This window comes from Hymenobacter siberiensis, from assembly GCF_018967865.2.
Lineage (GTDB): Bacteria > Bacteroidota > Bacteroidia > Cytophagales > Hymenobacteraceae > Hymenobacter > Hymenobacter siberiensis.
This window is the reverse complement of sequence record NZ_JAHLZY020000001.1, coordinates 2,527,394-2,583,934: the sequence shown is the minus strand read 5'-3', so window position 1 is coordinate 2,583,934 and position 56,541 is coordinate 2,527,394. Positions and strand designations below refer to the sequence as shown.

The 56,541-nt window shown below is 61.6% G+C and carries 54 protein-coding genes and 2 pseudogenes (2 of these 56 only partly in view); 26 read left to right on the top strand and 30 right to left on the bottom strand.

Annotation, left to right across the window (positions count from 1 at the left end):
* Positions 1-738 carry the 3' portion of a vWA domain-containing protein gene (locus tag KQ659_RS11485; RefSeq protein WP_216688672.1) on the top strand. The gene continues 366 nt to the left of window position 1, outside the view, so 738 of the gene's 1,104 nt are visible here — the last part of the coding sequence; its start codon lies beyond the left edge, outside the window; its stop codon occupies positions 736-738.
* 130 nt (positions 739-868) lie between these two features.
* Positions 869-2,416: a sigma 54-interacting transcriptional regulator gene (locus tag KQ659_RS11480; protein WP_216688673.1), complete on the top strand. Its 1,548-nt coding sequence runs from the start codon at positions 869-871 to the stop codon at positions 2,414-2,416.
* A gap of 655 nt (positions 2,417-3,071) precedes the next feature.
* Here the strand turns inward: KQ659_RS11480 and KQ659_RS11475 are convergent.
* Positions 3,072-3,796: pseudogene (locus KQ659_RS11475) on the bottom strand (IS5 family transposase); the annotation flags it as partial.
* Between the two features lie 85 nt (positions 3,797-3,881).
* Between KQ659_RS11475 and KQ659_RS11470 the strand changes: the two are divergent.
* The 3 genes from KQ659_RS11470 (at position 3,882) to KQ659_RS11460 (ending at position 6,541) form a co-directional block, all read left to right on the top strand.
* Positions 3,882-4,919 carry a hypothetical protein gene (locus KQ659_RS11470; protein ID WP_216688675.1) on the top strand — a complete coding sequence of 346 codons (1,038 nt, stop codon included), beginning with the start codon at positions 3,882-3,884 and terminating at the stop codon, positions 4,917-4,919.
* Positions 4,920-5,199: 280 nt separating this feature from the next.
* Positions 5,200-5,961, top strand: a complete 762-nt coding sequence (locus KQ659_RS11465) for a COG4705 family protein (RefSeq protein WP_216688676.1) — start codon at positions 5,200-5,202, stop codon at positions 5,959-5,961.
* An 82-nt stretch (positions 5,962-6,043) separates the two neighbouring features.
* A complete protein-coding gene (locus KQ659_RS11460) occupies positions 6,044-6,541 on the top strand; it encodes a DUF4112 domain-containing protein (protein WP_216688677.1) in 498 nt (165 codons plus the stop codon).
* A 258-nt stretch (positions 6,542-6,799) separates the two neighbouring features.
* On the opposite strand, the gene KQ659_RS21830 is transcribed toward KQ659_RS11460, so the two are convergent.
* From KQ659_RS21830 to KQ659_RS11440, 4 genes and pseudogenes are all read right to left on the bottom strand, one after another.
* A complete protein-coding gene (locus KQ659_RS21830; RefSeq protein ID WP_226915548.1) occupies positions 6,800-7,810 on the bottom strand; it encodes an alpha-amylase domain-containing protein in 1,011 nt (336 codons plus the stop codon).
* Positions 7,792-8,115 carry an alpha-amylase family protein gene (locus KQ659_RS21825; protein WP_226915549.1) on the bottom strand — a complete coding sequence of 108 codons (324 nt, stop codon included), beginning with the start codon at positions 8,113-8,115 and terminating at the stop codon, positions 7,792-7,794. Before KQ659_RS21825 ends, KQ659_RS21830 begins: the two co-directional genes overlap by 19 nt.
* Before the next feature lie 101 nt (positions 8,116-8,216).
* Positions 8,217-8,357: pseudogene (locus KQ659_RS21820) on the bottom strand (alpha-amylase); the annotation flags it as partial.
* A gap of 563 nt (positions 8,358-8,920) precedes the next feature.
* A complete protein-coding gene (locus KQ659_RS11440; RefSeq protein ID WP_216688678.1) occupies positions 8,921-10,711 on the bottom strand; it encodes a M14 family metallopeptidase in 1,791 nt (596 codons plus the stop codon).
* A 311-nt stretch (positions 10,712-11,022) separates the two neighbouring features.
* Between KQ659_RS11440 and surE the strand changes: the two genes are divergently transcribed.
* Positions 11,023-11,889: a 5'/3'-nucleotidase SurE gene (gene surE, locus KQ659_RS11435; protein WP_216688679.1), complete on the top strand. Its 867-nt coding sequence runs from the start codon at positions 11,023-11,025 to the stop codon at positions 11,887-11,889.
* Positions 11,890-11,965: 76 nt separating this feature from the next.
* On the opposite strand, the gene KQ659_RS11430 is transcribed toward surE, so the two are convergent.
* The 3 genes from KQ659_RS11430 to KQ659_RS11420 all read right to left on the bottom strand — a co-directional run bounded on the left by KQ659_RS11430 (position 11,966) and on the right by KQ659_RS11420 (position 14,558).
* On the bottom strand, positions 11,966-12,220 hold the full coding sequence (locus KQ659_RS11430; protein ID WP_216688680.1) for a hypothetical protein: 255 nt from the start codon (positions 12,218-12,220) through the stop codon (positions 11,966-11,968).
* Between the two features lie 36 nt (positions 12,221-12,256).
* Positions 12,257-13,636: a sensor histidine kinase gene (locus KQ659_RS11425; protein WP_216688681.1), complete on the bottom strand. Its 1,380-nt coding sequence runs from the start codon at positions 13,634-13,636 to the stop codon at positions 12,257-12,259.
* A 241-nt stretch (positions 13,637-13,877) separates the two neighbouring features.
* On the bottom strand, positions 13,878-14,558 hold the full coding sequence (locus tag KQ659_RS11420; RefSeq protein ID WP_216688682.1) for a response regulator transcription factor: 681 nt from the start codon (positions 14,556-14,558) through the stop codon (positions 13,878-13,880).
* A gap of 175 nt (positions 14,559-14,733) precedes the next feature.
* Between KQ659_RS11420 and KQ659_RS11415 the strand changes: the two genes are divergently transcribed.
* Both KQ659_RS11415 and KQ659_RS11410 read left to right on the top strand, forming a co-directional pair.
* Positions 14,734-15,348 carry a phosphoglycerate mutase family protein gene (locus KQ659_RS11415; RefSeq protein WP_216688683.1) on the top strand — a complete coding sequence of 205 codons (615 nt, stop codon included), beginning with the start codon at positions 14,734-14,736 and terminating at the stop codon, positions 15,346-15,348.
* A gap of 239 nt (positions 15,349-15,587) precedes the next feature.
* The gene (locus tag KQ659_RS11410; RefSeq protein WP_226929950.1) at positions 15,588-17,009 is read left to right on the top strand and encodes a M20/M25/M40 family metallo-hydrolase; all 1,422 of its coding nucleotides are present in this window, start codon (positions 15,588-15,590) and stop codon (positions 17,007-17,009) included.
* A gap of 175 nt (positions 17,010-17,184) precedes the next feature.
* On the opposite strand, the gene KQ659_RS11405 is transcribed toward KQ659_RS11410, so the two are convergent.
* On the bottom strand, positions 17,185-18,006 hold the full coding sequence (locus KQ659_RS11405) for an OmpA family protein (RefSeq protein WP_226915550.1): 822 nt from the start codon (positions 18,004-18,006) through the stop codon (positions 17,185-17,187).
* A gap of 224 nt (positions 18,007-18,230) precedes the next feature.
* Between KQ659_RS11405 and KQ659_RS11400 the strand changes: the two genes are divergently transcribed.
* The 6 genes from KQ659_RS11400 to KQ659_RS11375 all read left to right on the top strand — a co-directional run bounded on the left by KQ659_RS11400 (position 18,231) and on the right by KQ659_RS11375 (position 25,124).
* Positions 18,231-19,967 carry a S8 family serine peptidase gene (locus KQ659_RS11400; RefSeq protein WP_216688685.1) on the top strand — a complete coding sequence of 579 codons (1,737 nt, stop codon included), beginning with the start codon at positions 18,231-18,233 and terminating at the stop codon, positions 19,965-19,967.
* Positions 19,967-20,719, top strand: coding sequence for a hypothetical protein (locus KQ659_RS11395; RefSeq protein ID WP_216688686.1), 753 nt, complete (start codon positions 19,967-19,969; stop codon positions 20,717-20,719). The genes KQ659_RS11400 and KQ659_RS11395 overlap by 1 nt, the downstream gene beginning before the upstream one ends.
* 152 nt (positions 20,720-20,871) lie before the next feature.
* A complete protein-coding gene (locus tag KQ659_RS11390; RefSeq protein ID WP_216688687.1) occupies positions 20,872-21,492 on the top strand; it encodes a hypothetical protein in 621 nt (206 codons plus the stop codon).
* Between the two features lie 91 nt (positions 21,493-21,583).
* Positions 21,584-22,195: a DUF4920 domain-containing protein gene (locus KQ659_RS11385; protein ID WP_216688688.1), complete on the top strand. Its 612-nt coding sequence runs from the start codon at positions 21,584-21,586 to the stop codon at positions 22,193-22,195.
* Positions 22,196-22,354: 159 nt separating this feature from the next.
* Entirely contained in the window at positions 22,355-24,466 is a 2,112-nt protein-coding gene (ligA, locus tag KQ659_RS11380) for an NAD-dependent DNA ligase LigA (RefSeq protein ID WP_216688689.1), read from the top strand.
* A gap of 136 nt (positions 24,467-24,602) precedes the next feature.
* Positions 24,603-25,124, top strand: coding sequence for a hypothetical protein (locus KQ659_RS11375; protein WP_216688690.1), 522 nt, complete (start codon positions 24,603-24,605; stop codon positions 25,122-25,124).
* A gap of 82 nt (positions 25,125-25,206) precedes the next feature.
* On the opposite strand, the gene KQ659_RS11370 is transcribed toward KQ659_RS11375, so the two are convergent.
* A complete protein-coding gene (locus KQ659_RS11370; protein ID WP_226915551.1) occupies positions 25,207-26,124 on the bottom strand; it encodes a polysaccharide deacetylase family protein in 918 nt (305 codons plus the stop codon).
* Positions 26,125-26,258: 134 nt separating this feature from the next.
* Here KQ659_RS11370 and dapA point away from each other — a divergent pair, with 134 nt between their 5' ends.
* Positions 26,259-27,143, top strand: a complete 885-nt coding sequence (gene dapA / locus KQ659_RS11365; RefSeq protein ID WP_216688691.1) for a 4-hydroxy-tetrahydrodipicolinate synthase — start codon at positions 26,259-26,261, stop codon at positions 27,141-27,143.
* Positions 27,144-27,167: 24 nt separating this feature from the next.
* On the opposite strand, the gene KQ659_RS11360 is transcribed toward dapA, so the two are convergent.
* The 3 genes from KQ659_RS11360 to KQ659_RS11350 all read right to left on the bottom strand — a co-directional run bounded on the left by KQ659_RS11360 (position 27,168) and on the right by KQ659_RS11350 (position 30,219).
* Positions 27,168-28,415, bottom strand: coding sequence for an O-antigen ligase family protein (locus tag KQ659_RS11360; protein ID WP_216688692.1), 1,248 nt, complete (start codon positions 28,413-28,415; stop codon positions 27,168-27,170).
* A 196-nt stretch (positions 28,416-28,611) separates the two neighbouring features.
* Positions 28,612-29,355 (bottom strand): (Fe-S)-binding protein, encoded by a 744-nt coding sequence (locus tag KQ659_RS11355; protein ID WP_216688693.1) that lies wholly within the window; start codon positions 29,353-29,355, stop codon positions 28,612-28,614.
* A 12-nt stretch (positions 29,356-29,367) separates the two neighbouring features.
* Positions 29,368-30,219: a hydroxymethylglutaryl-CoA lyase gene (locus KQ659_RS11350; protein ID WP_216690684.1), complete on the bottom strand. Its 852-nt coding sequence runs from the start codon at positions 30,217-30,219 to the stop codon at positions 29,368-29,370.
* 107 nt (positions 30,220-30,326) lie between these two features.
* On the opposite strand from KQ659_RS11350, the gene KQ659_RS11345 reads away from it, so the two are divergent.
* The 6 genes from KQ659_RS11345 (at position 30,327) to KQ659_RS11320 (ending at position 33,487) form a co-directional block, all read left to right on the top strand.
* On the top strand, positions 30,327-30,842 hold the full coding sequence (locus tag KQ659_RS11345) for a hypothetical protein (RefSeq protein ID WP_216688694.1): 516 nt from the start codon (positions 30,327-30,329) through the stop codon (positions 30,840-30,842).
* Positions 30,824-31,417: a M23 family metallopeptidase gene (locus tag KQ659_RS11340; RefSeq protein WP_216688695.1), complete on the top strand. Its 594-nt coding sequence runs from the start codon at positions 30,824-30,826 to the stop codon at positions 31,415-31,417. Before KQ659_RS11345 ends, KQ659_RS11340 begins: the two co-directional genes overlap by 19 nt.
* A gap of 45 nt (positions 31,418-31,462) precedes the next feature.
* Positions 31,463-31,714 (top strand): hypothetical protein, encoded by a 252-nt coding sequence (locus KQ659_RS11335; protein WP_216688696.1) that lies wholly within the window; start codon positions 31,463-31,465, stop codon positions 31,712-31,714.
* A gap of 461 nt (positions 31,715-32,175) precedes the next feature.
* A complete protein-coding gene (locus KQ659_RS11330) occupies positions 32,176-32,418 on the top strand; it encodes a hypothetical protein (RefSeq protein WP_168672771.1) in 243 nt (80 codons plus the stop codon).
* On the top strand, positions 32,411-32,749 hold the full coding sequence (locus tag KQ659_RS11325) for a hypothetical protein (protein ID WP_216688697.1): 339 nt from the start codon (positions 32,411-32,413) through the stop codon (positions 32,747-32,749). Before KQ659_RS11330 ends, KQ659_RS11325 begins: the two co-directional genes overlap by 8 nt.
* An 84-nt stretch (positions 32,750-32,833) precedes the next feature.
* Positions 32,834-33,487: a cytochrome c oxidase subunit 3 gene (locus KQ659_RS11320; RefSeq protein ID WP_216688698.1), complete on the top strand. Its 654-nt coding sequence runs from the start codon at positions 32,834-32,836 to the stop codon at positions 33,485-33,487.
* Between the two features lie 150 nt (positions 33,488-33,637).
* Here KQ659_RS11320 and KQ659_RS11315 read toward each other — a convergent pair whose 3' ends face one another.
* Complete coding sequence (locus KQ659_RS11315) at positions 33,638-35,932, bottom strand: T9SS type B sorting domain-containing protein (protein ID WP_216688699.1); 2,295 nt, start codon at positions 35,930-35,932, stop codon at positions 33,638-33,640.
* 212 nt (positions 35,933-36,144) lie between these two features.
* On the opposite strand from KQ659_RS11315, the gene KQ659_RS11310 reads away from it, so the two are divergent.
* Complete coding sequence (locus KQ659_RS11310) at positions 36,145-38,217, top strand: M1 family metallopeptidase (RefSeq protein ID WP_216688700.1); 2,073 nt, start codon at positions 36,145-36,147, stop codon at positions 38,215-38,217.
* Positions 38,218-38,300: 83 nt separating this feature from the next.
* Here the strand turns inward: KQ659_RS11310 and KQ659_RS11305 are convergent, their stop codons facing one another.
* From KQ659_RS11305 to KQ659_RS11295, 3 genes are all read right to left on the bottom strand, one after another.
* A complete protein-coding gene (locus KQ659_RS11305; RefSeq protein ID WP_216688701.1) occupies positions 38,301-38,936 on the bottom strand; it encodes a hypothetical protein in 636 nt (211 codons plus the stop codon).
* A gap of 194 nt (positions 38,937-39,130) precedes the next feature.
* Positions 39,131-39,571 carry a DUF2147 domain-containing protein gene (locus tag KQ659_RS11300; RefSeq protein WP_216688702.1) on the bottom strand — a complete coding sequence of 147 codons (441 nt, stop codon included), beginning with the start codon at positions 39,569-39,571 and terminating at the stop codon, positions 39,131-39,133.
* A 611-nt stretch (positions 39,572-40,182) separates the two neighbouring features.
* Positions 40,183-41,007 carry a C40 family peptidase gene (locus tag KQ659_RS11295; protein WP_216688703.1) on the bottom strand — a complete coding sequence of 275 codons (825 nt, stop codon included), beginning with the start codon at positions 41,005-41,007 and terminating at the stop codon, positions 40,183-40,185.
* A gap of 186 nt (positions 41,008-41,193) precedes the next feature.
* Between KQ659_RS11295 and KQ659_RS11290 the strand changes: the two genes are divergently transcribed.
* Positions 41,194-42,960, top strand: a complete 1,767-nt coding sequence (locus KQ659_RS11290; RefSeq protein WP_226929949.1) for a M61 family metallopeptidase — start codon at positions 41,194-41,196, stop codon at positions 42,958-42,960.
* 56 nt (positions 42,961-43,016) lie between these two features.
* Here KQ659_RS11290 and KQ659_RS11285 read toward each other — a convergent pair whose 3' ends face one another.
* The 12 genes from KQ659_RS11285 to KQ659_RS11235 all read right to left on the bottom strand — a co-directional run bounded on the left by KQ659_RS11285 (position 43,017) and on the right by KQ659_RS11235 (position 54,447).
* Positions 43,017-43,505, bottom strand: a complete 489-nt coding sequence (locus KQ659_RS11285) for a hypothetical protein (protein WP_216688704.1) — start codon at positions 43,503-43,505, stop codon at positions 43,017-43,019.
* 66 nt (positions 43,506-43,571) lie between these two features.
* Entirely contained in the window at positions 43,572-45,536 is a 1,965-nt protein-coding gene (locus KQ659_RS11280; RefSeq protein ID WP_216688705.1) for a KUP/HAK/KT family potassium transporter, read from the bottom strand.
* A gap of 112 nt (positions 45,537-45,648) precedes the next feature.
* The gene (locus tag KQ659_RS11275) at positions 45,649-46,335 is read right to left on the bottom strand and encodes a hypothetical protein (protein WP_216688706.1); all 687 of its coding nucleotides are present in this window, start codon (positions 46,333-46,335) and stop codon (positions 45,649-45,651) included.
* A 96-nt stretch (positions 46,336-46,431) separates the two neighbouring features.
* Positions 46,432-47,064, bottom strand: coding sequence for an FKBP-type peptidyl-prolyl cis-trans isomerase (locus KQ659_RS11270; protein ID WP_216688707.1), 633 nt, complete (start codon positions 47,062-47,064; stop codon positions 46,432-46,434).
* A gap of 231 nt (positions 47,065-47,295) precedes the next feature.
* Entirely contained in the window at positions 47,296-47,430 is a 135-nt protein-coding gene (locus KQ659_RS21480) for a hypothetical protein (RefSeq protein WP_262898300.1), read from the bottom strand.
* 147 nt (positions 47,431-47,577) lie between these two features.
* A complete protein-coding gene (locus KQ659_RS11265) occupies positions 47,578-48,153 on the bottom strand; it encodes a pseudouridine synthase (protein WP_216688708.1) in 576 nt (191 codons plus the stop codon).
* Between the two features lie 111 nt (positions 48,154-48,264).
* On the bottom strand, positions 48,265-49,347 hold the full coding sequence (locus KQ659_RS11260) for an OmpA family protein (protein ID WP_216688709.1): 1,083 nt from the start codon (positions 49,345-49,347) through the stop codon (positions 48,265-48,267).
* 94 nt (positions 49,348-49,441) lie between these two features.
* A complete protein-coding gene (locus tag KQ659_RS11255) occupies positions 49,442-50,464 on the bottom strand; it encodes an OmpA family protein (protein WP_216688710.1) in 1,023 nt (340 codons plus the stop codon).
* Between the two features lie 42 nt (positions 50,465-50,506).
* Entirely contained in the window at positions 50,507-51,376 is an 870-nt protein-coding gene (locus tag KQ659_RS11250) for an aldo/keto reductase (protein WP_216688711.1), read from the bottom strand.
* 104 nt (positions 51,377-51,480) lie between these two features.
* Positions 51,481-52,764 carry a M20/M25/M40 family metallo-hydrolase gene (locus KQ659_RS11245; protein WP_226929948.1) on the bottom strand — a complete coding sequence of 428 codons (1,284 nt, stop codon included), beginning with the start codon at positions 52,762-52,764 and terminating at the stop codon, positions 51,481-51,483.
* A 200-nt stretch (positions 52,765-52,964) separates the two neighbouring features.
* Positions 52,965-53,753, bottom strand: coding sequence for an SDR family NAD(P)-dependent oxidoreductase (locus KQ659_RS11240; protein ID WP_216688712.1), 789 nt, complete (start codon positions 53,751-53,753; stop codon positions 52,965-52,967).
* A 103-nt stretch (positions 53,754-53,856) separates the two neighbouring features.
* The gene (locus tag KQ659_RS11235; RefSeq protein ID WP_216688713.1) at positions 53,857-54,447 is read right to left on the bottom strand and encodes a histidine phosphatase family protein; all 591 of its coding nucleotides are present in this window, start codon (positions 54,445-54,447) and stop codon (positions 53,857-53,859) included.
* Positions 54,448-54,886: 439 nt separating this feature from the next.
* Here KQ659_RS11235 and KQ659_RS11230 point away from each other — a divergent pair, with 439 nt between their 5' ends.
* The 3 genes from KQ659_RS11230 (at position 54,887) to KQ659_RS11220 (ending at position 56,406) form a co-directional block, all read left to right on the top strand.
* Complete coding sequence (locus KQ659_RS11230) at positions 54,887-55,219, top strand: type II toxin-antitoxin system HigB family toxin (RefSeq protein WP_216688714.1); 333 nt, start codon at positions 54,887-54,889, stop codon at positions 55,217-55,219.
* Between the two features lie 8 nt (positions 55,220-55,227).
* The gene (locus KQ659_RS11225) at positions 55,228-55,671 is read left to right on the top strand and encodes a helix-turn-helix domain-containing protein (RefSeq protein ID WP_216688715.1); all 444 of its coding nucleotides are present in this window, start codon (positions 55,228-55,230) and stop codon (positions 55,669-55,671) included.
* 243 nt (positions 55,672-55,914) lie between these two features.
* Positions 55,915-56,406 (top strand): hypothetical protein, encoded by a 492-nt coding sequence (locus tag KQ659_RS11220; protein ID WP_216688716.1) that lies wholly within the window; start codon positions 55,915-55,917, stop codon positions 56,404-56,406.
* Positions 56,407-56,476: 70 nt separating this feature from the next.
* Here the strand turns inward: KQ659_RS11220 and KQ659_RS11215 are convergent, their stop codons facing one another.
* Positions 56,477-56,541 carry the 3' end of a methylmalonyl-CoA mutase family protein gene (locus KQ659_RS11215; protein ID WP_216688717.1) on the bottom strand. The gene runs 3,355 nt beyond the window's last position, so the window shows 65 of its 3,420 coding nt (coding positions 3,356-3,420); the start codon falls outside the window, past its right edge; it ends in the stop codon at positions 56,477-56,479.

The following is a 56,541-nucleotide window of genomic DNA, read 5'->3' as shown; positions in this document are numbered from 1 at the left end:
GAGCAGAGCACCGACCTGCGCGAGTTCCGCTTCGGCGATTCGATGGAGTCGATTCAGATGACCGAGTCTATCCGCAATGCCCAGCTGAACCACGGCATGGAAAGCGACGAGTTTATGCTGACCGAAGGCGACCTCGAAGTGCGCGAAAACGAGCATAAGTCCCAGACCAGCACCGTGCTGATGATTGATATCTCGCACTCGATGATTCTCTACGGCGAGGACCGCATCACGCCGGCCAAGAAGGTGGCCATGGCCCTGGCCGAGCTCGTGAAGCAGAAGTATCCCAAGGATTTTCTCGATGTAATTGTGTTCGGCAACGATGCCTGGCAGATTGAAATTAAGGACCTGCCGTACCTGCAAGTTGGGCCGTACCACACCAATACCGTGGCTGGCCTGGAGCTGGCCATGGACCTGCTCCGCAAGCGCAAAACGCCCAACAAGCAGATTTTCATGATTACCGACGGCAAGCCCACTTGCCTGAAAGAAGCCGGCGGCTATTATAAAAATAGCTTCGGCCTCGACCGCAAAGTGGTGAACAAGACCCTGAACCTGGCTGCCGCCGCCCGCCGCGTCAAAATCCCCATCACTACGTTCATGATTACCTCCGACCCGTACTTGCAGAAGTTCGTGGAGGAATTCACGGAGGTTAACCAGGGCAAGGCGTATTATTCGGGCCTGAAAGGGTTGGGCCACCTGGTGTTCGAAGACTACAAGAAAAACCGGCGCAAGACGCTGTAAAATCATCTTTTTTGTTGTGCTGACGAAGGAGGCATCTTATCACGGTTGCTTTTGTCAGCTTATACTATTTCAAACGGCGCGGACGTGATAAGGTCTTTCGCGCGGCTCAGGATGACAATTATCCCCCTTCATGTCCCACGACCAGCTTCCAACCAACCACTCCGCCCACATCACCACCCTCGGCCAGCTGAAAAAATCTGGCTACAAGCCCCGCACCGTGAAAGCCGAGCTGCGGGAAAACCTCATCCGCAAGCTCCGCCTGAAGGAGGACGTGTTTCCCGGCATTTTCGGCTACGATGAAACCGTGATTCCAGAGTTGCAGCGCGCCATTCTGGCCGGGCACCATATCAACCTGCTTGGCCTGCGCGGCCAGGCCAAAACCCGCATTGCGCGTCTGCTCATCAATTTGCTTGATGAGTACATGCCCGTGGTGGCCGGCTCTGAGCTGAACGACGACCCGCTGCAGCCGTTGTCGGTGTTCGCCAAAAATCTGATTGCCGAGCACGGCGACGACACGCCCGTGACCTGGATGCACCGCAACGACCGTTACACCGAGAAGCTGGCCACGCCCGACGTATCGGTGGCCGACCTCATCGGCGACGCCGACCCCATCAAAGCCGCCACGCTGAAACTACCTTACAGCGATGAGCGGGTGATTCACTTCGGCCTGATTCCGCGGGCGCACCGGGGCATTTTCGTGATTAACGAATTGCCCGATTTGCAGGCGCGCATTCAGGTGTCGCTGTTCAATATTCTGCAGGAGGGCGATATTCAGATTCGCGGTTTCAAGGTGCGGCTGCCGCTCGATATCCAGTTCGTGTTCACCGCCAACCCGGAGGACTACACCAACCGGGGCAGCATCGTGACGCCGCTCAAGGACCGGATTGATGCCCAGATTATCACCCACTACCCCAAGTCGATTGAAATCGGCAAGCGCATCACCAAGCAGGAAGCCCGCATTAAAGATGAGCAGAAGGGCATGGTGACCAGCAACGAGGTAATCCACGACCTCGTGGAGCAGGTGGCCGTAGAGGCCCGCGGCTCCGAGTTCGTGGACGCCAAGTCGGGCGTGTCGGCCCGCCTCACCATCTCGGCCTACGAGCAGGTGATTGCCGGGGCTGAGCGCCGCGCCTTGGTGAATGGCGAAGCCAACACCTACGTGCGCCTGGGCGACTTCATTTCGGCCGTGCCCGCCGTAACGGGTAAGGTGGAGCTGGTGTACGAAGGCGAGCAGGAGGGTGCGGGCATAGTGGCCGAGAAGCTGATGGGTAAGGCCATCCGCACGCTGTTCCTGAACTACTTCCCCGACCCCGACAAGAGCAAGAAGCTCAAGAACCGCCCCTCGCCCTACAAGGCCATTCAGGAGTGGTTCGGCAACGGTCACACGCTGGATTTGCTGCACGACGCCAGCACCGAGGACTACAAGCACGCGCTCGACCTGGTGCCCGGCCTGCGCGACATCGTGACCGAGCTGCACCCCAACGAAACGCCCGAGCACACTTATTTCCTCATGGAATTCCTGCTCCACGGCCTGAGCGAGCACAGCCTGATTTCGCGCAACCGCCTCACGGCCGGCGCGCAGTTCAAGGATTTACTGTCGTCGATGTTCACCATGCCCACCTTCGGTGAGGATGAGGACGACGAGGACGATGAGGAAAAGCCGCGCAAGCGCCGGTAATCCCCGCCGTAGCGCGGACTTTCAGTTCGCGCCGAAATACGAAAACGCCCCGCGTACCAATTGGTGCGCGGGGCGTTTTTGCGTGTCGAGTCTTCGCGCTGATGCCAAGAAGGGTGCATCTTTACGGTGTTTATGAGGCCTCCCTCCCGGCTTTTTTGCTCCCGTCCGGTGATGATGGGCCTGTTGCTGCTGGCGCTGCTGCCCTTTCTGGGGCTAATGCTATTTGCCCAGCCCGCCATCGATGACTTCGACAACACTGCCACTGTCGCCAAGCTGGGGCGTTGGGGAGCGCAGTGGTACTGGTACTGGTCGGGACGCTTTGTAGCTATTGGCGTATCTACGCTGCTCAATCCGTTGTCATATGGACCGCGCCATGGGGCTGCGCCGGCGGGGCTATGGGCGTTACGCGGGGTGTTGCTGGCGCTAGGGCTAGCCTTAATAGGTGCCTTGCAGAAGCTGTTGCGGGCCGTGGAACTGGCTCTAGCCCCCCGCGCAGATGGGGCCCGCCCGTGGAATGAGCTGGGCGCTAGCTATGGCCGTGGGCGTATTGGCGCTGAATGCGCTACCCGAGCCGTTTACGCTACTTTTCTGGTACAGCGGGGCGGTGAATTATATGCTGCCGCTAGAGCGTGAGGACAATCAAAGATTTATCTATTTACCTAAGCCAATCTAGCGTAGCACCAATATGCCAAAAGGCGAGGAAGGAAACGGCGGTTTTTTCGTAGCGGGTGGCTAGGCGGCGGTATTGCTTGAGGCGGCCAAAAAAGCGCTCGACTTTGTTGCGGTCGCGGTAGGTTTCTTCGTCCATTGCCAAGGGTTCTACCCGGTTAGGATGGCTGGGAATGACGGCTTCGATGCCCTTTTCGGTGCAATAGGCGTGGGTTGCGTCGCTGTCGTAAGCCGTGTCGGCCAGCACTTTGCCCGGCTGCAGGTCCGCCAGCAAGGGCAGCGCCTGCAGGCTGTCGCCCGCCTGGCCTTCGGTCGCAATCAGCCGCACGGCGTTGCCCAGCGACTCCACGCAGGCGTGAATTTTGGTGCCGATGCCCCCGCGGCTGCGTCCGAGGCACTCGGTGGCGGCGGTGCTTTTTTTTGGCCTGCTGAATGCTGGTGCGCCCGCACGACGGTCGAATCGAGCATGACCCAGTCCAGTTCGGGGGCTTGTAGGGCCTGGAAGGCCCGCTCCCAAACCCCTTTGGTCGCCATACGCCGGAAGCGCTTGCACACGGTGTTGAATTTGCCGAAGCGTTCGGGTAGGTCGGCCCACGGGCAGCCGGTGCGCATTATCCACACGACTGCGTTGAAAAACAAGCGGTTGTCTTTGCCCGTTACCCCGCAATCCGTGGCTTTGCCCGACAAAAGGGGGCTCACCGCCAGCCATTGAGCATCGCTAATCTCATGTCTTCGCATAAATAATTTCTTCGTTATAAACGATTGCCAAAGCAAAGGTAATTATCCTCACGCTCTAGTGCTTACGTTGGGTTTTGCCGCCGCCGCGCTCCGGGCGAGGCAGTTGCTCCCGGGGGCACCTTATCGGCGGCGCTGGGCCAGCGTGGCTACGGTGTGTTTGGTAGGGGCCGTGGGCGGTGGCGAAGTGGCCATGCTATGCTGCGGCGTGCTGCTGGCTGGGCTGGGGGCTTGGCCCTGGGCCAGCGGTATGCCTGCGCCAGTCGGTTTTCGGGGGCTGTGGATGGTATGGGGCGGCGCGTTTCTCCTTACGGCGGGGCTGCTTGTCGGCGCTCCCGGCAACCGGCAGCGCCACGGCATGGCCGCCCCCGATGCGGCCGGGCCTTATCACCGCTGGGTACTGCTGGCTCCGCGCACTGCCCTCGCGGCGGCACGCATGACGGCTCGCCCACCGGTGGCCGGGGCTGCGTTGGTGCTGGCTGCTGCCGTGCTGCTCACTTCGGCCGGGCAGGTTCGCCCGCGTCCCCGGCGGCGGGAGTTGGTACTGGTGCTGGCGGGTTACGTCCTGTTGAACTGCGCCGGAGTAGCCTTCCTGAAGGCATTTTTTATGCACGATAAATGGGTGGAAGCCATGCCCGACCGGGTAGTTAATGTGCTGGTGGTGCAGTTACTAGTGTCGACTACGGTGCTGGCACTGTGGGTCCGGCAGTGGGCACCGGCCGGGCCCGGCCGGCTGCGTGGGCAGGCCGCTACGCTCACGCTTACGGGGCTGGCGCTGGTGCTACTGCTCACGGGCCAAGCCCGCCGCGCCTGGCAGGAACTGCTGTTCATGGCCCCCGACTATGCGTTGCAAATGCAGGCTCGCTACGAGCGGCTGGCGGCTGTCAGCCGCCGAGGTGGGGCCGAAGCGGTGCTGCCGCCTTTGCAGTTGCCGCGAGCTATGGGCTTGCTCGCCCCCATTCCATCGGCTCGGCAGCGCGCAGATGTCCACGTAGAGTTGTTTGAGGATGCTGGGCAGAAGAATAATTTGTTTCTGGCGCACTACTACAAAATTGCCCGCGTCCGGCTGTCGGGGCCGCCGCCGCTGCCGACGCAATAATGCAGTTATACTCCTGAAATACCGAAGCTGTTTAGAAAGTCACAAAAGGTACTCAAACGGTCATGCAGCGCGCAGCGAAGCATCTTGCTCGCATCGTTGAACGGGCCTGAGGATGCGAGCAAGATGCTTCGCTGCGCGCTGCATGACCGTTCGGGGACTTTCTAAACAGCTTCACCATTTAGCTCGTCAAGTTGAGTTGAATACAGCAGCATTTTATCTGCGTAATAACAGAAAACAGACAGGAATATCAGTGATTTTTGTGCACCACTCAGGATTTCCCATGAATAAAATCGCCCAAGTCACCCTGCTGTTCTGGATTACCAAAATCTGCGCCACCACCCTTGGCGAAACCGCCGGCGACCTGTTGGCCCAAACCATGAACGTGGGCTACGGCACCAGCTCGCTTATTCTGCTGGGTATATTCCTGGTGGTGCTGGCTGGCCAGCTGGCCATGTCCCGCTACATTCCGGTACTGTACTGGGCCACCATTCTGGCCACGAGCACGGCCGGCACCACCATGTCCGACTACATGGACCGTACCTTGGGCCTGGGCTATGCCACCGGCTCGTTGATTTTGGTGTCGCTGCTGGGGCTGGTGTTGGGCCTGTGGTGGCTGCGCGAAAAGTCGTTGTCCGTGACGGAAATCAGGACGCGCACCGGGGAGGTCTTTTACTGGGCCGCCATTCTGGTGTCGAACACGCTGGGCACGGCTCTGGGCGATTTTCTGGCCGATGATTCCGGGTTGGGCTTTGGGGGCGGTGCCTTGCTCATTGGCGGCCTGCTGGCGGTGCTGGTGCTGGCCTATTACTTCACCGGCATCTCGCGGGTGCTGCTGTTTTGGGCGGCGTTTGTGCTCACGCGGCCGTTTGGGGCCACGTTTGGCGACCTGCTCACCAAGCCCACCGCGAAGCAGGGGCTGGGCTTCGGTACCGAAGGTTCCTCGCTCATCCTGTTTGGGCTGCTGGTGGCGCTGGTGCTGTATGAAACGCTGCGCCGCAAGCCGGCGGGTGTGGCTGAGCCGGGCGGCATCGCGGCCCGTTAGGCCCCGGGCCGTCGGGCCGGTTTCGCGCCGCGTGGGCCATCGTTTGGTCGTCAATGTACGTACTGCCCCGAAAGCCCTGCTTATGCTTCCCCGAACTCAGCCACCACCACCGTTCCCTTCCTTCGATGCCGATGAGCGCCTGCGCTGGGTCGAGCGCGTGGCTCGGCTTATGGACAGCCAGTTTCAGCTGCCGGGTACCCGCTTCCGCTTCGGGCTCGACCCGCTGTTGGGGCTGCTCCCGGTGGTCGGTGATTTGTCGACCACCGTGGTTTCCATTGCCTTGCTGCTCACCATGGCGCGGCACGGGGCCAGTGGGGCGGTAGTGGTGCGCATGGCGCTCAATATTCTCATCGATACGGTGGTGGGCGGCATTCCCATCATCGGCAACGTGTTCGACTTTGCCTACAAAAGCAACGAGCGCAACGTGGCCCTGCTGCGCCGCCACTACGCCGAGGGACGGCACGGCGGCAGCGGCCGGGGCCTGATACTGCTGTTGCTGGTGGTGCTGGTTGCCATTGTGGGGTTGGTGGGCTGGGGTAGTGTGTTGCTGCTGCGCTGGGGCTGGCACCAGCTCAGCTAAGGAGCTGCTGCTGAAACATCCATTCGCATAAGGTCGCCGTCTGACTGATAGAACTTTTCCTAATAACAAGCAAAAAGGAAAGATTTGCCGGCCATAACGTCTTGCACATACAAAGAAGCTGTTTAGAAAGTCCCCGAACGGTCATGCAGCGCGCAGCGGAGCATGACCGTTTGAGCACCTTTTGTGACTTTCTAAACAACTCCAAAAAAAGGCGGACCGAATGGGTCCGCCTTTCTAATGTGTCGCAAAAGCCAGGCCTTACTGCCAGGTGTCGTTGCGCGTCTGGCTGGTGCCGCTGGGGGTGAAGGTGCGGTTGGCGCCGCCCTCGTACAGCACGTTGCCGGCCGCGTCCTTGCGGATGTATTTAAAGCTAACCGCCGTGCCGCTGGTCGGGTTGATGGTGCCTTTCCAGACGGGGTAGGCCGCGCCGCTGAGCTTGATGGCGTTGGCCGTATTCCAGGCCCCGAGCTGGGCGGTGCTGCCCAGCACGTACACATCCTGGCCGCTCACGGTGCCGCTGTAGGTCACGTTGAAAGCCACGGCCGTGGTGCCTCCCGTGGGGGGCGGGGTGGTGGTGCCGCTGGTGGGCACCCATACGGCGTAGGAGCGGGCCCCCACCGGGAACACCGCGTAGCCGTTGGCATCGGTGGTGATGGTGCCGGCGTTGTTGCCGGTGGCATCGGTGAGCGAGGCGCTCTTGAAGGGGGTGGTGATGCCCTTGCTGGCGGCGCTGCCACCGTCATTCAGCAGCTCCATCAGCCCCTTGTGCGAGGTGTCGCCGGCGCGGGAGTAGGCGTACACGTTGGCATCATTCACACTGGTGTATTCGGCGGCCGCGCCGTAGCCGTTGGCTTTGCGAATGGCGATGAGCTTCTTAATCTGCGCGCCCAGGCCGTACTCGTAATAGTCGCGGTAGAACACGCAATGGTAGCCCTTGTCGCGGGTGAGGATGTAGGCGTAGGCCAGCATTTTCAGGTTGGAAACCGGCGAGAACAGCGCGCCGCCGGTCTGGTCGGTATCGTGGTTATCGACGAACGAAACCGACAACGCCCCGTTGGCCTCGGTGAAGCCGGCGAACTGCAGGCCGCGCATGTCCCAGCTGCCATTGCCGTTGCTCATGTCGTTGAACAGGTAATGCAGCGGCACGTCGAACAGGCTGGTGCGGCCGCCGGTGCTGGCGGCGTAGTTGTTCATGTCGCCTAGGTTGCGGAACCAGGCCTCGCTCACCGCGAAGCGGCCCGAAGTGCCCTTCACCGCATCCCCAGCCACTGGTTCACGAAGGGCGTGTACATGTGCTTGGTGGCATCGAGGCGGTAGCCGTCGAGGCTGAGCTTGGTGGTAACCCAGTTGCCCCAGCCGATGGTTTCGTTGACGTTCGAAGGGTTGTTGTACTGAATCTCGGAGCCGAGCAGGTTATCGTAGGCGTCGCCGTTGGCGTAGGGCTGGAAGTCGTATGCTTTCCATTGGTACCAGCCGTTGTTGAGGGCCTGCTGGGTTGCCGTAAAATTGCCCCAGTGCCACTGGTAGTTGCTGTAGGTATTGTTGCGGCCGGGGTAGGTGAAGCTCGTGTACACGTTGTACTGGCCGTTGGCCAGCTCCTGGGCATCGGCCGAGGAAAGTGGTTCATCACCATGTCCTCGTACACCTGCACGTCTTGGCCGTGCAGCGCCCCAATGGCACTTCGCAGCTGCCCGATGGTGCCGTAGCGCGTGGCCACGGTGCCCTTCTGGTTGAACTCGCCCAGGTCGTAACGGTCATATACGCCGTAGCCCATGTCCAGCGCGCCCGAGCCCTTGTATGCCGGCGGTAGCCACACGGCTGTAATACCGGCCTGGCTCAGCTCGGTGGTTTTGCTGCCCAGGTTCTGCCACCAGGTCGGCGGGTGTGCTGGTGGGCACGTCCCAGTAGAAGCCCTGCATCATCACCCCATTTACCACGGTGGCGTTGGAGGTAGCCGGGGGGCACAGCGGTGGGCGCGTCTGCGCCCGGCGTGAGGGTTTCTTTCGCGCAGCCGGTCAGCAACAGGGCAGCAGCGAGCGATACGCAGGCTGCCCTGCGGAGAAATTGTGTCATAAAGTGGTGGGAATTGGAGTGTGAAGCCGAAAGGCACAGCGCCGGCTAAACCCTATTAAAGTATAGGACTTTGGCATTTGCACTCCTGCTAATTTACCCCCACAATCGATGCCGAAAATTGTATTTCACTCCAAAGCGCAACGATTTAGCATGAGAATATCATAAAAATAATATCTAAAAAAATTAAATAATGCAAAATTTTGCCCAAAATATGGGCCTTGTTTAAAATATTTTCAACATATCCGGCTCCGGCGGTGCCGGGCTGCCCGGGTGGTAAGTGCTGCGGCCCGGCGGGCGGTGCTGGCCCTACTCGCCCAGCTTGCCCGGGCCCAGCCAGCGCGCCACCGGGTAGCGGTTGTGGCCGGGCTCGTGGTAGGCCGAGCTTTGGTACACCCATTCGAGCTGAGCAGGGCCGTTGGCGGCAAAAGCGGCGTTGTCCTGCTTGAGTTTCTCCAGCCGCTCGCGCAGCTTCGGGTCGCGGCGGAGCAGGTCGGTGGCCAGGTCCTCAAACACGTAGTCGGAGAAATGCTCCTTCTGCTGAAGCACGCTGTCGAAAAAGCCCCAGGCGAAGAAGGAGTCGGTGGCCTGCGGCTCCAGCGTTTCCATCAGGTAGCGGATGGGGGCGGCATCGTTCAGGTACACCACCAGGTCGCCGGGGAGGAAAGTGGTGGTTTCCGGGCGGGTTTGCAGGCGCACCTGGCTGTGCACGTAGTGGCCCTCGAAGGGCTTGGGCGTGGTCTTGAAATCCTCGAAATAATACGCTTCCACCGGCGCGGTCACCTTGCGGGTCAGCGGCTCCAGCGTGGCCCCGTTGCGGCGCAGGATATCGGCCACCTCCGTCCAGGCTTTGGGAATGATGTAGGCCGTGGGTCGGCCGGCGGTGGCGGTTGGTTTGAAAGTATTGAAATATTGCACGGGCCGGGTGAAGGGCGCGGCACGGTCGTAGTAGAGGCGGGGCTGGCCGCTCACTTCGCTGGGCTTCATCCGGCCCTCGTAGCCCCGGAACTGCACGGTTTCGTGCTGGGTTTCGTCCAGCGCCCAGACGAGGGGGAAGGTGGTTTGGGCGGCCATGTCGGCGGCGGCCTGGGTGCGGGCGGCTGCCAGCGCGGGGGCCTGCTGGCCCACGGTTTCGAGCATGGTGAGCAGGAAGTCATAGGTGGCGTGCACGCGGGGCGCGAAGGCCTTTAGCATGTGCGTCTCGGGCATAAAGCCAATGGTGTTGAACAACGCCGCGTAGCCGGTGGAGTAGCGCGGCGATTCCAGAAAAGCGCGCAGGCCGCTCTCCGGCGTCTGGCCCTCAAAGTCCACGTAGGGTGTCATCGGCCACTTCTTCTGCTCCATGCGCTTGTAAAGCGTCGGCAGCAGCTGGCCCTGCAGGTAGGTGCCCAGCGCCGGGGCCAGCTTGCTGTGCTGGGTGGCAATGAGTGTCATGGTATATTGATAATCGGCCCCGTTGGAGGTGTGCGTTTCCACAAATACATCGGGCTGCCACTTCTGGAACAGCGCCGCGAAGGACCGGGCATTGCGCGACTCCTGCTTAATGTAGTCGCGGTTCAAATCCAGGTGCCGGGCATTGCCCCGGAAGCCGTAGGCCGCCGGCCCATTCTGGTTCACGCGGGTCGTCGAGTTGCGGTTCAGCATCCCGTCGATATTATAAACGGGCACGATGACGACCGTGACCTGCGCCAGCAGCTTTTGCAGCCGGGGCTGCTGCATCAGGTCGCGCGCCAGCATCATGCTCGCGTCGATGCCCTCCGGCTCGCCAGGATGGATACCGTTCTGGATGAAGACCACCGGTTTGCGTGCGGTAAGCTTTAGCTTGCCGTCCGGGCTTTCCTTCGACGGCAAGCTAAAGCTTACCGCACTACTCAGCACCACTTCGTGCAACGGCCGACCGGCATCGGTGGGGCCGGCCTCGGCCAGGTGCAGGTGCGTGGGGTAGGCGGCGGCCAGCTTCTGGTAGTAGGCGATGCACTCGGCGTAGGTAGCCGTGGTGTTGCCGGCTGGGTCGTTTTCGAAGGGCGTGCGCCAGGCCGGGGCCGGGGCGGGCAGGGTGGGAGCAAGGGCCATGAGCGAAGCAAGGAGCAGGATGAACATAGCTGCAAAGGAACGGCAGGGAAGAAGATGCCCGGCGAGAAACTCACCTTCTTACCAACCGAAGGTCAGCGAAGCTAAGGAGGGGACGCCGGCGCGCAGCGCCGGCTGGGGTGGTTGTTGGCGTTGGATGGCGGTAGGTAGCGTTAGGTAGCATTGGCTGGCAGTTGGGATAATCCCGAACGAAACCCGCCCTAAGCTGTTCAACGCCCTAACCACCCCCGTCCGCGCTTCGCGCGAACATCCCCTCCTTAAAAAAGGAGGGGAGTTTCTGCCTCCGCCTACCTTTGCCCAACCCTAAACATCCTTAGCCCATGTCCGCCGCCCTCCCGCGCCCCCTTATTCTCGTTTCCAACGACGACGGCATCACTGCCCCCGGCATCCGCCACCTCGTTGAAGCCATGGTGGCCCTCGGGGCTGAAGTCGTGGTTGTCGCCCCCGATTCGCCGCAGTCCGGAATGGGCCACGCCATCACCATCGGCCACCCGCTGCGCCTCACCAAAAACCCGGTGTTCGGCCCCGAGGTGGCTGCCTACGAATGCTCCGGCACCCCGGCCGATTGCGTGAAAATCGCCAAGCACTACGTGCTCAAAGACCGTACCCCCGACCTCGTGGTGTCCGGCATCAACCACGGCTCCAACGCCTCGGTAAACGTGTTGTACTCAGGCACTATGTCGGCGGCTATTGAAGCAGCCATTGAAGGTCTGCCCGCCGTGGGCTTCTCCCTCTGCGAGTACGGCCCGAACGCCGATTTCTCGCACGCGGCCGAGTGGGTGACCCAGGTGTGCCGCCACGCCCTCGACCACGGCATCCCCGCCGGCACGGCCCTCAACGTGAATATCCCCAAGAAATCCGAAACGCCCATTGCCGGTTTGCGTCTGGCCCGTCAGGCCCGTGCCAAGTGGCAGGAGGAGTTCGACCGCCGCCTCGACCCCTACCAGCGCCCGTATTACTGGCTGGTGGGCCAGTTCGTAAACCTCGACCCCGGCACCGATACCGACGAGTGGGCGCTGGCCCACAACTACGTGTCCATCGTGCCCTGCAAGTTCGACCTCACTGCCATGCAAGGCCTGGCCCACCTCAGCCAGCAGTGGCAGCTGCCCCTGCCCGAAGCGCAGGAAGTGGCCATCCCACCCCAGCCCGTGTCCTCGGAAGATTACGGGGTAGCCAACCAGGAATAATTCTGTTAAGCTTGTCACCCTGCGCATTCTGCGATTAAAACAGAATGCGCAGGATGACAAGCTTAAAAAAACTTGGCTAGTTAGCCGGCGCTTTGTTGTGGGCAGGAAGCGCGGATTCGCGCGTTTTAATTGGCGAAGAGTGGTGCGCCACTACCAGCCGCACCGTTTTGGGCGGCATGGGGGCCGTGGTCGATTTGCGCACCACCATGGGCGGGGCCGTCAGGCCGGGCAGGGGCAGGGCGCTGCGGTGCAGGGCCACTACCTCGGTGCCCAGGGCCACCAGCAGCAACAGCAACAGGCTACCAAGCAGGATTTTCAGCAGAGTACGCACGGAAAGTAGAATGACTTTCCGAAACTACCAGTACCCCTATGAAGCCGGCATGAATCCCACCAATAATTTGGTGGCCGGCTGAAAATCCAGGATAAATGCCGTGCCCCGGCCCACCTCCGACTCGGCCCGCAGCGTGGCCCCGTGAAAGCCCGCAATGGTCTGGGCAATGGGCAGCCCCAGCCCGTAGCCCTCCGGCGAACCGGGCGCGTTGGAGTTGAAGCGCCGAAACCGGTCGAAAAGGTACGGGATGTTTTCCGGGGCGATGCCGGGGCCGGAATCCTCCACGCGCAGCGTGTAGCCGCCGGTGGGCAGGGGGCGGCCCAGTACCCGGATGCTACCGCCCTCGCGGTTGTACTTAATGGCGTTGGAGAGCAGGTTGCGCACCAGCGTGTGCAGCAGGCTGGCGTTGGCGAGGGGGCGGGTGTCGTCGCCGGTAATGTCTACTTCCAGGGTAATGTCGCGCTGCTGGCGGCGGTCGTCCAGCTCCTCGGCCACCTCGGCCACGGCGGTGCTCAGGCGCACCGATTCGTTGCGCAGGTACTGCTCGTTTTCGATGTTGGCGATGAGCAGCAGGGTGCGCACGGTGTTGCGCAGGCGGTAGAGCGTGCGCTGCGATTCCACGATTTGCTGGGCGTGCTGCTCGGGCAGGGTGGGGTCCTGCAGCATGTTTTCGAAGCGCGATTGCAGGATGCTGGCCGGGGTGAGTAGCTCGTGGCTCACGTTGCTCATGAACTCCCGCTCCTTGGCAAAAGCCGACTGCACCTGCCGCATCAGCGAGTTCAACCGGTCGTCGAGGCGACGGAAGTCAGTGGTATCGGTATCAATGGGTTCAAACTGAAAATCCGACGGCTGCCGGATGCCCCGCAGCTTGCGTATAGTCAGCTCGCGCAGGGGCTCTAGCAGGTAGTGCGCAAAGGCTGCATCGGAAAATACGGTGAGCAGCGAGGCCGCCACCAGCACCCACAGGGCCAGGTTGCGCAGCGTCCCGGTCAGCAGCTCCACCGTTTCCAGGGAGGAGCCAATCTCGACCCGAAATGCTGGCTGGCCCGCCGCCTGGGCCGGCCGCGCAAAACTCAGAATCCGAAAATCCTCCACCTGCTGGTCTACCTGCCGGGGCTCTTCAAAGATGTGCTCGGGCGGCAGGGCCTTGCCGGCGGCTAGCGGCGTGAGCGTAATGTATTCCTGCTTGAAGATGTTGTAGTCGGCGTAGGTTTCGACCCGCTCGCCGCGCTCGAACGCCTGCAGGCCATCGCGGGCAATGAGGGCCAGCACCTGCTGCTTTTTGGCCCGCAGGTACAGGTCGGTGTGGGCCACGGCCACGCGCTGCACAATGGGCGGAATCACCAGGGCCCCCAGCAGCACCAGCAGCAGCTTGGACAGGGCATTGAAGAGGGCAAGCTTGGCTTCGAGACGCATTTTGGTAAATGAGTAAGTGGAGCTGTTTAGAAAGTCACAAAAGGTACTCAAACGGTCATGCAGCGCGCAGCGAAGCATGACCGTTTGAGTACCTTTTGTGACTTTCTAAACAGCTCCAGTGAGTAAATGAGTAAGGCCGAGAGCGGCAATGCTGCTGGTAAGAAGGAAGCACCAGCAAATTTACTCGGTACTACCAGCGTGCAACTCCCATTCACTCACTTACTCACTTGCCATTTTGCTGCTACTCCGCCGCCCGGTAGCCGATGCCGCGCACCGTCTCCAGAAAGTCGGAGGAGGCGAACTGGGCCAGCTTCTTGCGCACGTTTTTGATGTGCACGTCGATGTAGTTCGAGTCGGAATCGTCTTCGAGCACGTTGCCCCACAGGTGCTCGCCCAGCTGCAGGCGCGTGAGGACGCGGCCCCGGTGCAGCAGCAGGTAGTGCAGCAGGTCGAACTCCTTTTTGGTGAGGGGCACTTCCTGGCCGCCGTGCCGCACGATGCGGGCGTTGGGGTCCATGCTAAAGCCTTGGCCGAAGGTAATTTCTGGTCGCTTAAGGTTGAACTTGCGGCGCGTGATGGCCTGCATGCGGCTGGTGAGCTCCAGCAGCGAGAACGGCTTGGGCAGGTAGTCGTCGGCCCCGAGGTCGAGGCCGCGAATGCGGTCATCGAGCGCGCCGCGCGCGGTGAGGATGATGAACGAGGCCTCCTGGTTTTCATTCAGGCGGGCTTCCCGGAGCAGGTCGAGGCCATCGCCGCCGGGCAGGCCCAGGTCGAGCAGCACGAAGTCGTAGCTGCTCACGTAGAGCTTTTCTGAGGCCTCGGCGTAGGTGTAGGCCGAATCGACCAGGTACTGGGCTTGCAGCAGAAACTGCCGCATTTCTTGGTGCAGGCTTTTTTCGTCTTCGATGAGCAGAACGTGCATGGGGCAAAAAAGAGGGTGACGGGTGAGGCTTTCGGGTACAACATACGACATGTGCATCTGAACGGGACATGAAGGACGGTTTTCATTCCGGGCCGGGCCAACGATTCAGCCCCCTCAAACTTTGTGGCGTATCTTTCCCCACAACATCTTGCCACGTTTTCTTCCTGCTTTTCTGATGAAACACTGCTTCCTATTCTGGCCGCTGCTGTTGGCGGCCCTGGTCACGCTGGCCAACAGCGCCGCCGCCCAGGCCCCGGTCAAATCCAAATCTAAAGCCAAGCCCATTGTCACGACGGTGTACATTGTGCGCCACGCCGAAAAAGATTCGACCACCGACCGCACCGACCCTACGCTCTCGGCCCTGGGCCAGACCCGCGCCCTGGCTCTGCGCAAAACCCTGATGGGCTACCACCCGGCGGCCCTTTTCACCACCGAAACCAAGCGCACCCGCGCCACCCTGGCCCCCCTGGCCGAGGCCCTGAAGCTGGAGCCGCAGGTGTACGACCCGAAACGGGGCCGTGACCTGACCGACCGCATTCTGAAAGAATACGCCGGAAAATCGGTGGTTATCGTGGGTCATTCCAACAACGTGCTCTCGCTCATCGACGATTTTGGGGCTACCCCGCCGGTGGAAGAAATCGGCGAAAACGACTACGAATACCTCTTCACCGTGCGCTTGGTGGAAGGAGCCATGCCCACCGTCGACATGCGCGGCTATGGCCCCGAGCGCCGGCAGAGTCCCAAACCAGGCAAGGCTGCACCCATGGTTCAGACTGCGCCCATGAAGTAGCCGCTGCGGCTTGCCAAAGCCGGTAAAGATGCCCAAGGCTGCCGCTTCTCACTGCTCTGCGTGAGGGGCGGCGGCCTTATCTTTTGAGGCCCTGCACCAGTAGCTGCTCCGGCAACTTCCGGGCCTGCTGCTGGCCGGGGCCGCACCCCGCAATGGCCCGCCGCCGTACTTTCGCCCACGCCCGGCCACTACGGTCGCGGATTTCAGCTTGTCGCTCTATGCCTTGTTACGTAAAAAAAATGCTGGTTTTGGCCGGCACCCTATTGGTCATCAACGCTCCGGCTGAGGCCCAGTCGCGCAAAAAAGCCAAGGGCACTCCCGCGCCCGTCGCTGCGGCCCAAGCCGACCAGACCGACTCGCTGGCCCTGCGCAAAATTTTCGATGAAGCCCTGCTGCGCGGCGAGAGCTACGACAACCTGCGCTACCTCACCGGCACCATCGGGCCCCGCCTGTCGGGCTCGCCGCAGGCCCAGCAGGCCGTGGAGTGGGGCAAGGCCACCATGGAAAAAGCCGGGTTCGACCGCGTGTACCTGCAGGAGGTGATGGTGCCACACTGGGTGCGCGGCAGCAAGGAGCGCGGCGAAATCATTGGGAATAAGGACAAAGGCGTGCGGGTGCCGGTGTGCGCCCTGGGCGGCTCGGTGAGCACCGGCGGCAAGCTGAAGGCCGGCGTGGTGGAAGTGCACAGCCTGGAAGAAGTGAAAAATCTGCCCGAAGCGGCCGTGAAAGGCAAGTTCATATTCTATAACCGGCCCTTCAACGATGTCCTCATTGAGCCGGGCGCGGCCTACGGCGGGGCCGTGGACCAGCGCGCCAACGGGGCCATCGAAGCCGCCAAACGCGGGGCCGTGGGGGCCCTGGTGCGCTCCATGACCAGCGCCCGCGACGATAACCCGCACACCGGCACCATGCGCTACGTCGAGGGCGTGGCCAAGGTGCCCGGCGCCGCCCTTAGCACCAATGCCGCCGACCGGCTCAGCCAACTCCTCAAGGCCAACCCCGACCTGCAGTTTGAGCTGGAAATGGAGTGCATTACCCTGCCCGACGAAAAAAGCTACAACGTGGTAGGCGAAATCAAGGGTAGCAAATTCCCGCAGGAAATCATCACCGTGGGTGGCCACCTCGATTCCTGGGACCTGGCCCAGGGCGCCCACGACGACGGCACCGGCTGCGTGCAAAGCATGGAGGCCCTACGCCTGCTGCGCGCCGCCGGCTTCAAGCCCGAGCGCACGGTACGCGCCGTGCTCTTCATGAATGAAGAAAACGGCACCCGGGGCGGCAACGAATACGCCCGCCTGGCCGCCCAGAATCAGGAAACGCACCTCGCCGCCATCGAGTCGGACGGGGGCGGGTTCACGCCGCGCGGCTTCACCGTGGAGGGCGACCCCGCCACGGTGGCCAAGCTGGCCCGCTTTGCCCCGCTGCTGCGGCCCTACCACGCCGCCGACGTAACGGCCGGCCACTCCGGCACCGATATCGAGCCCCTGCAAGCCGCTGTGCACCCCAAAGCCCTCATCGGCTACAAGTGCGACTCGCAACGCTATTTCGACATTCACCACACCGCCGCCGACACCTTCGACAAAGTGAACCGCCGCGAGCTGGAGCTGGGCGGGGCCAGCATGGCGTCGCTGATTTACCTGCTGAGCAAGTATGGCTTGTAAATCACTGATTTTCGCGGATTAACCGTGATTTCGCTGATTTCTTTTCCGTAGAAACGGCCCCACCTGCTTGCGCGGGTGGGGCCGTTCTGTTTCATAGCGGGCTCGTGTTCGGAATCGCCGGAAGACTCCGTTAGCGAATCAGCGAAATCACGGTTAATCCGCAAAAATCAGTGATTTAGTTCTGGCCCAGAATCGAGAACAGCTCGTCGAGCTTGGGCGTGAGGATGATGTCGGTGCGGCGGTTCAGGGCCTTGTTGGCGGGGGAGTCGTTGGCCACCACGGGCATGTACATCGAGCGGCCCGAGGGCGTAACCTGGGCGGGGTCCATGCCGGCCGTGGTGAGCAGGCGGGTGATTTCCGTGGCCCGCATCACGCTCAGGTCCCAGTTGTCCTTAGCCCCGCTGGCCGTGGTGCCTTTGATGGGCACGTTGTCGGTGTGGCCTTCTACCAGCACGTTCACGTCCTTGTTGTCTTTGAGGGCGGTGGCCAGCTTGCGCAGGGCATCCTGGCCTTTGGGGTCTACTTTGGTCGAGCCCGATTTGAAGAGCAGCTGCTCGGAAAGCGACACGTATACCTTGCCGTTTTTCACGCTCACCTGCAAATCCTGGGCGTTAAAGCCCAGCAGGGCATCCGAAACGCGCTGGCGGAGGGCTTTGGTAGCGGCATCTTTCTGGGCCAGGGCATTTTGCAGGTCGGCGATGCGGGCGTTTTTATTTTGCAGGTCGGCATTCTTGTTCTTGATGTCTGTTTCGGCATCGCCCAGATTCTGATTCAGCTGGCTAACCTGCTGGTTTTTATTGAGAATCGAGTTGCGTAGCTCATCCTCGTTGCGGGCTTTGGCCGAGGCCAGGGCATTTTTTTCCAGCGCCAGCTGGTCGCGCGATTTGGTGAGGTCGGAGTTCTGCTGTTGCAGGGCCGCGATTTCTTTCTGGTTGCAGCCGGGCAGTGCCAGCAGCGTGGCACCTAGCAGCATGGTGGGGAGGAGGCGGAAATTCATAAGTGTGAAAGAGAAGTAAAGAAGTCGATTAGACCTCGAAATGGTCCAGCCTTAAAACGGAGCCCACCCGCAGGGGTTACCTTTGGCGAAGTTCTATGCACGTTTCTCCTCTACTTAGCACCGTTTGGAAGCGCATGGGGCCGGCGTGCCGGGCCACCGGACTAGCCGTGGCTCTGCTGTGCGCAGCCGGCCCAAGTGCTGCTCAGGGGCATTCTGGGAGTGCATTGCCCGCAAATCAGCAAGCTCCTGCGCGCTACTGGGTATCGCTGGCCGATAAGGCGGGCGCACATTTTAGTCCGAAGCACTATTTTTCGCCCGCCGCGCAGGCCCGTCGCGTTCGCCAGCACCTCCCGGCGTTTGATGCCACCGACCTGCCCGTGCGGTCCGATTACGTGGCCGCCATCGCGGCGCGGGTCGACACCATAACGCTGGTCAGCCGCTGGTTCAATGCCGTGGCCTGCCGGGCCACTCCGGCCCAGGCCGCCGCGCTCCGGGCGCTGCCCGGCGTGGCCCAGGTCGAAGCGTGGCCGCAGCGCACCGCTGAAGCAGCCGCTCATCAGGCAACCAAACCAGTACGCTACGAACCTGCCAGCGCACCCAAGCCTATTTCCGCCAACGACTACCTGCTGGCCCGCCGCCAAACAGCCTACCTCGACGGGGCCGCGCTGCGGGCGGCCGGACTTGCCGGGCAGGGCATGCGCATTGCCGTGTTCGATGTGGGCTTTAGGGGGCTGCCCGAGCACCCGGCGTTTCGGGAGTTGGTGGCGGGCCGGCGCATCGTGGCCACCCACGACTTTCTGCGCAACCGCGACGACGTATTCATCGGCGGCAGCCACGGCACCGAGGTGATGGGCTGCCTGGCCGGCCGCTTGCCCGGTGGTCCCGGCGGCACGTCGGGCCCGGCCCTGGGCCTCGCGCCCGATGCCGAGTACCTGCTGGCCCGCACCGAGCAGCTGCACCGCGAACGCTACGCCGAGGAGGAAGCCTGGCTGGCCGCCGTGGAATGGGCCGACCGCCTCGGGGCCGACATCATCAATTCCTCGCTGGCTTATACCGAGCAGCGCTATTTCCCCGAGCAGATGGACGGGCACCGCAGCCTCATTGCCCGCGCCGCCAACCTGGCCGCCCGCAAGGGCGTGCTGGTGGTGAGCGCCGCCGGCAACGACGGCGACGACGACTGGGTTCGTATCGGCACGCCCGCCGATGCCGACTCGGCGCTGGCCATTGGCGGGCTCGACCCCGAAACCGGCCTTCACGTCGCTTTCAGCTCCTACGGCCCCACCGCCGACCGCCGGCCCAAGCCCAACCTGGTGGCGTTCGGCATTGTACTCACCACCACGCCGGGCGGCGGCTACGAGCGGCTGGAGGGCACTTCCTTTGCCTCGCCGCTGGTGGCGGGCTTCGCGGCCTGCCTGTGGCAGCAGCACCGGGAGCTCACGGCCATGCAGGTGTTTCGGGGGCTCGAAAAATCGGCGGAGCTGTACCCGTACTTCGACTATGCCCACGGCTACGGGCGGCCCCGCTTCGCGCACTTTGCGCTTTCGGTGCCGGCGGTTGCGGCCGGGCCCACGTTCGATTTTGTGCCCCACGACAGCCTGATTGCCGTCGTCATCCGCCCCGAAGCTGCCCTGCGGCCCGCCGAAACGCTGCCGCTCATGGCCGACCAGAGCGAGCCCGCCCTGCCCGCCGCCCTGCCCGCCCCGGAAGCGAAAAGCCCCGCCGACAACGTCCCGCACGTAGGCCGCGAGCAGCCCGTGGGCCCCAGCCCCGCGCCGCTGCCCGAGCCCAGCTACCCGGCCTATCTCTACTGGAACCTGGCGGACCGGCGCGGCGTGCTGCGTCGCTACGAAACCCGCGCCGTGACGCAGCGGCTGGTAGTGCAGGTGCCGCGCCGCTTCCTGGGCGGGGGTAACGTGCTGCGCGTTTATTTCAAAGGCTACACGGCCACATTTTCAGAGTAATGAAACCTGCGGAACTGAACAGGCAAGGGGGGCTGGCCGGGGCTATGCGCCGGGGGCTGGTGCTGCTGGGCCTGCTGGCCGGAGCCCTGCCCGCTGCTCGTGCCCAGCAGGTGCTGGTGCAGGCCAACGTGGCCGATGACACCGTAAAAACGACTTTCGGCCCCAATCGGCGCTATTTCGGGCACGCTTATTTTGGCTATGGGCTGCTGGCCGGCCCGGCGGGCAGCGGCGCGGCCGTGCGCTATGGGCTGGGCTCGGCGGAGTTGCGCGGCGGCGGGCGGCTCAAGGTCCGGTTCAGCCAGGCGCTGGCGCTCAATGCTGACTTGGGCTATGCCTACCAGCGCTATAATCTGGCCCAAAACGGCCAAAAACTCGTGCCGGCTTCTACCCTGCATCGCAGCGAAAGCTTGGCCCTGCACCAGCTGTATTCCGAGCTCAGCCTGCGGCTGAACTACGGCCGTCGGGGCAACGCCGTGGGCCGCTACGTCGACCTGCTGGCTGGTAGCGGCTGGGTGGCCGCCACCTCCCACATCACCGAAGACGACCCCGCGCCGGGCATCACCTCCGTCGAAACCACCGAGCGGGGCTTGCCTTATTTGCGCCGCTGGTCAGGGTTGGTTGGGGCGCGCGTGGGCGTCGACCGCTATGCCCTTACGGCGCGCTACCGGCTGTCGCCGGTATTTGCGTCCGGCTACGGGGCCTGGCCCGAGCTGCCCCGCTGGATGCTGGGGGTCGAAGTGGGCTTGTTCTGAGTGGGCCAGCGGGCCGGGCTCAAACCCATTGTTGGGCTTTTGCCGTAAAATCCCCGGGCCGGCTTCTCCAAGCTAGTAGGTTTTTATATAGTATCGGCCTCATTCCTCGCCTTACCTTCGTGCATTGAGCCTTCCTTTGGCCTTGCTTTTTTATGAAAACTAAACACCTACGACTTTCTGCCCAAATCCTGCTGGCTGCCGGGCTCACGCTGCAACTGGCCTCCTGCGTGAGCACCGAGCGCGAAGTAAGCAGCTCTTCCACCGACCCTCGCTCTACGTATACGCCGCCGCCCGCCGGCAGCCGTGTGCGCGTGAGCGGCAAAACGGTGCTCAACACCGTGAGTGCTACCCACTCGTTCTCGGACCCGGCCACCCGGGATAATTTCATTTTGCAGCTGCGCGGCCCCCGCGTGCTCACGGCCCAGGCCCACCTCATCGTGACAAGCAGCACCGGCGATACCCTGCGCCACGAAGTGCTGCCCGCCCGCGCCCTGCTCAGCCACACCGATATCGCCGACCCGCAGTCGGCGAGCGTACGCGAACAGGAAATTGCCATTTTGCAGGGCATGAATAACTTCTTTGCCGACACCCATTTCATGCAGCCGGCCATTCCGCCCGGTACCGAGCAGCCCGCCGAGGTAGACGCCAAAACCTGGTCGGCCCTGCGCGAAGACCCCACTACTGTGGGCTTCGATTATCCCGGCGCGGGTGGGTCCGAGCGCCGCATGGCCTATGCCCGCAAGCTGCGCAAGACCGTAGTAATCAGCCAGTAGTCTGAATTTGGTTGATGTTTGACTTTAAGTCGATGACCAAGTTAATTAGCCCGGTCGCCATTCAGTCGCTTCCACTTTCTGTTTTTGAATCATGAAATTCCTGCTCTCTTTCGCTGGCGTATTAGTCGCCATTCTGCTCCTGTTGAAGTTTGTTCCTTCGGCCCCCATCAACCCCGTGCTGCCGTTGCCCCAGGGCCAGCAGGAAGTGAATGGCCACGATTCTGAAGTACCCAAAGGCGCGGGTGCCAATGCCGACGGTGAAGAAGAAGAAGGCGAGACGCTTGGTAACACCAGCATTGCCCCAGCCGCCCCCGGCCAGACCTACGGCGCGGCCATCACGCCCGCCGGGGCCCTGCCCATGAGCGCCCTGGTCACCGCCCTGGGCAGCCGCGATTCGGCCCAGGTGAAGCTGGTGGGCAAAGCCACCGCCGTGTGCCAGGCCAGAGGCTGCTGGATGACCCTGCCCACCGCCGACGGCCAGGACATGCGCGTGAGCTTCCGCGATTATGCCTTTTTTGTGCCCAAAGACCTCAGCGGCCATACCGTGGTAGTGAGCGGCTGGGCGCACCGCCAGACCGTGAGCGTGGCCGAGCAGCAGCACTACCTGCGCGACGCCGGTAAGCCCGAGCCGGAAATTGCCGCCATTACCCAGCCCCGGCAGGAGCTGAATTTTCTGGCCGATGGCGTGCTGGTGCAGAACTAACATCACTCGCCAGCAACCGGAATACATACCACGTCATGCTGAGCGAAGTCGAAGCATCGCTACCGCACAAGTAATCTATTTACTATCGCGGCAGGGATGCTTCGACTTCGCTCAGCATGACGTTTTTTTGTCGCCTCTTACCGACGCTATACTCCCGCCATGCCCGATACTCCCGCCATTCAGCACCGCATTCAGGCCCTCACCGAGCAGTTGCACCACCTCAATCACCAATATTATCAGCTCGATATCTCGGAAATTTCCGACCAGGAATTCGATAAGCTATTGGCCGAGCTGCAGCAGCTCGAATCCGCGCACCCCGACCTGGCCCTGCCCAACTCGCCCACCCGCCGCGTGGGCGGCACCATCACCAAGCAGTTTCCCACGTCGGTGCACCGCTTTCCCATGCTCAGCCTGGGCAACACCTATTCCGAAGACGACCTGCGCGAGTTCGATGAGCGGGTGCAAAAAGGGCTGGAGGGCGCGCCGTATGCTTACGTCTGTGAGTTGAAAATTGACGGCGTGGCCATGAGCCTGCGCTACGAGCACGGCCAGCTCACCCAGGGCGTGACCCGTGGCGACGGCACCCGTGGCGACGTGGTGACGGCCAACGTGCGCACCATCAAAACCCTGCCGCTGGCCCTGCGCCCCGGCCCCGACCAGCCCGAAGATTTTGAGGTGCGCGGCGAGGTATTCCTGCCGCTGCCGGTGTTTGAGGAGCTAAACGCCGAGCGCGAGCAGAATGGCGAAGCCCTGCTGGCCAACCCCCGCAACGCCGCCAGCGGCACCCTCAAGCTTCAGAATTCGGCTCAGGTGGCGGCCCGCAAGCTGCGTTTTTACGCCTATTCGCTGCTCACGCCGGGCCGGCACTTCGCCAGCCACAGCGCCGCTCTCGAAGCCCTGAGCCAGTACGGCCTGCCGGTTTCGGATACCTGGCGGCGGGCTTCCACTATCGATGAAGTACTCGGATTCGTGCATTACTGGGCCAAAAAACGCTTCGACCTGCCCGTGGCCACCGATGGCATTGTCATCAAGGTCGACGACCTGCGCCAGCAGGACCAGCTGGGCTACACCGCCAAAAGCCCGCGCTGGGCCATTGCCTATAAGTACCCCGCCGAAGCCGCCCGCACCCGCCTCAACGACGTGCTCTACAACGTGGGCCGTACCGGGGCCGTCACGCCCGTGGCTGTGCTCACGCCCGTACCGCTGGCCGGCACCGTGGTAAAGCGCGCCACTCTGCACAACGCCAACCAGATAGAGCTGCTCGACCTGCGCCTCGGCGACCTGGTGTACGTAGAAAAGGGCGGCGAAATCATCCCCAAAATTACGGGTGTGGACCTGACCGCCCGGCCCGCTGATGCGGTGCCCATCCAGTACCCCACGGCGTGCCCGGCCTGCGGCACGCCGCTGGTGCGGCCCGAGGGTGAGGCGCATTTCCGCTGCCCCAACGAGCGCGGCTGTCCGCCCCAGCTCAAGGCCCGCCTGGAGCATTACGTGAGCCGTAAAGCGCTAAATATCGACGGTCTCGGGGCCGAAACCGTGGGCCGCCTGTTCGACCTGAAAATGGTTGTCACGCCCGCCGATATCTACGACCTGCCCGCCCGCCGGCCCGAGCTGGTGACGCTGGAGCGCCTCGGCGAAAAGAGTATCGATAACCTCATCACCGGCATTGAGGCCAGCAAACAGGTGCCGTTTCCGCGCGTGCTGTTTGGCATGGGTATTCGGTACGTGGGCGAGACGGTGGCCCAGAAGCTGGCTGCCCATTACCGCGGCATTGACGCGCTGATGGCCGCCACCGCCGAGGAAATGGCCGCCGTGCCCGAAGTGGGTGGCGTGATTGCCGTGGCCGCCGCGCACTGGTTTCAGCAACCCGAAAACCGCACGCTGGTGGAGCGCCTGCGCCAGGCCGGCGTGCAGCTGGAAGTGACCGGCGAAGCGCCCGTGCCTGCTTCCGACCGGTTGGCCGGCCTCACGTTCGTTATTTCGGGGGTGTTTGAGCAGCATAGCCGCGAGGAGCTGCAGCACCTCATCACTTCCAACGGGGGTAAAATCACGGGTTCCATCAGCAAAAAGCTGAGCTACCTGGTGGCCGGCGATAACATGGGCCCCGCCAAGCGCGAAAAAGCTCTGGGCTTCAAAGTCCCCATTATCTCCGAAATCGACCTGATGGGGATGCTGCCCGCCGCCGATGCCGGTGCGCCCGCCGAAGCTGCCGCCGCCGTGCTGCCTGCGCCCGTTATGCCGGGGCCGGGCCGGCAGGGAAACCTATTCTAGGTGTGCCGCTGGAATATTCCGATAATGGAGGAAAAGGCAAGAAACCTTGAAGCTTTATTAAGTTCTGCGCAAATAGTTCGGCTAAGTTTTTGTCTATGGACTGAAATCCCGACCTTTGACCTCCATTTTCCCATCCATGCGCGCATTTCTTCTTTTTGCATTCCTGATTGGCCAAGCTCTGTGGGTCCCTGCGTTGCAGGCGCAGTGTATCGCCCTGGCCGACTTACTGGCCATCGGGGCCGAGCCCACAGCCCTCGCAACCCCTAAAGTGGTGACGGACCACCTCACCTTTGAGTGGACGTATATGGGCCCCACGGCCACCGTGCGCGAGGCAGCCTGGACGTACGTGCCCGCCGGCAGCACCACGCCCACGGCCCGCCTGCAAATGCGCGCCCAACGCCCCGGCCAGGACGTGGTGCTGAAAACCACCCAGGCCAGCTGCGTGCGCGACTTGGGCCGTGAACTTAAAAGCCGCAAGCTCACGGCTCAGCCCGTGACCTGCCCCAGCTGCGAAGCCGTGCGCTACCAGGGCCCCGACTTCGAAGCCACCATTTACAGCCAGATGAAGGGCGAATTTCCCTACGTAGTAGTGGTGCACCAGGTGCCGCCCGGCATGCCGCCCGCCGCCAGCGGTACCGGCGGCGTGAAAGCCCCGTAATATTCCCCCCCCCCCAATTGCTACCAAGCAAAAAGTCCCCGCTGCGATTGCAGCGGGGACTTTTTGCTTGGTAGCAATTGGCTTAGAACGACTGCAAGATGTTGTTGCGCAGCGTCTTGGGGGTCCAGTAGCCGCTGGCGATGATGCGGCGGATGGTGAAGAGCGGGTCCTGCTGGTCGCGCTTTTCGGCCAGCGAGAAGGCAGCCACGAAGCCGCGCTTTTTCAGCTCGGGGAAGGCCTGGGTATTCCAGAGGCCGAAGGGGTAGGCGAAGTAGTTGATTTTCTTGCCCGTGATTTCTTCCAGCGTTTTGGTGGGCTTGTCGATTTGGGTTTCCCAGTCCTTGCCCTGGTACTTCTTCACGTTGTGGTGGTCCCAGGTGTGCGAGCCGATGATGTTGCCTTCGTCAGATAGCTGCTTCACCATGGCTTTGGTCATGTAATGGGGGCGGCCCAGGCTCACGGTCATCACGAAGTACATGGCCTTGTAGCCGTACTGCTCCAGCGTGGGCCGGGCAATGGTGAACTGGTCGAGGTCGGTGTCATCAAAGGTGAGCATGATGGGCTTGCTCGGCAGCTTGGCCCCGGTGGTCATGTAGGCGTAGAGCTGGTCGGGCGAGATGGTGTGGTAGCCCGAGTCGGCCAGCATTTTAATCTGGGCCTTGAATTGTGCGATGGGAATGATATAGTCCTTGGCACCCTTCGAGTCGCGGGCCGTCCAGTCGCGAATCTGGTGGTAGCACAGAATGGGCACCTGCGGGCGGGCCAGAATGGCGGCCGCGTCGCCGGTTTTGCTGGCTGGGATGCTGCCGGGGGCCGGGGCGGGCGTGGCGTTGGCCTCATCGGTGGCGGTGGCCTGGGTGCCAGACGTTTCGGCGGCGGCGGGTGGGGCAGCCTCTACAGTAACGCTGCTGTTGGCCGTTTCACCGGTGGTGGCGGTTTTAGTGTCGCAGGCGGCCATGGCAAGGGCACCCAGCAGGAGGGAAGCAGAGGAAAATTTCATTGAAACACGCGCGAAGCCGGGCTTCGCAACCGGGGGAATGGGTGATGAATAAAGACGGGCGAACAAAAGGCCCGCGCAAAGCGGACCTACCTGCTACTTTTGTAACCCACAAAACTAACTCTCAAACTCCCGGCATGAACAAATCCGCCTCCCGTCTGCCCGCGTTTCATGGTACGGGCGTGGCCCTGGTCACCCCATTCACCCCGGAACAGGCCGTGGATTACGATGGCTGGCGCCGCCTGCTCGATTTCTGCATCGATGGCGGGGTCGATTACCTCGTGGTGAACGGCACCACCGGCGAGTCGCCCACCACCACGGCCGACGAGAAAACCGAGCTGCTGCGCGTGGCCAAGGAGCACGTGGCCGGCCGCGTGCCGCTCGTCTACGGCATTGGCAGCAACGACACGGCCGCCGCCGAAGAAGCCCTGCGCACCACCGACCTCAGCGGCGTGGCCGCCATCCTGTCGGCCAGCCCCGCCTACAACAAGCCCAGCCAGGCCGGCATCATTGCCCACTACACCCGCCTGGCCGATGGCAGCCCGCTGCCCATTATCCTCTACAACGTGCCCGGCCGCACGGCCTCCAACCTCACCGCCGAAACCACGCTGCGCTTGGCCCAGCACCCCAACATCATCGGCATCAAGGAAGCCAGCGGCTTTATGGAGCAGTGCCTGGTCATCGCGGCCAATAAGCCGAAGGATTTCCTGCTGATTTCGGGCGATGACATGCTCACGCCCGCCCTCATTGCCTGCGGCGGCGAAGGCATTATTTCGGTAATGGCCAATGCCTACCCCAAGCGCTTTGCCGAGCTCACCCGCGCCGCGCTGGCCGGCGATTTCGCCACTGCCCGCGAAGGCCTGTTTCACCTGCTGCCCCTCAACCCGATGATGTATGAGGAAAGCAACCCCGTGGGCGTGAAAGCCGTGCTCGAAGTCCTGGGCGTGTGCGGCGCGGCCGTACGCCTGCCGCTGCTCGAAGCTACCGAGGGCCTGAAAGACCGGATTCGGAAGGCGCTGTAGAGCGCTCCGGCAAAGCCGAATGCGCTAGGCTGCCAGCTCCTGGGTGGCCTGGCGCTCGCCGGCCACTATCAGGAAGCCGTAGCCGAACACGAAGAGGTTCAGACCCAGCTGCAGGTCCAGCGGCGCATCGACCAGCATGCTGGCGGCCTGTACCAGCAGGAAAAGTCCGATGGCTGGCTGCCGCCGCGCCCAGGGCCGGGTAAGTGGCCAGAACATTAGCGCCAGCAGCAGGGTCAGGCCCAGCACACCGCCGCCCACCATGGCCTGCAGGAACTGGTTGTGCACCTCAATGCGGTTTTCGGTTCGCAGGCCAAATCCCTGCCAGTCGTACTGGTGCATCATGGCCGCCCGGGCATCGGCCGGGGCTACGCCCACCAGCCAATGCTGGGCAATGACCTGCCGGGCGGTTTCGATGGCGACCAAACGCCGTGACAGGGAAGTTTCGTTGATGTCATGCTCATTCGTGAACTGCCTCACGTCCCATAAGGACGAATCTACCCGTTTGCGCACCGATTCGAGCCCCCGATAGGCCGCCCATGGGCCCACCATCAACAGCACGAGCAGCGCCAGGCCCAGCACCAGATTACGGCGCATGAGCAGGCGCACCACCACCGCCAGCAGGGCCGCGTAAAACACCAGCAGCCCGGTGCGGTATGCCAGTACGTGCAGCGTGAGCGCCGCCACGGCTGCCGCCCCCAGCAGGGCCGCCCGCAGCCACGGGCGCGCCAGCTCGTGCCGCCGCAGCATCATGCCCCAGAAGGCCCCCAGGGCCAGCATCACCCCGAAGGTGATATGAAAAATGTGGGTGGCTACCGGCATGTTCCGACCCAAAAGGATATCCTCGTTGGCCGCCGTGGGGTCTTGCCAGTATTGTGCCAGGGTAATTAGTCCCACGGCGGCCACGCTCAGCACAAACCCGCTGCCCACCGCCAGGCGCTGCCCCCGCGTGAGGGGCACGGCCAGCGTGAAGGCCAGCGGCACCGCCAGCCAGGTCAGGTCGCGGAATAATTCGTGCCGCCACACCAGCAAATCAGTGGTATATAAGCCACTAACCAGCAGAAAAACTACCACGGCTGCCGCCCGCATCGCTGCCCCATTACGGAAATACCCCAGAATGGCGTGCCGCAGCTGCGGGTTGGTCAGGGCTGCCACCACGCCCACGATGGGCGCAATGGCAATGAGCGCCCGCGAAGCCAGCAGGCCCGCAATGCCCGCCAGACAAGCCAGCAGCAGCAGATACTGCGAAAGCCGGCCGGATAAATAATGCTGCACGAAAAAGAAGGGGATGGTATTTTAGGTTTGAAAAAACGATGGCACAGAACGTCATGCTGAGCGCAGCCGAAGCATCTCTACTGCAATAGCAACTAATTACTACTGCGTTAGAGATGCTTCGGCTGCGCTCAGCATGACGTTCTTTTGCTCACTGCTCACTGCTCACTGCTCACTGCTCACTGCTCACTGCTCACTGCTACCAGCCGCTGGCCAGTACGTCGGCCACGTGTAGGCACTTCAACGGCAGCTTCTCCTTTTTAATATAGGATTCGAGGTGCATGAGGCAGCTCACGTCGGTGCTCACGATGAAATCGGCCCCGGTGTCGAGGGCGTACTCTACTTTCTGCTGGGCCATGGCCACGGAAATGGCTTCAAACTTTACCGCAAACGTGCCACCGAAGCCGCAGCAGGTGGTGGTTTCGGCCATTTCAATGCGCTCCAGGCCGGCCACGGCATCCAGCAGCTGGCGCGGCTGCGCCCGGATGTGGCACTCGCGCAGGCCTGAGCAGGAGTCGTGGTAGGTGTACTTGCCATCCAGGCGCGCCCCGGGTATGGCCGTGATTCCCAGCACATCCACCAGGAATTCGGTTAGCTCGTGCACGCGGCCCTGCACGGTCTGGCAGGCGGCGCGCCCGGGTTGGTCCGTATACAAATCGGTATAGCTGTTGCGCACCATGCCCACGCACGAGGCCGACGGGCTCACGATGTAGCGCTGGGTATCGGTAGCCGGCGCGGCAAAATCGGTCAGGAACTTATCGGCCACTGCCCGGCTCTGGTCTACGTAGCCGGCGTTGTAGGCCGGCTGGCCGCAGCAGGTTTGGTTGGGGTTGTAGTTGGCTTTTACGCCCACCCGCTCCAGCACGCGCACCATGTGCATGGCCGTGGCCGGGTAAAGCTGGTCGACGAAGCAGGGGATGAAAATATCGACGGTAGTCGGCATCAGCACAAAGTATTAGTGAAACCCAAAAATCTGGCCCGCCGCCACCCGGGCCTGTCCGAACGCCACCGGGTTCAGTCCCGAATCTACTTCCTTTTCGGCTAGAAAAGCCAATAAATTCTCAGTAGCCATGTTGCCCGTCAGCTCATCGGTGGCCATGGGGCAGCCGCCAATGCCGCCAATGGCCCCGTCGAAGCGGCGGCAGCCGGCCGCGTAGGCGGCGGTCACTTTCTCGTGCCAGGTGGTGGGCGTGGTGTGCAGGTGCGCCCCAAACTCAATGGTCGGGAAAGCCGGAATCAGGGCCGCAAACAGCGGCTCGATGGTGGCCGCTATGGAGGCCCCAATGGTATCGGACAGCGCCACGATGCGGATACCCAGCGCCGCTAGCCGCGCCGTGAAATCGGTTACGATTTCCGGGTTCCAGGCATCGCCGTAGGGGTTGCCGAAGCCCATGGACAGGTAGGTAACCAGGGTTTTGCCGTGCTGCTCGCAGCGCTCGTGCATGGCGGCCACGTCGGCCAGGGCTTCGGTCGGGCTCTGGTTGGTGTTGCGCCGCTGGAAGGTTTCCGATACCGAGAGCGGAAAGCCCAGGTAGCTGATTTCGGGGTGTTGCAGGGCCGCTTCGGCCCCGCGCAGGTTGGCCACGATGGCCAGGAGCTTGGTGCGGGTGGTGCTCAGGTCGAGACCGGCCAGCACTTCGGCCGTATCGCGCAGCTGCGGAATGGATTTAGGTGATACGAAGGAGCCAAAGTCCAGCGTATCAAAACCCACTTGCAGTAGGGTATTGAGGTAGGCGGTTTTGGTGGCCGTGGGAATGAAGTCGGGCAGGCCCTGCATGGCATCGCGGGGGCATTCAATAAGCTTCATGGGCAGGGGTGTGAGGGGGCCGGGGTGAATGTCCCAAAGGTAGCAGCCCGCGCCGCTGTGGGCCGAACTACCCGCCGGACTGTCGTGTTGGGAGGCATGCACAATAAGTGGTTTGCTACCCGGGGCGGCTGGTTGCCCGGCTACTCTTCGGATTCTTATGGCTCCTGCTGTTCGGGGCCGCCCTGCTTTTCAGCGCCGGCTGCAGCAAGCAGCAAACCCTGCAGGCGCTGTTTCGAAAATCGACCCCGCACCAGGCCTACGCCCGCCAGCTGCATCAGGCCGGCCTCGATCAGCGCCCGGCGGGCCGCGCCTGGCTCACGGCCGCCGCCCAGGCCCTGCGCGACTCGCTGGTGGTCGCTTTGCCCTTTGCCGAAACCGGCTATTTCCGCCCCGAGCGCCCCGCCGCTGCCAGCTACCGCTATGCCGTGCAGGCCGGCGGGCAGGTACACGTGAGCCTCGCCCTGGCCCCGGGCACCAATGCCCGCGTGTTTCTGGATGCGTTTGAAATGGTGCCCGGCCGCACCCCGCCCCCCTGGCCAATGCCGATACGCTCACCCTCGACTTCCGCTACCGGGCCGAAACCATTGGCCAGCACCTGCTGCGGGTGCAGCCCGAACTGCTAGCCGCCGGCCGCTACACCCTGCGCCTGCGCCGCGAGCCCAGTCTGAGCATATTCCCGGTGCTGGGCCGCCGCGATGCCGCCGCCGGCAGCTTCTGGGGCGCCGACCGCGATGGCGGAGCCCGCCGCCACGAGGGCATCGATATTTTTGCCCCGCGCGGCACACCCGCCGTGGCCGCCACGGCGGGCTATATCAGCCGCACCGGCGAAACCCCGCTGGGTGGCCGCGTGGTGTGGCTGGCCGATGCCGAGCACGGCGAACACCTCTATTATGCCCACCTCGACAAGCAGCTGGTGGTGCCCGGCCAGCACGTGCGCGCCGGCGACACGCTGGGCCTGGTGGGCAATACCGGTAATGCCCGGACTACCTTGCCGCACCTGCATTTTGGCGTCTATCGCAGTGGTCAGGGCGCGCTCGACCCGCTGCCGTTTGTACGCCGCGCCGCCCGCCCGCCCAGTGCCCCCGCCGGCCCCGACCGCCGGGGCGAGTTCGTGCGGTTGCGGACGGAAGCTGTGCTCCGTCCATCGCCGGAATCCGGCCAAAATATTGCTATTCAACAGCTAATAAAAGCCCCGTAGCACGGCTCCTTACTGATACTCGGTCAGCAAGGAGCCGTGCTACGGGTGCAAACCCCCACCGGCCAGATTGGCTGCGTGACTGCCAGGGCCGTGGAAGCGGCAGTGGCCGCGCCCCTGCGCCGACTGTCGCTACCCGTGGCTACCGACCTGCTGGTGGGGCCGGAACGCGCCGCGCCGGCCTGGGGGGCACTGGCAGCCCGTACTCCCGTGGTGGTGCTGGGGCAGGCGGCCCAATATAGCCTGCTGCGAGGCCCGCAGGGCGAAACCGGCTGGGCCATTCTTTGGCTTCGAGATTGATGGTCTGGTAGTTGGGTGCTGCTGGGCGGGCATCCGGCCCGGCCATTTCCTCCCAATAAAATAGCCCGGCGGGTGGTGGGGAGTAGCCTTTGCGCAGGCCGAAGGGACGGTCGTGGCTGGCAGCAGGTGGCGGTGGGTTGCTGGGCTCAAAGTTGAGGTCGGCGAGGTCGGAAATGCGGGGAAAGCGCCTGGCATCGGCCGAGGGCTGCGCCTGGGCGGGGGGCGAAATAAAGAGCAGGCAGGCTGCCGCGCCGAGGAAGCGTAAAGCAGGGAAGGGCATTGAGCAAGAATCAATAAATGCGATTACAGAGGCTGTACGCAGGATTACGCCCCGGCGGATGAAGCTGCAACTCTGGCCTGCGCATTGCGTTAGCAGGGGCAAAGGTCGTACTTTGCGGCCGGCTGGCTCGTTTTCGCGGGCATTTTGGCCGCTTGGTTTTCACCATCACTTTCCTGTTTTTATGCCTGATTCTTCCTCTTCCAACTGGGCCGACATGGCCGCCTCGCTGCTCGGCAAGCTCTCGGGCGGCGTTGAGCTTAGCTGCGCCTTCGACCAGATTGAGTTGCAAGTGCCCAACCCGCAAAACCCCAGTGCCCCCGCCGCCACTTGGAAGCTGAACGGCTCCCTGCGCATCCGAACGCGGGGCGAGCAGCCGGGCGCGCCCCAATTGCCCACCAGTACCAACCCCACCCCCGGTGCCTAGCACGCTCGAAATCGATGCTCAGCTGGTCATCACCTGGAACGGCCATGCGTTGCAGCTGGCTGCTTCCGGTACCTACCTCATCCTGAACATTCCGAGTCAGCAGGTGCTCGACCAGCTCACGGCGGGCCCGCCCAAGCCGCCGGGAATTCCTAAAGCTCCCAAATCCACCGGCCCCGACCCGCTCCAGCAAATCAACGACCTGGCCCGGCAGTTGGGCTGGGTGCTCGACCTGCGCGTGGGCGGCAAAACCTACGTGACTTTTGGCGTGCAGCGCACTCCAAAAATTACCCTCAACGCCGTGCTGGGTAAAATTGGGTCGTTCTTCAAGTAGCGCAACTTTCGGGCAATTCTGAGGGGCTGTGCAACTAATTACCACCGGGTTAGTTTTCATAGTACACCCCCTTGGTGCTACCCCATGAACTCCGAATACGAACGTAATAATCAGGTAGGAGCCCGGCGCAACTCGTCGTCGTTTGGCCGTATCGAACGAATGCCTCCGCTGCTGATGGCTGGCTACCTGGCCATGGTGGCCATCACCATCATGTTTGTCATGCTGGTGGCGGCCTACGTGTCCACCCGTGTGCGCAGCGGGGTGCCCACCGGGCTTCACTCGCTACCCCGCTACTTCTCACTCAGCACCATTGTGCTGCTGGTGAGCAGCTACACCATGGGCCAGGCCCGGCGCCTCTACGCGCAGGACGACTTGGGCAGTCTGGCCCGCTGCCTCGGGGCCACGCTGCTGCTGGGCTGCATATTTGCCGGCCTGCAACTGCTGGGCTGGCGCGATTTGATGACGCAGGGCGTGCTCTTCCAGGGTAGTACCAGCACCAGCAGCGGCCAGTTCATCTACCTGATATCGGCGCTGCACGTGGCCCACCTGCTGGGCGGAATGCTCTTCTTGCTGGCATTGCTGCTCCGCGTGACCCACGCCGACCGCGATGCCGTGCGCGCGCTCGTCTTTATCCGCAACCCGTATTACCGGCGGCAGTTACAGCTCCTGGGTGCCTACTGGCACTTCATCGATGTGTTGTGGGTGGCACTGTTCGCCGTCTTTCTTTTTATGTATTGAAATCGAATATTAGTTATTGATTTTCAACGCAAAGGGCCGCTCCATCTGGAGCGGTCCTTTGCGTTGAAAATCGTGCAGTGAACCGGCCCCGGTCCGACCGCCCTAGGCGGTCGGACCGGGGCCGGGCGGTAACCAAATACTTAAGCTCGGCTAAGGTTTCACCTCCAGCCAACCTTTGAAAGAGCGGCCATCGGTGTACGTTACGAAGTAGTAGTACATACTGGCGCTGCCTTCGCCGGGCCAGCGGAATCCCCGGTCCTTCGACTCGAAGAGCAACTGCCCCCAGCGCGAGAAAATCCGGACGCTGGCAAACTGCTCATCGCAGAAGTTTAGCGGCAGCCCTGGCAGGCGGAACTCGTCGTTTACCTGGTCGCCGTTTGGGGTGATGATGTTGTAGAGCTTCAGCTCCGGCGAGTCGGGCCGGATGATTTCGAAGCGTACGGTCTGCCGCTGGGCGACGGGCCGGCAGGTGGCGTCTACCAGCTGGAAGGTTACGTCCAACGGGCGACGCAGTGCCACGGCATCGCAGCTCACGTCCCAGCGAAACTGGCCGGCGGCCACGCCCACACCATTCTGGGCTTTGAAGCTCATCCCGGCTTCGGCCAATGAGAAATTTTCGCTGGTAGCCGTCATTGTCAGGCCGTCGCGGTCGGCATCTACGCCAGCCAGCGTGGCGGTGAACGTGGCTCCCAGTGGCAGGCGTACCACGGGCAGCAGCCCCGCGCCCGTGGGCAGCGGGAAAAGCGGGCTGGCCGTGAGCACCGGTGGCGTATTGGTGTAGCGCACCACGATGGGCACCGAAATCATCGTCGCCTGTCGCTTGGCGCAAGGCGAAGTGGCCGCTTCAAACTGAAACACCAGCACCGAATCCGGCCCCACCGCCCGGCAGTCGACGCGCCAGCTGAAGCGGCCCAGCTGCTGGTTGCCGGCCGATGCCTGCGTGAGCGTGGCGTCCAGGCTGGCGGGAGAAAATCCTCGCCCGCTCATTTCCAGTTGAATGGGGTCATTATCGGGGTCGGTGCCCGTCAGGTTGAAGGTGACCAGGTCGCCCACGCGCACGTGCAGGGGCAGGCCCGGACCGGCCGTGGTAGTAAGCGTAGGGAGCGAGTTAGGCGGTGGCACCGACGTGAAGGCCACGCGCACGGTATCGCGCTTGGGCAAGCTGCAGCCGTCGTCGCCCACCACCACATCCAACAGAAATACCTTGCCCTGGGTGTCGATGCAGGCGGGAAAGCAGAGGGTGGCCGTGAGCGTATCGGGCTGGCCGGGGCTGCGCACCGCGCCGCTGGTGGCCGTGGTGAACGCCGGCAGCAGGCCCGAAAAATTAACCGGACTCAGCGACAGCGACAGGCGCGAGTTGGGGTCGGGGTCGGTGAAGCGCAGGCGCACGCAGTGGTTGCCGCCCGGCACCAGGCGCAGGGTATCGCGGCCCGGCCGGTAGGGCACATTGCCGGTGGTGGCAGGCAGCAGTACCATGCTGGGCTTGGTGTTGGTGGGGCAGTTGAGGACCATGAGCTGAAAATCGCGGCGGCATTCCCCGATTTTTTCGCCCTTCCGGTATTCCGAGCAGCTCACTCCGAACACAAACAGGCCCAGGTTGCTGGGCCGCACCGTGAGCCGCCCCGTGAAGCGGTTGATTTGCAGCGTAGGCGTGCCCGGAATCTGGTTGAGCGGGCCCAGGGGCGGCAGCGCCGGCTGGCCGGGCAGTGCCGGGGCGGGCAGCTGCCAGGTGATGGGGGAGTAGGGCCCCGGCGAAGCCGCAGCCGGCTTGGGCGTGCTGGTGCTGGAATGCCCGTTGAGCGGGGTCATCAGCTCGTAGACCAGCGAGTCCTGGTCGGCATCCTTGCCCCCGAAGTCGTAGTAAAACAGCTCGTTGCGGCAGGCATAGTCGGCCAAGGGCGGGAAAATGCGGGGCGTGGAATCGTAAAAAGGCTGGCCGCGCCGTACCACGGCCGGAAATTCGAGGTAGAAGGTTTGGGCCGCCGCGCCGGGGTCCACAATGTTGCTGATGGAGTTGTTGCGGCAGCAGCGCTCCACGGCCGCGTAGTAGCCCTGGGGCCCGTTGTAGGTGCCGGGCGGCAGCGTAATCAGCTTGCTGTACACCAGCCGGCGGGTGCTGAGCGTGGGCTTGGCGCAGGCTGGGTTGGTGTAGCTTACGAAGGTGTTGCTGGTGAGGGGCAGCAGCACGTTCATCATCCGGTCGTTGGTAGCTTTGTCGAAAATGCTGGCCGTCAGGTCGGCATCGAGGGCACTGGGGCTGCCGTTGTAGGCATCAAAGTAGAGGTTGAGCAGCAGCGTGTACGAGTCACCGGAATTGTGCACCAGCTCCATTTCACCCCCCACGATGTGCGTAGCATTCGCTGGCCCCGCTACGCCCAGCCAACCTGTTATAAACAACAGAAAACCAAGCAGGAAGGGGTGAGGCAGGCGGAAGCGGTAGGGCATGCCAAAAGAGAAAAAGCGAATTAAATTGTGATAAAGCCGAAATATACGACCAGCCCCGCCAACATATAAGCCCGCCCGCTGCGGGCATCTGGGGCGCGTGGCTACCACTGCCGGCCCAGCCACTTTTACCTTCGCCACCGTACCTTCGGATGCTGATTTTTCAACCGCCGCGGCCTGGATTCAACCTCCTCACCTTTCCACGATTTCTTTTTATGCATCGTCGTCTCTACGCGCTATTTGTCAGTGCCTTGCTCAGCGCTCCCGGGTTGCTGCTGGCCCAATCTACGCCATCGGCGTCGCAGCAGATTACAGCTGGGCCAGATGCCGGCCTGGTCTGCGCGGCGGGCCGCATTGCCAGCGCCCAGCGCACGGCTACCTCATCGGTGACCCACCGCGCCCGCATGAACCGCTACGATGTCAAATACTACAAGCTCGACCTGGCCCTGGAAAACACCTCGCTGAACGTGGCCGGCTCGGTGCTGATGCGCGTGCGGGTGGGCAGCCAGGCCCTCGATTCGCTCGCGTTCGAGCTCTACCAGGCCCCGGCAGGCTCGCCCGCCGGCACAGCCACGCTGCTCATCGACTCGGTGGTGGTGAACGGGAAACGCTCGCCCGGCATCCGGCGCGTGGGGCAGGACGTGATGGCCCGGCTGGCCCAGGTGGCTCCCGCCAATGCCCTGGTCGATGCCCGCATCTACTACCATGGCACGGCCCCGAGCGGAAATTCGGCCGCCATCGGCAACGGCCTGAGCAACCGCACCCAGGGCCAGATTGGCTACAACATCACCATCCCGTACAACATCACTTACAGCCTGTCGGAGCCATTCTCAGCCCACGAGTGGTTTCCCTGCAAGCAGGTGCTCACGGATAAAGCTGATTCCTGCGACGTGTGGGTGACCACCACGCTGCCCAATAAAGTGGGCTCCAACGGCGTGCTCACGCGCACCGTCACGCTGCCCAATAACAAGGTGCGCTACGAGTGGAAATCGCGTTATCCGATTGATTATTACCTGATTTCGGTAGCGGTGGCTCCGTATGTGGAATACGTGAACTACGCGCACCCGGCGGGCGGGCCCACGGTGCCCATCGTCAACTACCTCTACAACCAGGCGGCCCTGACTTATTATCAGAGCGAGATTGACCGCACGCCGGGCTTCATCGAAAACTACTCCAGTCTGGTGGGCCTCTACCCGTTTGCCAACGAGAAGTACGGCCACAGCATGGCCCCGCTGGGCCTGGGCGGTGGCATGGAACACCAGACCATGACCACGCAGGACGGGTTTTTCTTCAACCTCACCGCCCATGAGCTGTTCCACCAGTGGTTCGGCGACAACGTGACCTGCGCCTCCTGGGAGGATATCTGGCTGAACGAGGGCTTTGCTTCCTACGGCGAATACCTTTCGTATCAGGCCTTTGCCACTCCCGCCAGTGCCCGCACCTGGATGGACAATGCGCACGGCACGGCCCAGCAGAATTCCGGCAGCGTGTACGTGGCCGATACCACCAACGTGAACCGCATTTTCAGCACCGCTCTGACCTATAAGAAGGGCGCGGCCGTTATCCACATGCTGCGCTATCTGCTGAACGATGACGTAAAGTTTTTCCGCGCCCTGCGCACGTACCAGACCACCTACCGCGCCTCCACGGCCCATACCGCCGACTTGCAGCGCATCTTCGAGGCCGAAGCCGGCCGCTCGCTCACCTACTTCTTTCAGCAGTGGTTCCGGGGCAATGGCTACCCTACCTTCAACGGCCGGTGGAACCAGGTGGGCAGCATCGTCGTGCTGCGCGTGACCGAAACGGCCTCGGTGCCCACCGTCACGTCATTCTTCGATACCGAAGTCGACTACCGCCTCACCTTCACCAACGGCACCACGCAAACGGTGCGCCTGCGCCAGACGCAGGCCACCCAAACGTTTCAGTTTGCGGCCACCGGCACAGTTTCCAGCATCACCGTCGACCCCGACCAGTGGATTCTGGACCTGCCCGCCGCCGCGCCCGTGCGCGACAACACCCTCGTGCTCGCCACCCGCGCCACGGCCGGCGTGACCCCACTCACCCTCTTTCCGGTACCCTGCCACAACCAGTTGCAGCTCGCCGCCGTGCCCGCTACCACCGCGCGGGCCGAAGTAGTAGATGCCACCGGCCGCGTAGTGCTGCGCCAGGCTCTGCAAGCAGCACATCCTCAGATTGATACTCACAGCTTGGCATCGGGCCTGTACTACCTGCGCCTGCTGGGCCTCGATGGCAATATGCTGGGCCGGGCGCAGTTTGTGCGGGAATAGCGCCCTGCTTCGTCACCCAAAATAAAGGCCGCTCCCAATCCGGGAGCGGCCTTTATTTTGGTTAATATATTGGTAATGAGCCGTTAGAACTGGTTGTGGTATTCGGCTATCAGGGCTTGGGTGGCCGGCGTGGGCGGCGGGGCATCCAGCAGGTGCCGGAGCAGCTCATCAAACGAGCCGGCGGGTGTGAAACCGGGTTGCAGCACCGCGTTGTTGGTGAGGCGGATAAACATGGGCTGACCGTTTACTGCTACCAAATCGATGGTAACCAGGCCGAAGCGCTGGTTGCAGTGGCCGGTATCGGGGCAGTCGGTAGGGTTGGGCTTGAAGAGTTGCTTGAGCACGGTTTCGCGCAGGTGCTGCTTGCGTTGGGTGCACTGGTCGGCGCAGGCGCGGTGGTAGCCCAGCCCGAGCAGGCGCTCGCCCAGGTGCTCGTAGAAATGTCGGAAATTGCCCGGCCCGATGGTGGGGTCGAAGAAAAATATGGCTCCCTGGCGGCCCTGTTCGTGTAGCTGCTGCACTTGCAGGCCGCGGCTGCCGCCGGCTCCGCCCTTGCGCAGGTGGTAGGCCTTGTAGTAGGGCTCCAGCCAGTTCAAAAACACATGCTGCTCTACCCAGCGGGCGTGTCGCCGAACCTGCGCCGCCGTGAGTGCCACGGCGTGCCAGGCAGCCGGGGCGGCCTCTTCAGGGCGAAATAACTGCTGAATGAAATTGAACAAAACAAGATGCTTTAGTGGAGTCAGAACACCGGCTCGGACAAATAGTTTAAGAGCGGCATGCAACTTTAACCTTCAAATATGCCCATATAAGCCCAATTAGCTGCCGTCTTACCGATACCGTGCCACAAAAAGCGGCCGGCCCTCGGGGTAGAGAGCCGGCCGTAGCACGAGCTAAGCAGGGGCAGGTACCGGGGTTATTTTACCCGCGTCCAGGTCTGCGATTTGCCGATGAGCGAGAAGCCGATGTAGCCTTTCACTTCCATCGTGTTCTGGCTTTCCATCTTCATGTAGCAGGAGTAGGTTTTGCCGGTTTCGGGGTCGTAGATTTTGCCATCGTCCCACTTGTTATTGTCGTCATACTTAAAGCCCTGCATAAATACCAGGCCTAGACGAGGGCGGCTGCGCAGCTTGGCATCGGGGTTCTGCGAGTCGGTTTTGGGTTTGCCGGTGGCGGGGTCGTTGGGAATGGTCAGGCTCACGATTTTGCCGCACAGCTTGTCGCCGCACTTGTAGATTTCGAAGGTGGCTTTCTTCTCCGTATTGGTCCAGACACCAAGCGGCGACATGGTTTGGGCGGAGGCCATGCCAGCGAGGCCCAGCACGAGGGCAACCAGTAAGAGCAAGGTTTTTTTCATTTCTGAAGATTGGATGAGGTGGGTTTGAGGGGAAAAGGTAAGCAAAAATTTCAGAGCTAAGCCAGCACGCTGGCTATTGCCCCTATTGCAAGTTTACAGCCAAGTTTACGCGCCGGGCCAATCAGAAAAAAATACGGCGGCAATAGCAAAATTAATATAGCTGTAAATCAGCCGTAAAGCCGCTTTTTGAGCAGCGCAGCCCCGAAAAAGCCGGGCAGATTTTGAACTTTAGCCCTTGCTATTAACTTTACGGGCCAGTAGTGAGTGCTACGACCCCATTTGAGAATCCCTAAATTATTGGGCCGCGATAATGAGGCAATGTCGAACGTAAAGAAAGGAGGTACAAAATGTCTAGTAGTCCCAAACAAATCCTGCCAAGCCTGTCGAATGTCGTACGCTTCACCGCAGTACACGCCTAACAACAGCTTCGTGGGGTAGCTCCTAAGGCTACCCACATTCGGCCAGGTCTTATCTGAAAGACGCCGGAACTGCACCCCAGTTTCGCCGCTTGGTAAGATTTGAAGGATTAGATGCCCGGTTTGCCCAGCCGCCCTTTAGTGGGACGGCAAAGGCAGGCCGGGCATCGTTGCGTTTAAGCGGTTTTGAAGGGCTTACTTGGCCTTGGTGGCCGGCCGCTTGCGCTTGGGAATAGACGCCGACTTCTTTTTAGCTGCCGATTTCTTCTTAGCGGTAATCGCGGCTGTCGGGTATTTCTTCGTCGCGAGCCGCTTGGGGAGCGCAGGAATAGGCGCGGCCACTGCTGCCACGGCCACCCGACGGGCAGGCAGCGCGGCCACGGGCGGCGTGCTGGCGGGGGCCGCTATCAGCTTCGGCCGCGCCGAGGCGGCAATGCCCGTGTCCGGTCCCAGCACCCGCCGCACCTGCATGAAGCGCCGCTCATAGTCGGAATTCTCCACCTGGTTCACTTTCACAAACGGCTCGCGGCGCGACGATGAGGCGTGCACGAAACGCAGCGGCAGCTCGCCCCGGGGCGATATCACAATGCCGGCGTGGCCCGGCGTGGTGTTGGTGGCAGCAGTGCCGGTAAACACGATGATGTCGCCGGGCTGGGCCTCGGTGCGGGCCACGGGTCGGCCCACGTCGATGAGCAGGGCGGTGGAATGCGGTACCGGCACCCCGAAATGGGCAAACGTGTACATGATGAACCCCGAGCAGTCGAAGCCCGTGAGCGGTGAGGTGCCCGCGTACACGTAGGGCGTGCCGCGCTGGGCCAGCCCGAAGGCCACCACGCTATCGGCGCGGGGCGGGAGGGCAGCGCCGGGGGCCGTGCGCAGGGATGCCGGCCGGGCACGCAGGGCGGCGTCGGACGGGCTGGTTTCCGCCATGGGTGGAGCGGGTTTGTGCTTCCCCAGGCGCGGCAGAATGGCCACCATCGCCATCAGCAGCCCCACAAAAATTATCCAGATATAGCGCATACAAAAGTCCGGCAAAAGGCGCGTGGCTGTCGGGTAAGCGCCGCGCTAGGTCCTAACGGCGGGGCCGCCTGCTAGGTTGGAGGCAACCTGCGGGGCTTACTTTGTGCCCTTGCTTCCAATTTAGTTAATTTTCGAATGCTTAGAAACTCAAACGTATTCCTGCGCACTGCTGCTTTAGCGGGACTTGTGTTAGCAGCTGAGGGTGTGAATGCCCGCCCAACAGCCGCCGTGGTGCCCACGCTGCGCTACACGCTGGCCATGCCGCTGCCCCAGTCCCACTACTTCGAGGTGAAGATGGAGCTGGGCGGCTTTTCGGCCGATTATACCGACGTGAAAATGCCCGTGTGGGCCCCCGGCTCGTACCTGGTGCGCGAGTATGCCAAAAACGTGGAGGGCTTCCAGGCCCAGACCAGCGGCGGACAGGCCCTGGTAGCGGAGAAAATTAACAAGAATACCTGGCGGGTACGCCACCCCAAGCAGGCCAGCTTCCGGGTGAGCTACCGGGTGTACGCGTTCGAGCTGAGCGTACGCACGTCGTTTATCGACGCCGACCACGGCTACCTCAACGGCAGCAGCGTGTTCATGTACCCGGCCGATAACAAGATGCTGAACAGCTCGCTGACCGTGCAGCCCGCCGCCGGCTGGGAGAAGGTGAGCACGGCCCTGCGCCCCGGCCCCGGCAAGTTCACCTACAAAGCCGCGAGCTACGACGAACTGGCTGATTCGCCGATTGAAATCGGCAATCAAAAAATACTGGAATTCACCGCCAACGGCACCCCGCACCAGGTAGCCATGTACGGGCAGTACACCGCCGACGACACCAAGCTGGTGGCCGATATGAAGCGCGTGTGCGAGGAAGCGCACCGCGTGGTGGGCCAGAATCCGCTCGACCACTACCTGTTCATCGTGCACAACCTGGAGCGCGGTGGCGGTGGCCTGGAGCACCTGTATTCGACCACGCTGGAGGTGAGCCGCGCCGCCTACGGCACCGATGCCGGGCTGAAGTCCTTCCTGGGCTTGGTGGCGCACGAGTACTTCCACCTCTGGAACGTGAAGCGCATCCGGCCGGTGGCGCTGGGGCCGTTCAACTACGACCAGGAAAACTACACCCACATGCTGTGGGTGAGCGAGGGCATGACGGAATACTACTCGAAGCAGATTCTGGCGCGCGCCGGCATCCTCAGCCGTGAGGAGTACCTGGGTAAGCTGGGAAATACTATCACGGAGGTGGAGAATACGCCCGGCAACCGCGTTCAGTCGGCGGCCGAGTCCAGCTTTGATGCCTGGATTAAGTCGTACCGGCCGAATGAAAACTCCAGCAATACCCAAATCAGCTACTACCCCAAGGGCGACCTGATTGGCACCTGGCTCGACCTGAACATTGCCCAGGTCACCAACGGTACCAAGCACCTCGACGACGTGATGCGCCTGCTCTACGACACGTATTACAAGAAGGCCGGCCGGGGCTTCACCGACCAGGAATACCAGGATGCCGTGGCTACCGTGGCCGGCCGCCGCTTCGACGAATTCTTTCTGAATAACGTGTACGACACCAAGCCCATCGATTTCGCCACTGCTCTCGGCTACGCCGGACTCACGCTCACCAGCGCACCGCTGAGCACCGACGGCACCCTTGGGGCCAACTTCTCGAACCGTGCCGGCAAGCTGCTCGTGGCCAGCGTAGTGCGCGACGGTGCCGCCTGGAACACCGGCCTCAGCGCCACCGACGAAGTCCTGCTCATCAACAGTGCCGCGCCGAGCGACGAAACCGTGAAAGCCCTCATCAGCAGCCCCGTAGGTGCCGATGTGAAGCTGCAGGTGCGCCGCGACGGCCTTACCCGCGACATCACCCTGCGCGCCCTGCCCAACCCCGACCGCAAGTTCACCATTCAGCCTGTGGCGAGCCCTACCGCCGCCCAGCAGAAAGTGCTGGCCAAGTGGCTGGGGAAGTAATTTCCGGCTTCCCTGCATAACTAAAGAGGCCCCGCTCAAATTTGAGCGGGGCCTCTTTAGTTATGCAGGGAAGTGGTGCCTTTCAATTGTTTCAATTGCGTGAAGACGTTTATTCCCAGCAGGTTCCAGCGCAAAAGCTGCGGGATGTTGTAGGCCAGCTGGCCGTGCTGAAAACGATAGATGCCAGGACCTATCGGCTCCCATTTGTGACCAACTCCCAGGCCGGAAAAATCTTGCGCAACGGTAGCGGCCGTCGTATCAGGGCCCGAACTCTTGATAATAACGAGCGAAAGGCGGTTGATAAACTTGTCGCTTATAACAGGCAAATAGATGCCGGGACGGAGCGCATTGGTATTGCTTACTGCTGTGCGCATTGGCACCGAGGCCTTTGGTTTACCGCCCGTCATGGCAAGTAGCAATAATGCGAATAGTCCGGTTTTGAGGATTCCCCATTCGCGAGCCAGAATCTTTACTGCTTTATAGCTTGCCCAGAGAAGCAAACCCAGTGCGACCAGATTGAGTAACTCCCAGATTATGTACAGCATCGGGCATAAAAAAGCGGGGCTGCTTGGTTGCAGCCCCGCTAAAATAGCAGTTCAAACCGTAACTTATTATTTAATCCGCTTCAGCGCCACTTCGCGCACCGGCGCAATTACCAGCGGCACCTTTTCTACCTTCACCGAGGAGGTGTCGAGGCCAAAATACTGGTCTTCGGAGGCGATAAACTGGCGGATGTAGAAGTAGGCCTGCATCACGAGCTTCTCTACGGTGGGGAAGTCGTTCTCGATGCTGAGGAATTTCTCCAGCACCACGAAGCGGAAATCGCCGGTGACGTGCTGCTTGCTCAGCGACTCGTAGCGCGAGGTGATGTCTACTTCCTTGTTGCGCACCAGGTCCTCAATCACTTTGCGGAAGTAGAGGTTGATGCGCTGCTGCACCCGAAAGCCCAGCCGGAAATTGATGCGGAACACGTCGTCCTTGGCTACTTCGGTCACTTTATACTCCATCGTGTAGGGCTCGTCGGTGGTGTCGACGTGGATGAACCAGTAGATATCCGCCCGCTTGGGCCGCTTCTGGAAGATGGAGTAGATGATTTTCTGCTCAATCTCGGTGCTGCGCTCGGCCGAGGTCAGGAACACGAGGTGGGTTGAGTATTTCGGGATGGATTCGTCGTCGCTGAGTTGCTTGAGGGCGTCCACGTAAGGTTCCAGCCGCACAAATTCCGTGAGGCGGCGCTTGATGTAGAATGCCTTGAGCCACACGTACATCACGGCCATGAGCGTGCCGCCGATGGCCAGCGACACCCAGCCGCCGTGCGGAAACTTAATCATGTTGGCAATCAGGAACGAGCCTTCGATGATGCCGTACACCACTGCAAACAGGACGATGAGCGGCATGGCTACCTTCTTCATCTTCAGCCACATGGTGAGCAGGACGGTCGTCATCAGCATGGTGAGGGTGATGGCCAGCCCGTAGGCGGCTTCCATATTGGTCGACTCGCGGAAGTACAGCACCACGCCGATGCACCCCAGCAGCAACAGCCGGTTCATGCTGGGCACAAAGAGCTGGCCCTTCACGTCGGTGGGGTAGTTGAGCTTCACTTTGGGCCACATATTCAGGCGGATAGCCTCGGCCACCAACGTAAACGAACCCGTGATGAGCGCCTGCGAAGCAATGATGGCCGCAATGGTTGCCACGCTGATGCCGATAAGTAAAAACCATTGTGGCATAAGGGCATAGAACGGGTTTTTACCGTTCAGCATCTCGCCCTGGTGGGCCAGCAGCCAGGCTCCCTGCCCCAGGTAGTTGAGCAGCAGCGAGGTTTTCACGAACGTCCAGCTGATGCGGATGTTGCCCTTGCCGCAGTGGCCCAGGTCCGAATACAGGGCCTCGGCTCCGGTGGTGCACAGAAATACCGAGCCCAGCAGCCAGAAACCGCCGGGGTAATGCACCAGCAGGTCGTAGGCGTAGTACGGGTTGACCGCCTTCAGAATTACCGGGTTTTGGATAATCCAACTTGTACCCAACACACCCAGCATGGTGAACCACAGGAACATAATCGGTCCGAATGCTTTACCAACAATCTGTGTACCAAAGCTTTGTAGTAAGAAAAGCCCCGCAATAATACCGATAACGATATAAACAACAATGTCCTGGGTCAGCGTTGGAAATACGTTTTTAAGGCCTTCGACCGCCGATGATACTGAAATAGGCGGCGTAATCACCCCATCCGCCAGCAGGGCGGAACCGCCAATGATGGCCACGGCCGAGAGCCAGGCTCCCCGCCGCCGCACCAGGGCGTAGAGCGAGAAAATGCCACCCTCGCCGTTGTTATCCGCGTTCAGCGTAAGCAGTACATACTTGATGGTAGTCTGGAGCGTGAGCGTCCAGATAACGCAGGAAATGCCGCCTAATACGAGGTGTGCATCAATCAAATCGGGCACGCGGCCGCTTCTCAGGATGGACGACATCACGTAGAGCGGCGAGGTGCCGATGTCGCCATAAATGATGCCCAAGGCAATCAGCAGCCCCGCCCCGGAAATGGCGGTGTGCGAATGTTTAGTATCGGAACTCATAAAGTAAAGGTGAGGTATCGGGGGCTAAGCGGGGAATGGTTTACGGGGCGCGAAGGTAGCGGATGCGCTCCGGCCAGCAGCCTTACGGCCGCACGCCAGCATGGGACTGAAATCAGCACTGGTCATTTTCGTCGGTGGCCGCCTGGGCCTGGGTCTGGTCGGCCAGGGCCGCCGCTTCGGCCGCGAGCTGGGCCGCCAGGCGCACGGCTTCGTCGTGCGCGGCTAGTGCGGCGGCGGCCACGCGGGCATCGTAATCGTGCACGCGGTAGATGCGGCGGTTCAGCTCGGCGGTGAGGCGCAGCCAGGGCGCGGTGTCGCCGGGCAGGGCAAAGTTGACCATCTCGCGGCCCAAGCGGTGCAGGCGCAGGCGGTTGGTCCCGCGATGCCCGTAGGCCAGCAGCAGCGCCGTGGCCACCATGCCCAGCATGGCCGGGCCGGTGCGGAGCTGGTTTTGCAAAAAGGCTATCATAACGAAGGCTAGCCCCAGGCCCCCGAGCAGGTACCAGAGTATCCACTTCACGGGCGTGATTTCGGCCCGCTCCAGCTCGCGCAGCGAGAACTGCTGGCCCTGCACCGTTACGGTACTACCGGAGAGCACCACGCGGCCGTCGTCGGACCGTACTTCGGGCAGGGGCGGCAGCTCCGGCAGCGGCTCGATGAGCGGGGCGGGCTGGTAGTGGGGCGCGGCGGGGGCAGGAACCGCTGCCGAACCGGGCGTAGGCAGCAAAGAGGCCCCGGAAGGTTGTTCCGGGGCCTCTTTGGGCTGGTCAGCGGGCGGCTGGGCTTCGAAGGGATTCATGGTCTTGGAAACAGCCGGAATGGTGCTGGTAGGGCGGCTCCAGGCAGGGGCCGCCGTGCGGGTAGCGGCGGGAATATTTCCCGCCGCTACGCTCGCTCAGTTGTTCACTTTCAGCAGCTCCACATCGAAGATGAGCGCGGTATCGCCGGGAATGTCGCGGCCCGCGCCGCGCTTGCCATAGGCCAGGTCGGAGGGGATGTAGAGGCGGTACTTCGAGCCTTCGGGCATGAGCTGCAGGGCTTCTGTCCAGCCGGCAATTACGCCGTTGACGGGGAAGGTGGCGGGCTGGCCGCGCTGGTAGCTGCTGTCGAACACGGTGCCGTTAATCAGGGTGCCGTGGTAGTGCGTCGTCACCGACGATTTCAGGCTGGGTTTGGCACCCGTGCCCTGCGTGATTACCTCGTACTGGAGGCCGCTGGGCAGGGTGGTAACGCCGGCTTTGCTGGCATTTTCGGCGAGGAAGGCTTCGCCTTCGGCTTTGTTGTTGTTCATGGATTCGGGGTCTTGGGAATTATCGTCTTGGTCGGCGCCGCCCATCTGCTCCTGCATCTGCTGCATGGCGGCCTGCATCTGCTCCTGGGTGAGGCGGCTGGGGAGGCCCTGCAGGCCTTCCTTCAGCGCGCCGGCCAGGGTATCAACGTCCAGTTCGAGGCCCTGCTGGGCAAAGTTGCGGGCCAGGTCGCGGCCAATGATGTAGCTCACCTGAGCTTGGTGGGAATCGAGGTTCATAAAACCAGGAGGGGAATTGGTGAAGCGGCGGAAGCGGCAACGCATGGCCGCCCGCCGCCGTGAAAAAGAACTGCTACGGGGCACGCCGTTGCGGGGGCAAGGTTCCAAAAGCCGCGCCGAACCGCCCGGGTCCGCCGCATTGGCCGATGTCACAACAAAAAAGCCCGGCTAATAGCCAGGCTTTTTCAGATAATAATGCGGATAGGGTGCTGTGTAGCGATACAATAGGGATTAGCAGTAGTACTGGTGGTCGTCGTCGCCGTGGAAGAAGAACGTCAGGTCGAGGCCGGCCAGTTTGGCAGCCAGGTAGCTCACGCCGCCCAACAGCAGCAGCGAGGAGAACGAGAAAGCAGCGGTTTTTTTCATATCGATAGTGCGCACAGGCCTAGTGGTTAATGCTACGGTAAAGATACGGCACAACCCGATAAATGTTATGCATGCAGCATGAAATAACGATTTAATAATGGTGATATGTGGGGTGCGGGAGCCCACTCTGCCCCCCACACCAACTGCCTACAACCCAAAATCCGGTACTTCCACTACGGCTCCCGGGGCCATGTCGCCCAGCCAGATACCGCCCACCCGCACGCGCACCAGCCGCAGGGTGGGGAAACCCACGGCCGCCGTCATTTTGCGCACCTGGCGGAATTTTCCTTCCCGCACCGTAATCGCCACCCAGGAAGTGGGCCCATGCCGGTCGTCGCGGATTTTGCGGGTGCGCGGAGCAAAGGCGGGGGCGGAGTCCAGGCGGTGGGCGGCGCAGGGGCTGGTGATAACCTTTTCGCTGTGCACTCCGATTTCGACTCCGGCCCGCAGCCGGGCCAGGGCAGGCTCGTCCATGAGCCCATCAACCTGGGCGTAATATTCTTTTTCGACGTGCCGGCTCCGGATGGCTTCGCTCACCTTGCCATCGGTGGTGAGCAGGAGCAGGCCTTCGCTGTCCTCATCGAGCCGGCCAATGGACATGGTGCCCGCCGGAAAGTCATGGAATTTGCCCAGCATGGTCTTTTTCGCCTCGCCCGAAAACTGGCTGGTGAACTGGCTGAGGCAGCCGTAGGGCTTATGAATAAGAAAGTGGCGATGGGACATACGGGGAGGAATGGGCTTATTGCTGGCACGCGGCGGGGAGCGGCGCGGGCGGCAAAGGTCGGGCTTCTCCCTTGCTGGCGGCCTACGCAAAGCTGTGAAAACAGCAGGGGATTATTGCAGCTCCTCCACTTCCACCCGCCGGTTGCGGGCATCGGGCGAGTGGTAGAGCGGGCGGGAGTCGCCGTAGCCGATGGTGCGGAGGCGCTCGGGCGCAATTCCGGCTTTTAACAGGCAGGTTTTCACGGCCTCGGCGCGCTGCTCGGAGAGCGCCTGGTTTTTATCGGGCTCGCCTACTTTATCGGTGTAGCCGGCAATGCGCAGCCGCAAGGCCGGGCGGGCTTTGAGCTCGGCCGCCAGCTGGTCGAGGGCCGGGGCGGCGGTGGGCATCAGCTCGGAGGTGCCCACTTTAAACAATACGGTGGGCAGCACCACCGGGGCCGGCGTGGCGGGCAACAGGGGCGCGGCCGGGGCCTTGGCAACCGAGTCGACTGGCGGAGGGGCAGGAGCAGGCACGGGCCTCGGCGCCGGAGCCGGCGGCGCAGGTCTGGCCCCGCTCACCTGAATGGTGATGGGCACCACCGGGCTTTGGTCGGTAGGATAATAAGCCTGCTTGAGATAGAACGTGGTGGTTTTGCTGAGCCTGGTGCGGTAGGTATTGCCCGAGTTTACGGGTTTCTTCAGCTCGGCATCGGCAAACCAAAGCACATTGCGGCCCGATACGCGCAAGCTGCTTTCGGCCCCGGCCGGCACCGTGGCGGCCGATTTTAACCTGATGCGGTAGAGCATTAACGTGCCCACGCTGCAGCCACCCACGGGGCGGTAGGTGGCGTGGCCGGTGAGCTTTTCGAGGGCAGGGTCGTAGGTGAACGTAATGGAGCCGTCGCACCAGTATTGGGTGAGGGTGCGGCCGGTTTCGTTCAGCTTCTCGCCGTGTTCGAGGCGCAGGCCGGTGGCGGTGCGGGTGCCGCGCATGCCGAACGTGACCGTGATGCTCGGGTTGGTATCGGTTTCTTCGTAGAGAATGCCGAACACATTGCTGCCCTTGCTTTTTTGCAGGCGCAAGACCGTGGGCCAGAAGGCCCCCGGCTGGCCAGTATCCGTTTCAACTCCCTGCCATATACCCGTCAGGGATTGGGCCGGTGCCGGAACCGCGAACAGCAGGGCCCCGATACCAAAGCAAAAGCTGCTTTTCATTTCATAGGGTAATAATTCGTTCGTCAGAAGTTTGACGGCTAACCAGAAGGAGGAAAAAAACTATGGGGCCAAAGCAGCAAAATGTGTAGCCTGATTACGGCAGTACCTCTATTTCTACGCGCCGGTTGCGAGCATCGGGGGTAGGGTAGCGCTGGTGGCTATCGCCGTAGCCAATGGCTGCCAGGCGCGCAGGAGCAATGCCCGATTTCACAAGAAAGGCCATTACCGCTGCCGCCCGTTGCGTGGATAGTACCTGATTTTTGTCGGTTTCGCCTATCCGGTCGGTATGGCCGGCTATGCGAATGCGCATGGCGGGCCGGGCTTTCAGGTCAGCCGTGAGCTGCTCCAGGGCAGGAGTGGCGGTAGGCAGCAGCGTGGCCGTACCCACAAAGAAGAGTACCGTGGGCAATAGTACCGGAACAACAATTGCAGGTGCGGAGGTAGACGGACGCTGCTTAGCAACAGATTTTAAAGCAGGCCTTACCCGTATGGTTACGGCGGTGGCGGTGCTTTTGCGCGAAGGATAGAACCCCTGTGTTAGGTAGAAAGTGGTGGTTTTTTGCAGACGGGTGCTGAACGTATTGCCCTGAGCAACAGGGCGTTTGAGTGCTATGTCCGAAAACCAGCGCACATCGCGCCCCGAGACGCGCAGGGTAGTTGAAGCTGCAGCAGGCACAACCAAACTTGATTTCAGCTTTATCCGAAAAAAGGTGAAGGTGTAGTCCATACTCCGGGTATACCTCCCTGGAGAGTTCTTTCCAACAAGCATCTCCTGCCGTTCATCATAGGAAAGCGTAATGGGTGCGGCATCCCAACTGAAGTTTGGGTTGGAAGGGCGACGTTCTTGTAAAATGCTATCGAATGCAATAACCAGCGTCTTAGCTGATAGCGTGCCCGTTAGCTGGTAGATAACACAATACTTTCCGTATTCAAATTCCTGATAGAAACATTCTGAAAGTGGGGCGGCACTTTGCTTGTAAATCTGCATAGCTATCGGGCTTACGACCCGTCTGGGCAGGTTAGTAGCAGCGCCTTGCCAAATGCCGGATAAGTCCTGAGCGAGGCAGGGGGCTGCAAAAGCAAGAAGTAGAAAAAGTAAAGTGAACCAACGTTTCATTCCCCCAAATTAAGGTCGGGACGAAGGAAACGAAACAAACTACTACCCCAGATAGGCCATTTCCTCGGCGCTCAGCTCAATATCGGCCGCCTTGAGGTTTTCCTCAAGGTGCGCCAGCGACGACGTGCCCGGAATGGGCAGCAGCCAGGGTGAGCGGTGCAGCAGCCAGGCAATGTTGAGCTGGGCGTCTGTCACGCCGCGCCGGCGGGCCAGCTCGGTTAGCTTCTGGCCGGCGTTGGGCAGGCCGTGCACCAGCGAGAAGAAGGGGATGAGCGGAATGCCGTGCTGCTCGCACAGGTCCAGCACTTCTTCACCGCCGGGGTTGGTGCCGTAGGGGAGCACCACGGTGGTGCGCTGGGCATAGCTGTACATGTTTTCGACGGTGGCAATCTCGCCGATTTTCAGCCCGGCTTCCAGGTCCTCGCGGGTCACGTTGCTCAGGCCTACATGCAGGATTTTGCCCTCGCGCTGCATCTCAAACATGGCCCCGAGCTGCTCATCGAGCGGTACTGCGCCGTGGCCCATCAGTCGCAGGTGCACCAGCTGAATCTGCTCCTGCTTCAGGGTGCGCAGGTTGTTGTCGATGCTGGTGCGGAGGTTTTCGGGGGTGTTGAAGGGCACCCAGCTTTTGTCGGGCCGACGGGTAGCACCTACTTTGGTGCAGATAACCAAGTCGGTCGGGTAGGGGTGCAGGGCTTCGGCAATGAGGCGGTTGGTTACGTCCTCGCCGTAGTAGTCGGCTGTGTCGAGAAAGTTGACGCCACTGGACACGGCGGTTTTCAGGATTTCGAGTGCTTGAGGCCGGTCGGCGGGCTCGCCCCAAATATCAGTGCCGGTGAGGCGCATGGTGCCGTAGCCAAAGCGGTTAACGGTGAGCCGATTGGTGGAGTGCCGGGCGATGGTGATTTGCATGCTACCACAGACGTTTGACGGGCTGTTTTGTTTCGATAAAGTGGCGAAAGGTCTGCAGCGAGGCTTTTCAGCCTTGGCACCCGGCTTGCACCTTCACCGGTCGGCTACCGGGTAAGCCGATAAATCATGAGGGCTGCCCGCTCCACCAGCTTCGGAAAGTCCCTCATATTAATGGTTTCGCCCGCGGCATGGGCACCCTTGCCCGATGCGCCCAAACCGTCGAGGCAATCGAGGTACTGGGCCACGTAGGAAATATCGCCGGCCCCCCGGGAGCCGGGGTCGCTGGTCGTAACCGGCCCAAAGCCCAGGTCGCGGCTGGTCTGGTCGGCCAGAGCGGCCAGCTTTTGGTTGCCGAGGGTGGGGGCCATGCCGGGCAGCCCGTCGGTGAAGGTGATTTCGGCCCGGGTACCGGCCAGGCTCTGCGCCACGATAGCGCGCATCTTGTCGCGGGCGGCTTCTTTCTGGGCTTCGGTCAGGAAGCGTAAATCACCGATGACCGTGGTGGTGGGCGCAATAATATTGGCTTTGCCCACTACCTCGCCCCGCGCTCTGGTTTCGTCGTAGCTCACTTCGGAGCCACCCACCATCAGGCCCGGGTTGAACGTCAGGTTCTGCTCCTGGCTCAGGTTTTCGCGGAAGGAATTGAGGATGCGGGCCGCTTCGTAAATGGCCCCGTAGCCCACGGACGGCTTAAAAATGCCCGACGAGTGGGCAGCCTTGCCAAAGGTTTTGAGCTGCCAGGTACTCGCGCCACGGCGGGCAGTGGCCACGATGTTCAGGTTGGTGGCCGTTTCGAAGGCCAGGGCTACCTGCGCTTCCCGGGCTTTGGCAATGAAGTCGGCGCGGCTTTCCGGCCCTTGGCCGCCCCGCTCTTCGTCGCCCGTAAAGTAGGCCGTGATGCTGGTGTTTTTAAGCAGGCCGTTGGCTTGCAGCGCCTGCAGCGCGGCCACTATCACTACGTCGCCGCCTTTCATGTCGTTTACGCCCTGGCCGGTGGCCGTCGAGTCGTTGAGCCGCGTGAACTTGGTGAAGGGCATATCCAACTCAAATACCGTGTCGAGGTGACCAATCAGAAAGAGCTTCTTGCCCTTGGTGCCGCTGTGCCGGGCTACTAGGTGGCCGGCTCGCTGCATACTGGCGGGCATAGCCACCCACTCGGTTTTAAACCCCAGCGCGTCGAACTCTTTCTGGAATACTGCGCCCACCTGGCGCACGCCCGCCACATTGAGCGTGCCGCTGTTGATATTGACGACCTGTTCCAGCAGCTGCTCTGTCTGCGGCATGTGCTGCTGCACCGAGGCTACAATCCTGCGCTCGGTAGTAGTGAGGGTTTGGGCATTTGCAGTGTGCCAGCCCAATAGAGCGGCGGCGAGTAGGCGTTTATTCACAGTCGTTGGGCTAACTAAGGAATAGCAAGGTACTAGGCGCAGAACCAAGTTTAGCGCTAGCTCGCTTCAGTTTAGATTATTGGCCACGCCAGCAGAATGCAGACACCGTATTCATCCCCATTGTAGCACAAAAAAGCCGGATAATATATCCGGCTTTTTTGGGTGGTATTTTGATTCTCGATGGCCAAATAGCCAGCGTGCTACATGGAACGATGCTGGGCCGTGCGTTTGCGCAGGGCTTCGTAGTTGGCGGCGGCCACGGCGTCGATTTTGCGCGGTTCCAGGAAGTTGGTTTTGATTTGCGCCTCGCGCTCGGCCCCGCCCATGATGACGTTGATTTCGCCGGCCAGCAGGCCCTCAATGGATGCTTTGGCCACGTCTTCGGCCGAGTCCATGCCCTTCACCACGGCGGTTTTCATCATGTCGGTATCGGTGGCGGAGGGGTACACGGTCATCACGTGCAGCGGGTGCTGAAAAAGCTCGCGGCGCATGGCATCGGAAAACTGGCGGATGGCGGCCTTGGTGGCGGCATACACGCTGTAGAAAGGCATGGCCAGATAGCCATAGCCGGAAGAAATATTCATCAGTGCGCCATCCGGGCTCTGCAGCAGGAGGGGCAGAGCTTTCTTGGTGAGTAGAATCAGGCCGGTCAGGTTGATGTTGATTTGGCTGATGATATCGTCGTCGGGCTGGTCGGCGAGCAGGCCGGCGCTCACTACCCCGGCGTTGTTCACCAGGATGTCGAGCCCGCCCCACTCGCGGGTGATGGTGGCCATGGCGCGGTCGAGGTCGGCGGGCTGGCCCACATCGCCGGCAATGAGCAGCAGCCGGGCCTCGGGGAATTCCTGCTTCAGGGCATCGAGGGCCGCCTGTTTGCGGCCCATCACGGCGAAGTCGCGCACGCCACGCCGGATGAATTCGGCCAGTAGTGCTTTGCCAATGCCGGCGCTGCCGCCGGTTATAAATACTTTCTTGTTTGCTAGTTCCATCGGGCCAGGCTGCCGGGATGGTGTGCGCGCAGCCAGCTTGGTTGTACCAGTGCGGCCCCCGAAAGGTTGGGGGAGAGGCGTCCGGTCAGGCTACCGAGCCTGATTAAACAGCCGCGGGTTGAATACCTTGCTGGGTCTTGATGAGCACCGGTAGTTTGGCTTTGCCCTTGGCCCGGCCTTTCCTGAACGTGATGGTCCAGATGCTGTCATAATCATTATCGGGCCATTCCAGGGGTTCTATGATACCCAGGGCCTCGGCGATTTTCACAATGTTGTGATGCTCCCATACCAGCAGCACGGTGCCGCGGTGGTGCCGAAGCTCCTTCACGAGGCCCTTGATTTCGTCGGGGGCGTAGTCGCTGTTGATGGTCAGGTTGTGCTGTACGGCGTAGGGCAGCACGGTTTGCATCATCCGCACGCGGGTCGTGTCCTCCTTGTCGGTGCCAATGCACGGCACGTAGGTGAAATGGGGTGGCCGGGGCAGCAGGTTATTGAGCACTTCAGGCAGGGCCAGCGCCCGTTCGAAACCTTCGGGGGAAAGGTTGTCGCCCTCCGTAGGCTTTTCGCCGTGCCGGATAATGACAATCTGCAGCAGGGGGCCTTTGGGGGCGGGTGGGGCTTTGGGATGCACCGGGTTGAGGTGGTACAGCAGGAAAAGCTTGGTTCTATCTATTTCGGTGAAGTGGGTTATCATGAGTCTAAGCAGTGTAAATGCGGCATACTAGCCCGGCAGGCGCAGAGTTACAAATGAGCTTTGTTCAACCCCTTTTTGATTTGTCAATACAATCAAATTGGAACGAGCTGGCCACTGGACTGGCAATGGACTGGCGCGAGTTTAGGCGCAGCCATAACTCGTGACCAACGATGACGTGGAGGCTGTGCCTCCACTGCCGCGCCAGCGGCAAACTGACGGGAGGTCATCTTTCTGCCGAATTGTTCTGATGTGAGGCGCAGCCTCGCCCGGAAGGTGGGCACGAGTTACGCTGCGCTAAACTCGCGCCAGTTGTGAGCCGCCCCCGCGCCCTCCACCGCCGCTGCTGAAGCTGGGAGCGGCTTGGAGTAGCGGGTGAATCAGGGGCGTGGTATTAAGTTCGCAAAACGCGAACTTAATAGCTTATATTTGATGTACCCTTATGAAAGTCCACCTCATCAAACGGCAGACCGTGGAAGGCTTTGTCGCCCGCCACGCACGAAGTCGGGCTGCCTTCGCACTCTGGCTAACGGCCGTGAAATATGCCGACTGGAACACGCCCGCTGATATTCAGCAAACCTTCGGCGCGGCCGACTTACTAGGCAACGGCAGCAACCGCGTTGTGTTTGATATCGGTGGCAACAACTACCGGCTGATTGCCAGCTATGCGTTTGGCGAGCGGCAGGTGCATTTGTTCGTGTGCTGGCTGGGTACGCATGCCGAATACGATAAGCTCTGCGCGAAAAACCAGCAGTACACCGTCAACCTATACTAGCTACTATTATGGAAACGCTGAAATACACCGTCATCAAAACCGAGCCGCAATACCAGACCTATTGCACCAAACTCGAAGCCTTGGTAACCCAACCCAACCCCACCGCCGCCACCCAGGAAGAAATCGACCTGCTCACCCTGCTCATCGAAACCTGGGACCACGCCCACGCCACCCTCCCCGAAGCCGACCCCATCGACCTGCTGCGCTCCCTCATGGCCGGCCGTCACCTGCTGGCCAAAGACCTGGTAACCGCGCTGGGCCTCAGCAAAGGCGCAGTATCCGACATCCTGAACCGCCGCCGGGGCCTATCGAAAGAGGTTATCCGCCGCCTCGCCAGCTACTTCCAGGTCTCTCAGGAAGCATTCAATCGGGCCTATGAATTGACTGTGGCCGCGCCTCTGCCCCGCAATGCGCGGGTGGTCCACCAAGGGCAGGCGAAAGTGGCCGCATAGCATCTGCTGCCCCCAAAGCCGCTGCCGAAGCGGGCTGCGTCGCGCCGCCGCGCCCGGCTGGCCCGCGTGGGCGGGGCCCCTTTACGCACAACACCCTGCCCTCCCGAGATGGGGAAGGCAGGGTGTGCATAATATTATATCTTGTTGCAAGCATGAACTTGGCCTAGCATAGAATTTTGTTGTATTACCTTGCTTATCCTATGCGAAAGGGTAATTGCTCGAATGGTTTTTTTAAAAGTAACTATGGTCTCTATTCACAACATCTTCGACAGATTCAGTCATAAGGAAGGAAAATATCATATTGTATTGTATGGCGAAGAAAAAAAGATTACAGTGCCAATTGCGTGCGGCAATGACATCACCGAATCTTTAGATTCGCAATTGACTTATATCCGTACTGATTACGCAGATGAATTTTGGAGTGAAGAAGAAGTAGCTTCAGTCAAATTGTGTGTGGGTAGAGTTTTAAATGGTATAGGTATCCGTATGTATGTTTCAGCAACCCCATTTTGGAGTTCTGATAAAAGAACACAGAGGCCGGCAAGGAATAGTAAATCTTCTCACCCTTACTATAAAGGGGTTGTAATTAAGCTCGAAGACGACCAAGAATCTCCACTCGATTTCACAATTGCTACACCGGAAACTGAACCTGAGCTATACGTTTTTAGAAGTCAAAATTTAAAATTAATAGGTATTGCTGCTGCAAATAAAATTGGTGAATTGAATATAAGATAAGTCATTCAGATATAAAAAATAGGCCCGGTGTTATTTCAAGTAACACCGGGCCTATTTTTTGAAATGACAATTACATATTCCGCCGGTACTGCCCACCGACCTCAAACAGCGCATTCGTAATCTGCCCCAGCGAGC

Coding starts and splice junctions, on each gene's coding strand:
- ligA (WP_216688689.1), top strand. CDS start 22,355: ATGCCCGATACTCCCGCCATTCAGCACCGCATTCAGGCCCTCACCGAG.
- KQ659_RS11375 (WP_216688690.1), top strand. CDS start 24,603: ATGCGCGCATTTCTTCTTTTTGCATTCCTGATTGGCCAAGCTCTGTGG.
- KQ659_RS11390 (WP_216688687.1), top strand. CDS start 20,872: ATGAAAACTAAACACCTACGACTTTCTGCCCAAATCCTGCTGGCTGCC.
- KQ659_RS11300 (WP_216688702.1), bottom strand. CDS start 39,571: ATGAAAAAAACCTTGCTCTTACTGGTTGCCCTCGTGCTGGGCCTCGCT.
- KQ659_RS11440 (WP_216688678.1), bottom strand. CDS start 10,711: ATGTTCATCCTGCTCCTTGCTTCGCTCATGGCCCTTGCTCCCACCCTG.
- KQ659_RS11355 (WP_216688693.1), bottom strand. CDS start 29,355: ATGCCGACTACCGTCGATATTTTCATCCCCTGCTTCGTCGACCAGCTT.
- KQ659_RS11315 (WP_216688699.1), bottom strand. CDS start 35,932: ATGCCCTACCGCTTCCGCCTGCCTCACCCCTTCCTGCTTGGTTTTCTG.
- KQ659_RS11420 (WP_216688682.1), bottom strand. CDS start 14,558: ATGCACGTTCTGCTCATCGAAGACGAAAAAAGCCTGCACCAAGAAATG.
- KQ659_RS11385 (WP_216688688.1), top strand. CDS start 21,584: ATGAAATTCCTGCTCTCTTTCGCTGGCGTATTAGTCGCCATTCTGCTC.
- KQ659_RS11425 (WP_216688681.1), bottom strand. CDS start 13,636: ATGCGTCTCGAAGCCAAGCTTGCCCTCTTCAATGCCCTGTCCAAGCTG.
- KQ659_RS11240 (WP_216688712.1), bottom strand. CDS start 53,753: ATGGAACTAGCAAACAAGAAAGTATTTATAACCGGCGGCAGCGCCGGC.
- KQ659_RS11320 (WP_216688698.1), top strand. CDS start 32,834: ATGAACTCCGAATACGAACGTAATAATCAGGTAGGAGCCCGGCGCAAC.
- KQ659_RS11235 (WP_216688713.1), bottom strand. CDS start 54,447: ATGATAACCCACTTCACCGAAATAGATAGAACCAAGCTTTTCCTGCTG.
- KQ659_RS11285 (WP_216688704.1), bottom strand. CDS start 43,505: ATGCTGTACATAATCTGGGAGTTACTCAATCTGGTCGCACTGGGTTTG.
- KQ659_RS11370 (WP_226915551.1), bottom strand. CDS start 26,124: ATGAAATTTTCCTCTGCTTCCCTCCTGCTGGGTGCCCTTGCCATGGCC.
- KQ659_RS11350 (WP_216690684.1), bottom strand. CDS start 30,219: ATGAAGCTTATTGAATGCCCCCGCGATGCCATGCAGGGCCTGCCCGAC.
- KQ659_RS11260 (WP_216688709.1), bottom strand. CDS start 49,347: ATGAAAAGCAGCTTTTGCTTTGGTATCGGGGCCCTGCTGTTCGCGGTT.
- KQ659_RS11250 (WP_216688711.1), bottom strand. CDS start 51,376: ATGCAAATCACCATCGCCCGGCACTCCACCAATCGGCTCACCGTTAAC.
- KQ659_RS11230 (WP_216688714.1), top strand. CDS start 54,887: ATGAAAGTCCACCTCATCAAACGGCAGACCGTGGAAGGCTTTGTCGCC.
- KQ659_RS11415 (WP_216688683.1), top strand. CDS start 14,734: ATGAAACACTGCTTCCTATTCTGGCCGCTGCTGTTGGCGGCCCTGGTC.
- KQ659_RS11460 (WP_216688677.1), top strand. CDS start 6,044: ATGCTTCCCCGAACTCAGCCACCACCACCGTTCCCTTCCTTCGATGCC.
- KQ659_RS11275 (WP_216688706.1), bottom strand. CDS start 46,335: ATGAATCCCTTCGAAGCCCAGCCGCCCGCTGACCAGCCCAAAGAGGCC.
- KQ659_RS11410 (WP_226929950.1), top strand. CDS start 15,588: ATGCTGGTTTTGGCCGGCACCCTATTGGTCATCAACGCTCCGGCTGAG.
- KQ659_RS11225 (WP_216688715.1), top strand. CDS start 55,228: ATGGAAACGCTGAAATACACCGTCATCAAAACCGAGCCGCAATACCAG.
- KQ659_RS11330 (WP_168672771.1), top strand. CDS start 32,176: ATGCCTGATTCTTCCTCTTCCAACTGGGCCGACATGGCCGCCTCGCTG.
- KQ659_RS11465 (WP_216688676.1), top strand. CDS start 5,200: ATGAATAAAATCGCCCAAGTCACCCTGCTGTTCTGGATTACCAAAATC.
- KQ659_RS11295 (WP_216688703.1), bottom strand. CDS start 41,007: ATGCGCTATATCTGGATAATTTTTGTGGGGCTGCTGATGGCGATGGTG.
- KQ659_RS11405 (WP_226915550.1), bottom strand. CDS start 18,006: ATGAATTTCCGCCTCCTCCCCACCATGCTGCTAGGTGCCACGCTGCTG.
- KQ659_RS11220 (WP_216688716.1), top strand. CDS start 55,915: ATGGTCTCTATTCACAACATCTTCGACAGATTCAGTCATAAGGAAGGA.
- KQ659_RS11395 (WP_216688686.1), top strand. CDS start 19,967: ATGAAACCTGCGGAACTGAACAGGCAAGGGGGGCTGGCCGGGGCTATG.
- KQ659_RS11255 (WP_216688710.1), bottom strand. CDS start 50,464: ATGAAACGTTGGTTCACTTTACTTTTTCTACTTCTTGCTTTTGCAGCC.
- surE (WP_216688679.1), top strand. CDS start 11,023: ATGTCCGCCGCCCTCCCGCGCCCCCTTATTCTCGTTTCCAACGACGAC.
- KQ659_RS11480 (WP_216688673.1), top strand. CDS start 869: ATGTCCCACGACCAGCTTCCAACCAACCACTCCGCCCACATCACCACC.
- KQ659_RS21480 (WP_262898300.1), bottom strand. CDS start 47,430: ATGAAAAAAACCGCTGCTTTCTCGTTCTCCTCGCTGCTGCTGTTGGGC.
- dapA (WP_216688691.1), top strand. CDS start 26,259: ATGAACAAATCCGCCTCCCGTCTGCCCGCGTTTCATGGTACGGGCGTG.
- KQ659_RS11265 (WP_216688708.1), bottom strand. CDS start 48,153: ATGTCCCATCGCCACTTTCTTATTCATAAGCCCTACGGCTGCCTCAGC.
- KQ659_RS11270 (WP_216688707.1), bottom strand. CDS start 47,064: ATGAACCTCGATTCCCACCAAGCTCAGGTGAGCTACATCATTGGCCGC.
- KQ659_RS11280 (WP_216688705.1), bottom strand. CDS start 45,536: ATGAGTTCCGATACTAAACATTCGCACACCGCCATTTCCGGGGCGGGG.
- KQ659_RS11310 (WP_216688700.1), top strand. CDS start 36,145: ATGCATCGTCGTCTCTACGCGCTATTTGTCAGTGCCTTGCTCAGCGCT.